The sequence below is a fragment of the Streptomyces sp. DH41 genome (assembly GCF_029813785.1).
GTDB lineage: Bacteria > Actinomycetota > Actinomycetes > Streptomycetales > Streptomycetaceae > Streptomyces.
The window spans coordinates 288,358-346,028 of sequence record NZ_JARVKY010000006.1; the positions used below are offsets into that span (position 1 = coordinate 288,358).

41 protein-coding genes and 4 pseudogenes (2 of these 45 only partly in view) are annotated in these 57,671 nt (G+C 72.4%); 27 read left to right on the plus strand and 18 right to left on the minus strand.

Annotated elements, in window-relative coordinates:
• Positions 1-681: the start of an FAD-dependent monooxygenase gene (locus tag QC283_RS13055; protein ID WP_279561642.1), read on the minus strand. Its footprint begins 822 nt before the window's first position; only the first 681 of its 1,503 coding nucleotides appear in the window; its start codon is at positions 679-681; its stop codon lies beyond the left edge, outside the window.
• 404 nt (positions 682-1,085) lie between these two features.
• Between QC283_RS13055 and QC283_RS13060 the strand changes: the two genes are divergently transcribed.
• The 10 genes and pseudogenes from QC283_RS13060 to QC283_RS13105 all read left to right on the plus strand — a co-directional run bounded on the left by QC283_RS13060 (position 1,086) and on the right by QC283_RS13105 (position 26,409).
• Positions 1,086-1,352, plus strand: coding sequence for a phosphopantetheine-binding protein (locus tag QC283_RS13060; protein ID WP_279561643.1), 267 nt, complete (start codon positions 1,086-1,088; stop codon positions 1,350-1,352).
• Positions 1,349-2,599, plus strand: coding sequence for a cytochrome P450 (locus QC283_RS13065; RefSeq protein ID WP_279561644.1), 1,251 nt, complete (start codon positions 1,349-1,351; stop codon positions 2,597-2,599). The genes QC283_RS13060 and QC283_RS13065 overlap by 4 nt, the downstream gene beginning before the upstream one ends.
• Positions 2,596-3,333 (plus strand): thioesterase II family protein, encoded by a 738-nt coding sequence (locus tag QC283_RS13070; protein WP_279561645.1) that lies wholly within the window; start codon positions 2,596-2,598, stop codon positions 3,331-3,333. The genes QC283_RS13065 and QC283_RS13070 overlap by 4 nt, the downstream gene beginning before the upstream one ends.
• A 55-nt stretch (positions 3,334-3,388) precedes the next feature.
• Positions 3,389-6,463 carry a type I polyketide synthase gene (locus QC283_RS13075; RefSeq protein WP_279561646.1) on the plus strand — a complete coding sequence of 1,025 codons (3,075 nt, stop codon included), beginning with the start codon at positions 3,389-3,391 and terminating at the stop codon, positions 6,461-6,463.
• A gap of 70 nt (positions 6,464-6,533) precedes the next feature.
• Positions 6,534-12,191 (plus strand): annotated as a pseudogene (locus QC283_RS13080) (SDR family NAD(P)-dependent oxidoreductase); the annotation flags it as partial.
• Between the two features lie 8 nt (positions 12,192-12,199).
• Positions 12,200-18,697, plus strand: a complete 6,498-nt coding sequence (locus QC283_RS13085; RefSeq protein ID WP_279561648.1) for a type I polyketide synthase — start codon at positions 12,200-12,202, stop codon at positions 18,695-18,697.
• Between the two features lie 5 nt (positions 18,698-18,702).
• Entirely contained in the window at positions 18,703-21,837 is a 3,135-nt protein-coding gene (locus QC283_RS13090) for a type I polyketide synthase (protein ID WP_279561649.1), read from the plus strand.
• A gap of 151 nt (positions 21,838-21,988) precedes the next feature.
• Positions 21,989-25,189, plus strand: a complete 3,201-nt coding sequence (locus tag QC283_RS13095; protein WP_279561650.1) for an AMP-binding protein — start codon at positions 21,989-21,991, stop codon at positions 25,187-25,189.
• A gap of 52 nt (positions 25,190-25,241) precedes the next feature.
• Positions 25,242-25,418, plus strand: coding sequence for a hypothetical protein (locus QC283_RS13100; RefSeq protein ID WP_279561651.1), 177 nt, complete (start codon positions 25,242-25,244; stop codon positions 25,416-25,418).
• Position 25,419: 1 nt separating this feature from the next.
• Positions 25,420-26,409 carry a 3-oxoacyl-ACP synthase III family protein gene (locus QC283_RS13105; protein ID WP_279561652.1) on the plus strand — a complete coding sequence of 330 codons (990 nt, stop codon included), beginning with the start codon at positions 25,420-25,422 and terminating at the stop codon, positions 26,407-26,409.
• 78 nt (positions 26,410-26,487) lie between these two features.
• Here the strand turns inward: QC283_RS13105 and QC283_RS13110 are convergent, their stop codons facing one another.
• Entirely contained in the window at positions 26,488-27,246 is a 759-nt protein-coding gene (locus tag QC283_RS13110) for a thioesterase II family protein (RefSeq protein ID WP_279561653.1), read from the minus strand.
• 144 nt (positions 27,247-27,390) lie between these two features.
• Positions 27,391-29,655: an MMPL family transporter gene (locus QC283_RS13115; RefSeq protein WP_279561654.1), complete on the minus strand. Its 2,265-nt coding sequence runs from the start codon at positions 29,653-29,655 to the stop codon at positions 27,391-27,393.
• A gap of 276 nt (positions 29,656-29,931) precedes the next feature.
• Between QC283_RS13115 and QC283_RS13120 the strand changes: the two genes are divergently transcribed.
• Positions 29,932-30,786, plus strand: coding sequence for a GNAT family N-acetyltransferase (locus QC283_RS13120; protein ID WP_279561655.1), 855 nt, complete (start codon positions 29,932-29,934; stop codon positions 30,784-30,786).
• On the opposite strand, the gene QC283_RS13125 is transcribed toward QC283_RS13120, so the two are convergent.
• On the minus strand, positions 30,744-30,899 hold the full coding sequence (locus QC283_RS13125) for a hypothetical protein (protein ID WP_279561656.1): 156 nt from the start codon (positions 30,897-30,899) through the stop codon (positions 30,744-30,746). The two genes, QC283_RS13120 and QC283_RS13125, sit on opposite strands and share 43 nt — an antisense overlap.
• 252 nt (positions 30,900-31,151) lie before the next feature.
• Here QC283_RS13125 and QC283_RS13130 point away from each other — a divergent pair, with 252 nt between their 5' ends.
• The 3 genes from QC283_RS13130 to QC283_RS13140 all read left to right on the plus strand — a co-directional run bounded on the left by QC283_RS13130 (position 31,152) and on the right by QC283_RS13140 (position 33,446).
• Positions 31,152-32,744 carry an acyl-CoA mutase large subunit family protein gene (locus QC283_RS13130; protein ID WP_279561657.1) on the plus strand — a complete coding sequence of 531 codons (1,593 nt, stop codon included), beginning with the start codon at positions 31,152-31,154 and terminating at the stop codon, positions 32,742-32,744.
• Positions 32,745-32,829: 85 nt separating this feature from the next.
• Positions 32,830-33,069, plus strand: a complete 240-nt coding sequence (locus QC283_RS13135; protein ID WP_279561658.1) for a hypothetical protein — start codon at positions 32,830-32,832, stop codon at positions 33,067-33,069.
• A complete protein-coding gene (locus QC283_RS13140) occupies positions 33,069-33,446 on the plus strand; it encodes a fic family toxin-antitoxin system, toxin component (RefSeq protein ID WP_279561659.1) in 378 nt (125 codons plus the stop codon). Before QC283_RS13135 ends, QC283_RS13140 begins: the two co-directional genes overlap by 1 nt.
• A 94-nt stretch (positions 33,447-33,540) precedes the next feature.
• Here QC283_RS13140 and QC283_RS13145 read toward each other — a convergent pair whose 3' ends face one another.
• From QC283_RS13145 to QC283_RS13160, 4 genes are all read right to left on the minus strand, one after another.
• Positions 33,541-33,921: a hypothetical protein gene (locus QC283_RS13145; RefSeq protein WP_279561660.1), complete on the minus strand. Its 381-nt coding sequence runs from the start codon at positions 33,919-33,921 to the stop codon at positions 33,541-33,543.
• Positions 33,921-35,309 (minus strand): hypothetical protein, encoded by a 1,389-nt coding sequence (locus tag QC283_RS13150; RefSeq protein WP_279561661.1) that lies wholly within the window; start codon positions 35,307-35,309, stop codon positions 33,921-33,923. The genes QC283_RS13145 and QC283_RS13150 overlap by 1 nt, the downstream gene beginning before the upstream one ends.
• Positions 35,306-35,755, minus strand: coding sequence for a hypothetical protein (locus tag QC283_RS13155; RefSeq protein WP_279561662.1), 450 nt, complete (start codon positions 35,753-35,755; stop codon positions 35,306-35,308). The genes QC283_RS13150 and QC283_RS13155 overlap by 4 nt, the downstream gene beginning before the upstream one ends.
• Positions 35,756-35,973: 218 nt before the next feature.
• Positions 35,974-36,588: a TetR/AcrR family transcriptional regulator gene (locus QC283_RS13160; protein ID WP_279561663.1), complete on the minus strand. Its 615-nt coding sequence runs from the start codon at positions 36,586-36,588 to the stop codon at positions 35,974-35,976.
• 101 nt (positions 36,589-36,689) lie between these two features.
• On the opposite strand from QC283_RS13160, the gene QC283_RS13165 reads away from it, so the two are divergent.
• On the plus strand, positions 36,690-37,730 hold the full coding sequence (locus QC283_RS13165) for an NAD(P)-dependent alcohol dehydrogenase (protein WP_279561664.1): 1,041 nt from the start codon (positions 36,690-36,692) through the stop codon (positions 37,728-37,730).
• Positions 37,731-37,847: 117 nt separating this feature from the next.
• Here QC283_RS13165 and QC283_RS13170 read toward each other — a convergent pair whose 3' ends face one another.
• Positions 37,848-38,516: a hypothetical protein gene (locus QC283_RS13170; protein WP_279561665.1), complete on the minus strand. Its 669-nt coding sequence runs from the start codon at positions 38,514-38,516 to the stop codon at positions 37,848-37,850.
• Between the two features lie 473 nt (positions 38,517-38,989).
• On the opposite strand from QC283_RS13170, the pseudogene QC283_RS39570 reads away from it, so the two are divergent.
• Positions 38,990-39,297: pseudogene (locus tag QC283_RS39570) on the plus strand (transposase); the annotation flags it as partial.
• Positions 39,298-39,598: 301 nt separating this feature from the next.
• On the opposite strand, the gene QC283_RS13180 reads toward QC283_RS39570, so the two are convergent.
• A complete protein-coding gene (locus QC283_RS13180; RefSeq protein ID WP_279561667.1) occupies positions 39,599-40,291 on the minus strand; it encodes a TetR/AcrR family transcriptional regulator in 693 nt (230 codons plus the stop codon).
• A gap of 108 nt (positions 40,292-40,399) precedes the next feature.
• Between QC283_RS13180 and QC283_RS13185 the strand changes: the two genes are divergently transcribed.
• Positions 40,400-41,824, plus strand: coding sequence for an MFS transporter (locus QC283_RS13185; RefSeq protein WP_279561668.1), 1,425 nt, complete (start codon positions 40,400-40,402; stop codon positions 41,822-41,824).
• 112 nt (positions 41,825-41,936) lie between these two features.
• Here the strand turns inward: QC283_RS13185 and QC283_RS13190 are convergent, their stop codons facing one another.
• A complete protein-coding gene (locus QC283_RS13190; RefSeq protein WP_279561669.1) occupies positions 41,937-42,239 on the minus strand; it encodes a hypothetical protein in 303 nt (100 codons plus the stop codon).
• Between the two features lie 57 nt (positions 42,240-42,296).
• Here QC283_RS13190 and QC283_RS13195 point away from each other — a divergent pair, with 57 nt between their 5' ends.
• On the plus strand, positions 42,297-42,950 hold the full coding sequence (locus QC283_RS13195) for a TetR/AcrR family transcriptional regulator (protein WP_279561670.1): 654 nt from the start codon (positions 42,297-42,299) through the stop codon (positions 42,948-42,950).
• Between the two features lie 129 nt (positions 42,951-43,079).
• On the opposite strand, the pseudogene QC283_RS13200 reads toward QC283_RS13195, so the two are convergent.
• The 6 genes and pseudogenes from QC283_RS13200 to QC283_RS13225 all read right to left on the minus strand — a co-directional run.
• Positions 43,080-43,430, minus strand: a pseudogene (locus tag QC283_RS13200) (DUF4158 domain-containing protein); the annotation flags it as partial.
• A gap of 441 nt (positions 43,431-43,871) precedes the next feature.
• Complete coding sequence (locus QC283_RS13205; protein ID WP_279561671.1) at positions 43,872-45,641, minus strand: serine/threonine-protein kinase; 1,770 nt, start codon at positions 45,639-45,641, stop codon at positions 43,872-43,874.
• Positions 45,642-45,669: 28 nt separating this feature from the next.
• The gene (locus tag QC283_RS13210; RefSeq protein WP_279561672.1) at positions 45,670-46,134 is read right to left on the minus strand and encodes a hypothetical protein; all 465 of its coding nucleotides are present in this window, start codon (positions 46,132-46,134) and stop codon (positions 45,670-45,672) included.
• A gap of 56 nt (positions 46,135-46,190) precedes the next feature.
• Positions 46,191-46,697: a hypothetical protein gene (locus QC283_RS13215; protein WP_279561673.1), complete on the minus strand. Its 507-nt coding sequence runs from the start codon at positions 46,695-46,697 to the stop codon at positions 46,191-46,193.
• Between the two features lie 287 nt (positions 46,698-46,984).
• Positions 46,985-49,078: a serine/threonine-protein kinase gene (locus QC283_RS13220; protein WP_279561674.1), complete on the minus strand. Its 2,094-nt coding sequence runs from the start codon at positions 49,076-49,078 to the stop codon at positions 46,985-46,987.
• 41 nt (positions 49,079-49,119) lie between these two features.
• Positions 49,120-49,938, minus strand: a pseudogene (locus tag QC283_RS13225) (IS5 family transposase).
• A gap of 132 nt (positions 49,939-50,070) precedes the next feature.
• Here QC283_RS13225 and QC283_RS13230 point away from each other — a divergent pair.
• From QC283_RS13230 to QC283_RS13250, 5 genes are all read left to right on the plus strand, one after another.
• Entirely contained in the window at positions 50,071-50,337 is a 267-nt protein-coding gene (locus tag QC283_RS13230; protein ID WP_279561675.1) for a hypothetical protein, read from the plus strand.
• Positions 50,337-51,215: a hypothetical protein gene (locus QC283_RS13235; RefSeq protein ID WP_279561676.1), complete on the plus strand. Its 879-nt coding sequence runs from the start codon at positions 50,337-50,339 to the stop codon at positions 51,213-51,215. The genes QC283_RS13230 and QC283_RS13235 overlap by 1 nt, the downstream gene beginning before the upstream one ends.
• Before the next feature lie 355 nt (positions 51,216-51,570).
• Complete coding sequence (locus tag QC283_RS13240; RefSeq protein ID WP_279561677.1) at positions 51,571-51,993, plus strand: hypothetical protein; 423 nt, start codon at positions 51,571-51,573, stop codon at positions 51,991-51,993.
• Complete coding sequence (locus tag QC283_RS13245; protein ID WP_279561678.1) at positions 51,990-53,564, plus strand: hypothetical protein; 1,575 nt, start codon at positions 51,990-51,992, stop codon at positions 53,562-53,564. The genes QC283_RS13240 and QC283_RS13245 overlap by 4 nt, the downstream gene beginning before the upstream one ends.
• A gap of 679 nt (positions 53,565-54,243) precedes the next feature.
• Positions 54,244-54,585, plus strand: coding sequence for a hypothetical protein (locus tag QC283_RS13250; RefSeq protein WP_279561679.1), 342 nt, complete (start codon positions 54,244-54,246; stop codon positions 54,583-54,585).
• A gap of 2 nt (positions 54,586-54,587) precedes the next feature.
• Here QC283_RS13250 and QC283_RS13255 read toward each other — a convergent pair whose 3' ends face one another.
• Positions 54,588-55,307 (minus strand): NUDIX hydrolase, encoded by a 720-nt coding sequence (locus QC283_RS13255; protein WP_279561680.1) that lies wholly within the window; start codon positions 55,305-55,307, stop codon positions 54,588-54,590.
• A gap of 548 nt (positions 55,308-55,855) precedes the next feature.
• Between QC283_RS13255 and QC283_RS13260 the strand changes: the two genes are divergently transcribed.
• The 4 genes from QC283_RS13260 to QC283_RS13275 form a co-directional block, all read left to right on the plus strand.
• Complete coding sequence (locus tag QC283_RS13260; protein ID WP_279561681.1) at positions 55,856-56,308, plus strand: hypothetical protein; 453 nt, start codon at positions 55,856-55,858, stop codon at positions 56,306-56,308.
• 75 nt (positions 56,309-56,383) lie between these two features.
• On the plus strand, positions 56,384-56,635 hold the full coding sequence (locus tag QC283_RS13265) for a hypothetical protein (RefSeq protein WP_279561682.1): 252 nt from the start codon (positions 56,384-56,386) through the stop codon (positions 56,633-56,635).
• Between the two features lie 84 nt (positions 56,636-56,719).
• Positions 56,720-57,217, plus strand: a complete 498-nt coding sequence (locus QC283_RS13270) for a transposase family protein (protein ID WP_279561683.1) — start codon at positions 56,720-56,722, stop codon at positions 57,215-57,217.
• A 278-nt stretch (positions 57,218-57,495) separates the two neighbouring features.
• Positions 57,496-57,671, plus strand: the 5' portion of a protein-coding gene (locus QC283_RS13275) for a hypothetical protein (RefSeq protein WP_336620642.1). It continues 607 nt past the right edge of the window; 176 of the gene's 783 nt are visible here — the first part of the coding sequence; its start codon is at positions 57,496-57,498; its stop codon lies off the right edge, out of view.

The window sequence follows — 57,671 nt, forward strand, 5'->3', positions numbered from 1 at the left end:
CTCGTCGCGCTCGGGGACGCGGTCGTACTCCGAGGTGATCACCCGGTACCAGCCGGGCTCGAACGCGATCGCCGAGTAGTCGCCGGCCGGGCGGCGCCGAACCCAGACGTAGTCCTCGGGCAGGTCGGGCAGTTCGACGTCGCCGATCAGCGCGGTCATCGTCGGCTCGGTGCCGGGGAAGTCGACGCCCGCGAGCTTGCGCACGGTGCTGCGCCCGCCGTCGCAGCCCACCAGGTAGCGGGCGCGCAGCGTCTCGGGCGCCGCCTCCCCGGTGTCCAGCCGGACCGTCACGCCGGTCTCGTCCTGGCTCAGGCCGCTCACCGGGGACGACCAGCGGATCCGCACGCCGAGCCCGGTCGCCCACTCCTCCAGCAGCCGCTCGACGGCGGACTGCAGGATCATCAGCGGATACGGGTGCCGGGACTCGGACTCGTCGAAGTCCAGGTAGAGCCCGGAGAAGTGGCCCACCGGCTGCGGTTCGCCCTGAGCGAGGAAGCGGTCCAGGACGCCGCGCTGGTCGAGCACCTCCAGGGTGCGGGAGTGGATCCCGCCGGCCCGCGACTCGCCCGTCCGCTCCGCGAGCCGATCGACCACCAACACGTCGGCGCCCGCCAGCCGCAGCTCACAGGCGAGCATCAGACCGGTCGGCCCGGCGCCCGCGATGACCACGTCCGCGTCCATGCCGGAGTTTCCCACGTTGTCCCCCCTCTGAATTCCTGCTCTCGGGATTTCCAGTGCGTTCCAGCGGTAATCCAGTAAGCCTCCAGGGCCCGTCCGGCACATTCCGTCGTCCGCTCGCGGGGCAGGCGGAATGTTCCGGACGGGCCCCGTGGCGCCTCGCATCATTTCCACTCGCCCTGTCCCGCCGGCGGGACGGTTTCGGCGAGCGGATGCCGCGGGGGTTTCAGCATGCGAGGGCGCGGGCCCATCCTCAACCTCACCGGCCGACGCGAGTCGGCGGGCCGCCGGCACGGTGGGAGCGGACCCGCGTTCACGCGACACTCGATCCGGCCATTCACTCGGCCCTTCAAGGGATTTCGTCCCGCCGGCGGGACGGCGGAAAAGAGCTCGGCGGAGGAAGGAAAATGGCAATGGAGCGACAGGCCGCGCCTTCGAGTGCGCCGGTTTCCCTGGTGCGGGAAATAGCGGAGCTGTGGGGAGAGTGCCTGGGCCGTGAGGTCGGGGCGGAGGACGACTTCTTCGCGCTGGGCGGCAACTCACTGGCCGGGATCAAAATCATCGAGAGGGTGGCCGAGGACTACGGCGTCCAGCTCTCCGTACGCGACTTCTACCTGGCGGGAACCCCGGCCCGCAACGCCGACTTGATCGAAAAGGGGAGGGCGGGGACGTGAGGCTGACGCCGGGTCCCGCGCACGACGTCGACCTCGCCGGCGTCGACCTGTTCGACCTGGACCTGTACACCGAGGGAGACCCGCACCACGTCTGGGACGTGATGCGGGAGAAGGCGCCACTGCACCACCAGGTACTGCCCGACGGCCGGGAGTTCTGGTCGGTGACCCGCTTCGACGACGTCTGCCGGGTCCTCGGCGACCACCGCGAGTTCACCTCGGAGCGCGGCACCGTCCCCACCCACCTCGGGACGGACGACGTCGCGGCCGGCGTGCTGCTGACCTCCACCGACCCGCCCCGGCACACCGAGGTCCGCCGGCCGCTCGGCTCCAAGCTCACCGCGCGGGCGGTGAGGTCCTGGGAGGACTCCATCCGGGAGACGATCATCCGCTTCCTGGAGCCGGCGCTCGACGGCGAACCCTTCGACCTGGCCGAGCGGGCGCTGCTCCTCCCGGCGATGGTCACCGGACCGCTGCTGGGCATCCCCGAGAAGGACTGGGCCGAACTCGTCCAGCTCACCGCGATGGTGACGGCCCCCTCGGACCCGCACTTCCTGGCGGGCAGCGAGGCGGCCACCCTGGCCATCGCCCACCACGAACTGGTCACCTACGTCAGGGAGTGGGTCCGCTCGCGGCGGGCGTCCGGCTTCGAGGACGACAGCCTCCTGCACCACCTGATGAACGTCCGCCCGGGCGGCGCCCCGCTGTCCGACGAGGAGATCGCCCTCGACGGCTACAGCATCCTGCTCGGCGCCAACGTCACCACCCCGCACACCGTCTCGGGCACCGTGCACGCGCTCGTCGAACGGCCCGAGCAGTTCGCGAAGGCGCAGGCCGACCCGACGCTGATCCCCAACCTGGTCGAGGAGGGGCTGCGCTGGACCTCGGGCGCGTGCAACTTCATGCGGTACGCGGTGGACGACGTCGAGATCGCCGGGGGCACGATCCCGGCCCGCGGGGCGGTCGTCGCGTGGATCGGCTCGGCCAACCGGGACGCGTCCCGGTTCCCCGACCCGCACACCTTCGACATCACGCGCGCCAACGCCAAGCGCCAGGTCGCGTTCGGGTTCGGGCCGCACTTCTGCATCGGGGCACCGCTGGCCCGGCTGACCCTGCGCGTCTTCTTCGAGGAACTGCTCCAGCGGTTCGGCTCGATCGAACTCGCCGGCGAACCGCAGCACCTGCGGTCGTACTTCATCGCCGGGATGACCCACCTGCCCATCACCGCCCAGAAACGGCAGACGCCATGACCTCCGGCTCCACCACCGTCGCGTCACCGTGGTTCGTCCGGCCGCCGGCCGCCGGCCACGCCGCCCGGATCTTCACCTTCCCCTTCGCCGGGTCCGGTGCCTCGGCCTTCAGCGCCTGGCCGGCCGCGCTCGGCGACACCGAGATCTGTCCGGTGCAGTTCCCCGGCCGCGAGAACCGCCTGGCCCACCCCCACTACGGCACCTACGAGAACCTCGCCGCCGGTCTGGCCGAGGCGCTGCGGCCGCTGCTGGACGTGCCGTACGCGTTCTTCGGGCACTGCGCGGGTGCGCTGCCCGCCTACGAGACCGTGCTGCGGCTCGCCGAACTCGGCCTGCCCACGCCCGCCTGCCTGATCGTGTCGGGCCAGCCGGCACCGCACGACGCCTCGCACGACCGGATGCTCACCCTGACCGAGCCCGAACTGCGCGCCGAGGTGGAGTCGTTCCTGCGCGGCCGGGGCATCGAGCCGCGCCCCGACATGGTCGACCTCGGCCTGATGGTGCTGCTGCGCGACCACGCCGCCGCGGCCGCCTACCGGCGCACCGAGCCGGTTCCCCTGCCCTGTCCCGTCGTCGTCCTGCACTGGCGCGACGACCCCGACGTGAGCCCCGAACAGCTCCAGGGCTGGCGCCGGTACGCGGACCAGGTCGAGTTCGTGTCCGTCGACGGCGGCCACTACGACTTCATGGACGCGCCGGACGAGCTGCACAACGCGCTGACCCGTTGGCGATGAGCGCGGCACAGCCGCCCGCGAGAGCCGTACACCGAGGGAACCGGAAGGAATTCGAATGAGTGGTGCAGCCACCGGCATCGCCGTCATCGGGATGTCGTGCCGCTTTCCCGGTGTGCACGACGTGGACGACTTCTGGCGCCTGCTGCTCGACGGCGAGTCGACCTTCGGCACGTTCCCCGAGCACCGGACGGTCCCGGACCGCACGCCGCACCCGGACGCCGCGACCGTGAACTCCGGGTCGTTCCTCGACGCCGTCGACGCCTTCGACGCGGAGTTCTTCGGCACGCCCGCCGCGGAGGCGGCCGCCATGGACCCCGTGCAGCGGCTGGGCCTGGAGCTGGCCTGGGAGGCCGTCGAGAACGCCCGGGTCCCGGCGACCGCGCTCGCGGGCCGCGAGGTCGACGTCGTGGTCGGCGCCGGCCCTTCCGGGTACGAACTGCTGCGCAGGCTCTCCGGCAGCGACAGGGACGACCACTACGCCGTCCTCGGGTCGGGCGGCGGGCTGATCGCCAACCGGATCTCACACCTGTTCGACGTGCGGGGAATGAGCCTGTGCGCGGACTCCGGCCAGTCCTCCTCCCTGGTGTCGCTGGCCTTGACGTGCGAACGGATCCGCAGCGGCGCGGTCGACATGGCGCTCGCCGGCGGCGTGCACCTGATCGCCGACCCGGAGGCGGGACTGGGCCTGGCCAACCTCGGCGCCCTGTCGCCCGACGGCCGCTGCCACCCCTTCGACGCGCGCGCCAACGGCTTCGTGCGGGGCGAGGGCGGGGCGTTCGTCCTGCTGAAGCGGCTCGACCGGGCCGTCGCCGACGGCGACCACGTCTACGCGGTGGTCCGCGGCTGGGGCGTCGGCAGCGGCGGCGCCTCCTCCCGGCTGCCGGACCCCAGCCCCACCGGGCAGGCGGCGGCCGTGCTGTCCGCCCTGAAGGCCGCGGACGTCACCTTCGACGGCGTGGACTACGTCGAGGCGCACGGCACCGGCACCCGGCGCGGCGACCCGGCCGAACTCGCCGGTCTGCGCGAGGTGTCCCGGCACACCGGCCGCGGCCGCCCTCTGGTGATCGGCTCGGTGAAGGCGAACGTCGGGCACCTGGAGCCGGCCGCCGGGATCGTCGGCTTCGTGAAGGCGGCGCTCTGCCTCGACCGCGCCCACCTGGTCCCGCTTCCCGGCTTCCGGTCCCCCAACCCCGACATCCCCGGCTTCCAGGAGGACTTCGAGGCCCTGAACACCGCGCGCCCCTGGCCGAACACCCCCGGCCGGCCGCGACGGGCCGGAGTGACATCGGTCGGCATGGGCGGCACCACCGCCCACGTGATCCTCGAACAGGCCCCCGAACCACCGGCCGAGCCCGTGGCCGAGGACCAGGCGCCCGGCGTCCCCGCCGCCGTGCCGTGGGTGCTGTCGGCGCGCTCCGAACCGGCCCTGCGTCAGCAGGCGGCACGGCTGCGCGACCGCGTGGCGGCGGACCCCTCGCTGACGGCGGCCGACGTGGGGCACTCGCTGGTGACGACGCGGACGGCGTTCGCGCACCGGGCCGTGGTGCTCGGCGCCGACCGCGAGGAGGCGCTGGCCGGCCTCGGCCTGGTGGCGGCGGGCGGCGGCGCGGCCCGCGCCCTGCGCGGGGTGGCCGGCGGGCCGGCGGGTCCGGTCGTCCTCGTCTTCCCCGGCCAGGGCTCGCAGTGGCTGGGCATGGGCCGGGAGCTGTACACGCAGTCGGAGGTCTTCGCCCACGCGATCGACGACTGCGCGCGGGCGCTGGAGCCGTGGCTGGACTGGTCCCTGCTGGACCTGGTGACCGGCGCGCGGTCGGCGCCGGCGCTGGAGCGCGGGGACGCCGTGGTCCAGCCGGCGCTGTTCGCGATGATGGTGTCCCTGGCCCGGGTGTGGCGGTCGCTGGGCGTCGTCCCCGACGCGGTCGTGGGGCACTCGCAGGGTGAGATCGCCGCGGCGTGCGCGGCGGGCGCGCTCTCCCTCAAGGACGCGGCCCGGGTGGTCGCCCTGCGCAGCCGGGCGCTGACCGCACTGGCGGGCCTCGGCGGGATGAACGCGGTCGCCGCGCCCCTCGCCGAGGTCGAGGAACGGCTGACCCGGTGGCCCGGGCGGCTGTCCGTGGCCGCGGTCAACGGGCCCGGCTCCGTGGTGGTATCCGGGGATCTGGAAGCACTCGGGGAGTTCGCGGCCGAGGCCGCCGCCGACGGGGTGCGAGTGCGCCGGGTCAGGATCGAGTACGCCTCCCACTCCCACCAGGTCGAGCGCATCCGTGAACAGGTGCTCGCCGCCGCCGCGGACGTGACGCCGCGGCGGACCCCGGTGGAGTTCCACTCCACGGTCACCGCGGGGCGGCTCGACACCCGCGTCCTGGGCAGCGAGTACTGGTACGACAACCTGCGCTCGACGGTGCGGTTCGGCGAGGTCGTCGGCGCGCTGATGCGCGAGCGCGGTGGTGTGTACGTGGAGGTCAGCCCGCACCCCGTGCTCCAGGTGGCGATGGAGGAGACCGCCGACACGCTGGCGAGTCCGCCCCTGGTGGTGAACACCCTGGACAAGCATGACGGCGGCGCCGCCAAGATCTTCGCGTCGGCGGCCGAACTGCATGTGCGGGGTGTGCCGGTGAGCTGGGAGACGGCGTTCGCGCCGGCGCGGCCGCGCCGCGTCGGCCTGCCCACCTACCCGTTCCAGCGGCAGCGGTACTGGCTGACCGCGCCGGACGACACCCCCGCCCCGGACACGACCTCCGCGGGCCCGGACCTGGCCTCGGAGGCGTCGGTCCGCGCGCTGGTGTGCGCCGAGACGGCGACGCTGCTGACCGCGAAGGACGCGGACCTCGCGGGCGTCGACCTCGCGTCGAGGTCGGGCGAGACCTTCAAGGCCCTGGGCTTCGACTCCTCGATGGTCGTGGCGCTCCGCAACCGGCTCACGGCGGTGACCGGAGTGCGTCTCGCGGCCACCGTCGCCTTCACCTACCCCACGCCGCGGCGGCTCGCCGAGCACCTCTTCTCCCTCCTGACGCCGGCGAGGCCCGGCCCGGCGGAGACGGCGCCGGGGACAGCACAGGAGACAGCGCAGAAGGCGGAAAGTCGTAGTGATGACGATCTGTACGCATTGATCGACCGTGGATACGTGTAGCAACACCGTTCGTCTCAGCAACCGTTAGGGGGAGGCCCTGGTGGAGGATGTCGACAAGCTCCGGTCCTATCTGCGTCGCGCCGTCGGCGACGCGCAGCACCTGCGTGAGCGCGTGCGCGAGCTGGAGGAGTCCGCGCGCGAGCCCATCGCGGTCGTGGGTGTGGGGTGTCGCTTCCCGGGTGGGGCGACGTCCCCCGAAGGACTGTGGGACCTGGTGTCCGACGGCGTGGACGCGGTGGGCGACTTCCCGTCGGACCGCGGCTGGGACGTGGAGGCGCTCTACGACCCGGACCCCGAGGCGCACGGGAGGACGTACACCCGCTCGGGCGGGTTCCTGCACGACCTCCCCGAGTTCGACGCGGAGTTCTTCGGCATCAGCCCGCGCGAGGCACTGGCGATGGATCCGCAGCAGCGGCTGATGCTGGAGACGTCGTGGGAGGCGCTGGAGCGGGCGGGCATCGACCCCGCGGGGCTGCGGGGTTCGGCGACCGGGGTGTTCACCGGGATCTACGGCGTCGACTACGGCCCCCGGATGGGCGGCGGGGCGGCCGGCGAGGTCGAGGGCTTCACACTCACCGGCACCTACCTGAGCGTGGCCTCGGGCCGGGTGGCGTACACGCTGGGCCTGCACGGTCCGGCGGTGTCGACCGACACCGCGTGCTCGGCGTCGCTCGTCGCCGTCCACCAGGCCGTGCGGTCCCTGCGGTCGGGGGAGTGCACCCTGGCGCTGGCCGGTGGTGTGTCGACGCTGCCGACCCCGGGGATGTTCGTGGAGCTGTCCCGGCAGCGTGGCCTGTCGGCGGACGGGCGGTGCAAGGCGTTCGCGGAGGCGGCCGACGGCACCGGCTTCTCCGAGGGGGCGGGCGTACTGGTCCTGGAGCGGCTGTCGGACGCGCTGCGAGCCGGGCGTCGCGTCTGGGCGGTGATCCGGGGGTCGGCGGTCAACCAGGACGGCGCGTCCAACGGGCTGACCGCGCCCAACGGGCTGGCGCAGCAGCGGGTCGTCCGGGCGGCCCTGGCCGACGCGGGCCTGACGGCCCGTGAGGTGGACGCGGTCGAGGCGCACGGGACCGGCACGCGGCTGGGCGACCCGCTGGAGGCGGAGGCGCTGCTGGCCACCTACGGGCAGGAGAGGGACCCGGCCGGCCCGCTGTGGCTGGGGTCGCTGAAGTCGAACATCGGCCATACGCAGGCGGCGGCCGGAGTCGGCGGCATCATCAAGATGATCATGGCGATGCGGCACGGGGTACTGCCCCGGACGCTGCACGTCGACCGCCCCTCCACGCACGTGGACTGGTCGGCCGGGGCGGTGGAACTGCTCACCGAGGCCCGGGAGTGGACGACGGAGGCGGGCCGGCCCCGACGCGCGGGCGTGTCGTCCTTCGGCATCAGCGGCACCAACGCACACCTGATCCTGGAGCAGGCGCCCGAGCCTGCCCAGGCGCCCGAGGCTCCCGAGCAGGCCCAGGCCCCCGAGGCCCCCGAGCCGGCCCAGGCCCCCGAGGCCTCGGAGCCCGCCCAGGCGCCCGAGGCTCCCGAGCCCGCCCAGGCCCCCGAGGCCCCCGAGCCGGCCCAGGCCCCCGAGGCCCCCGAGCAGGACCGGTCCCCCGCCCGTGAGCCCGGCGTGGTGCCGTGGGTGCTGTCGGCGCGCTCGCGGCAGGCGCTGCGCGAGCAGGCGCGGCGGCTGCGCGACCATGTCGCCGCCGACCCCGCCCTGCCGGTCGCGGACGTGGGCCACGCGCTGGTGACGACACGGTCGCTGTTCGAGCACCGCCAGGTGGTCGTCGGCGCCGACCGCGACGCCCTGCTCGCCGCCCTGGCCGCCGTGGCCGCGGGCGACGAACCGGGCTCCGCCGCCGCGGTGTCCGGTGTCGCGCGGCCCGTCGGCAAGACGGTCTTCGTCTTCCCGGGCCAGGGGGCCCAGTGGGTCGCGATGGGCCGGGAGCTGTGGGAGACCTCCCCCGTCTTCGCCGAGCGGTTGCGCGCCTGCGCGAAGGCGCTGGAGCCGTGGGTGTCCTGGTCGCTGGTCGACACCGTGTGCGGCGGGCCCGAGTCGGCCGACCTGGAGGACATCGCCGTCGTCCAGCCGGTGCTGTTCGCCGTGATGGTGTCCCTGGCGAGGGTGTGGCAGTCGCTGGGCGTGGTGCCGGACGTGGTGATCGGCCACTCCCAGGGCGAGATCGCCGCCGCCCACGTCGCCGGCGCGCTGACCCTCGAGGACGCGGCCAGGATCGTGGCCCTGCGGTCCCGGCTCCTGGCCACCGTCGCCGGACAGGGCAGCATGGCCGGGATCCTGCTGCCCGAGCACCGCGTGCGGGAGCTGATGGCGGGCCAGGAGTCCCGGATCGGCATCGCCGCGGTGAACGGACCCCGCTCCACCACGGTGTCGGGCGAGACCGGGGCGGTCGAGGAACTGGTCGAGGCCTGCCGGGCCGAGGGCGCCCGCGCGCGGCTGATCAAGTCCAGCGTTCCCGGCCACTCGCCGCTGATGGACCGCTTCGCCGAGCGGCTCCCCCGGGAGGTGGGCCGCGTCACCCCGGCGCCCACGCCGGTCGAGATCTACTCCACGGTCACCGGCGGCCCGATCGACCCGGCGGCGCTGGACGCGGCCTACTGGTTCCGCAACCTGCGCGAGCCGGTGCAGTTCGCGGCGGCCATGGGGCGCCTGGTCGAGCAGGAACCCGACAGCGCGGTCGTCGAACTCAGCCCGCATCCGCTGCTCGTGATGAACATCCAGGAGATGTTCGACACCACCCCCGGCGCCGGCGGCTTCGTGGTGGGTTCCCTGCGCCGCGACGAAGGCGGCCTCGCCCGGCTGTACCAGTCGGCGGCGGAGGCCTTCGTGGGGGGTGTCGAGGTGGCGTGGCAGGCGGCGTTCCCCGGCCGGGACGGCCGGTGGGCCGAGCTGCCCACGTACGCCTTCCAGCGGCAGCGCTACTGGCTGAACACCCCTCAGGAGACCACCACCGGCGCCACCTCGGACCATCCGCTGCTCGACGCCGTGGTCGACCTGCCCGCCGACGGCGGGCGCGGGGGAGTGGTCGGCGGCGGACGCCTGTCGCTGGAGCGCCACCCCTGGCTCGCCGAGCACGTCGTCCACGGCGCCCACCTGGTGCCGGCGACCGTACCGGTGGAGCTGGCGGCGTGGGCCGCGCACAAGGCCGGGTACGACACCGTCGACGAACTCACCCTGGAGACCCCCCTGGTGCTGTCCCGCACGGCCGAGCGGGAGATCCGCGTAGTGCTCGACGGCACCGGCACCGTCTCCGTGCACTCACGCGGCGAGGGCGAGACCGAGTGGACGCGCAACGCCGTCGGCACCGCCGGCACCGCGGCACCCGCCGAGGACAACCTCGTCGCATGGCCCCCACCGGGCGCTGACCAGGTGCCGTTCGAGGAGGAGTACACCCGGCTGTCCGACCTCGGCTTCGGCCACGGTCCCGTGTTCCGGGGTTTGAAGGCGGTGTGGCGGCAGGGCGACACCCTGTTCGCGGAGGTGGCACCGCCCGCCGCCGGCGGCGCCGACCAGGACCGCTTCCGGATCCACCCGGCGCTGCTGCACGCCGCGCTGCTCCCGGCCGGCCTGGGCGGGCTCGTCGACACCTCCCGCCCCGAGGGCTGGCTGCCGTACCGCGCCACCGGCATCCGGCTCGGCTCCGCCCGGCCGGGCGCGCTGCGCGTCCGGCTCGCACCGGCGGGCGAGAACACGCTGTCCGTGACCCTCGCCGACGAGCGCGGCACACCCGTCGGCGGCATCGCGTCACTGACCCTGCGTCCCGCGGACGTCGAGCGGCTGACCGCGCTGAGCTTCGACCACCAGGACGCGCTGTTCCGCCCGGACTGGACGCCGGTGCCCACCCCGTCCGAGGGGACGGCCGGCCCGTACGCGGTGCTGGGCACGCCCGCGTTCCCGGCACCGGACACGGCGGTCTTCGCAGGCCTCGACGAACTCACCGCGGGCGACGGCCCCGTGCCCCCGGTCGTGATCGCCGCCGTGGAGCGCGCCGACCCGGACGGCGGGGACACCCCCGCCGCCGTCGAGCGCGCCCTGCACCAGGTGCTGCGCTGGACGCACACCTGGCTGTCCGACGACCGCTTCGCCGAGTCGCGGCTGGTCGTCGTGACCCGGGGCGCGTTCCACGACGGGCAGGTGCCCGGCCCCGATCCGGCGGCAGCCGCCGTCTGGGGATTCGTGCGCAGCGCGCAGACCGAGAACCCGGGCCGGTTCACGCTCGTGGACACCGACGACCGGCAGGCCTCGTGGAACCTCCTCCCGGCGGTGACCGGAACCGGGGAGGCCCAGCTCAGGATCCGGGCCGGCGCACTGGACGCCCCTCGGCTGACCCGCGCCGACGCCGGCGCACGGGCCGGCGCCGGGGACGTGCCCGTCCTCGGCTCGGGAACGGTGCTGATCACGGGCGGCACCAGCGGCCTGGGCGCGCTGCTCGCCCGGCACCTCGTGGACCGGCACGGCGTGCGCCGCCTGCTGCTGACCAGCAGGCGTGGACCGGCGGCCCCGGAGGCGGCCGGGCTGACCGGGGAACTGACCGGAGCGGGCGCGCACGTCGACATCGCGGCCTGCGACGTCACCCGCCGCGACTCCGTCGCCGCGCTGCTCGCCGCCGTACCGGACGAACACCCGCTGACGGCGGTGATCCACTTGGCCGGTGTGCTGGACGACGGTGTCGTCGAGGCGCTGACCGAGGAACGCCTGGACGCCGTCCTGGCACCGAAGGTGCGCGGCGCCTGGCACCTGCACGAGCTGACCCGGTCGCTGGACCTGTCCGCGTTCGTACTGTTCTCCTCGGTCGCGAGCGTCCTCGGCACCGCGGGACAGGCCAACTACGCGGCGGCCAACGCCTTCCTCAACGGCCTCGCGGACGCCCGCCGGGCCGACGGACTGCCCGCCACCGCGCTGTGCTGGGGCCTGTGGGCCGAGCGCAGCGAGATGAGCGCCGGCCTCGACGACACGGACCTCGGGCGCCTGCGACGGCAGGGCGTGCTGCCGATGTCCTCGCGGGAGGGCCTCGCGCTGTTCGACACGGCGGTCCTGGTGGACGACGAGCCCGTGCTGGTGCCCGCCCGGCTGGACCTCGCGGCCCCGCGGACCGGCCGGCTGGACTCCCCGCTCCTGCGCGGCCTCACCGGGACGCCCGCCGCGGCAGGCGGCCCGGAGGGCCGGGAGAGTGCGGACGGCTCGCTCGCGGACGACCTGGCGTCGCTGCCGCCGGCCGAGGCCGAGACGGCGCTGCTCGACGCCGTCCGGGCCCAGACCGCGACCGTCCTCGGTCACGCCGACCCCACGCGGATCGGCCCCGCCGTGGCGTTCAGGGAACTGGGCATCGACTCGCTCACGGCGCTGGAACTGCGCAACAAACTCGCCGCGGTGACCGGTCTGAAGCTGCCCGCCACCCTCGTGTTCGACCACCCCAACCCCGGCACCCTCGCCCGGTTCCTGACCGGGATGATCACGCCCGGTGACACGGCCGGACCGCGGTCACCGGCCGCCCACCTGGTCACGGAGATCGAGCGACTGGGCGCCCGGCTCCAGGACGCCTTCCCCGACCTCGCGGCCGAGGAGCGGACCACCGTCACCGCGCTGCTCGGTGAACTCCAGGGCCGGGCCCGTTCGATGGCGAGCGCCGGAGCACCCGTCGGTATCGCCGACCAGATCGGTTCGGCCTCGGCGGGAGAACTTCTCGCGCTGCTGGACAAAGAGCTCGGCTAGGGAGAGCCATGACGAACGACAACAACGCCGACGTTCTCGACTACCTGAAGCGGACGTCGATCGAACTGATCGAGACCCGCGAGCGCCTGCGGGAGCTGACCGAGGCCGCCGCCGAGCCCATCGCGGTGGTGGGCGTCGCCTGCCGCTTCCCGGGCGGGGCGACGTCCCCCGAAGAGCTGTGGGAGCTGGTGCGGTCGGGCGCGGACGTCGTGTCGGACCTCCCCCGGGACCGGGACTGGGACGTGGAGAACCTGTACGACCCCGACCCCGACCGGCCCAACAGCTGCTCCGCCCGCGCGGGCGGGTTCCTCTACGACGCGGGCGACTTCGACGCCGAGTTCTTCGGGATCAGCCCGCGCGAGGCGCTGGCCGCCGACCCGCAGCACCGGCTGCTCCTGGAAACCTCCTGGGAGTCCCTGGAACGCGCCGGCATCGACCCGCACGCGCTGCGCGGCAGCGACACCGGCGTCTTCGCGGGCCTGGCCTACTTCGGGTACGGCAACCACTTCTTCACCCCCGAGGCCATCGCGGGCTACGCGCAGACCGGCTCACTGCTGAGCGTGGCGTCCGGGCGGGTGTCGTACGCCCTGGGCCTTCAGGGGCCGGCGGTGTCGACCGAGACCGCGTGCTCGTCGTCGCTGGTGGCGGTGCACCAGGCGGTGCAGTCGCTGCGACAGGGCGAGTGCGGCCTCGCCCTGGCCGGCGGCGTCACCGTCATGGGGACCACGCAGGTGCTGCGGGAGATGACCCGGCAGCGGGGCCTGGCGGAGGACGGCCGGTGCAAGGCGTTCGCGGACGCCGCGGACGGCGCCGGCTTCTCCGAGGGCGTCGGCGTACTGGTCCTGGAGCGGCTCTCCGACGCCCGGCGCAACGGACGCCGGATCTGGGCGGTGATCCGTGGATCGGCGATCAACCAGGACGGCGCGTCCAACGGGCTGACCGCGCCCAACGGCCCGGCGCAGCAGCGGGTGATCCGGGCGGCGCTCGCCAACGCCCGGGTGCGGGCGGCCGACGTGGACGTCGTCGAGGCGCACGGGACCGGTACGACGCTCGGCGACCCCATCGAGGCCCAGGCGCTGCTGGCCACCTACGGGCAGGAGAGAGATCCCGCGAGGCCCCTGTGGCTGGGGTCGCTGAAGTCCAACATCGGCCATGCCCAGGCGGCGGCCGGCGTCGGCGGCATGATCAAGATGATCATGGCGATGCGGCACGGGACCATGCCCCGCACGCTGCACATCGACCGCCCCTCGACCCACGTGGACTGGTCGGCCGGAGCGGTCGAACTGCTCACCGAGGCCAGGCCCTGGCCCAGCACCCCGGGCCGGCCCCGGCGCGCGGGCGTGTCCGCCTTCGGCGTCAGCGGCACCAATGCGCACATCCTCCTCGAAGAGGCCCCCGAGGACGAGGAGGCCCCCCGCACCACCGGGCGGATGCCCGGCGCTCTCGTGCCATGGGTCGTCTCCGCGCGATCGGAGCAGGCGCTGCGCGCCCAGGCGCGCAGGCTGCGCGACCTCGCCGCCGCCGACCCGGACCTGGACCTCGCCGACGCCGGCTGGTCACTGGTGTCCGGCCGCGCCCGGCTCGAACACCGTGCCGTGGTGCTCGGACACGACCGTGACGAACTGCTCGGCGGCCTGGCGGCACTCGCCGACGGCGAGGAGTCGGCCGCGGTGGCGCGCGGCGTCGCCGGGGAACCGGGCGGTTCCGTCTTCCTGTTCCCCGGCCAGGGCGCGCGGTGGGCCGGCGCGGCGGGACCCCTGTACGAGGCCTTCCCCGTCTTCGCCGAGGCCCTCGACGAGGTGTGCGCGCACTTCGACGCCCACCTCCCCTTCGCCCTGAAGCCGCTGCTGCTCGCCGCCGAGCCCGCGGACCGCGAGCGGACGGACGTCGCGCAGCCCGCGCTGTTCGCCCTCCAGGTCGCCCTCTACCGGCTGCTGACCCGCTACGGTCCGGCGCCGGACCACCTGATCGGCCACTCCGTCGGCGAGATCGCCGCCGCGCACGTCGCCGGAGCGCTCGGCCTGGACACCGCGACCCGCCTCGTGGCCGCCCGCGGACGGACCATGCAGACCGTCACCGAGCAGGGCGCCATGCTGGCCGCACGCCTTCCGGAGACCGAGGCGACCGCCCTGCTCGGCGCCTACGACCGGGTCGGCCTCGCCGCCGTCAACGGCCCCGAGTCGGTGGTGTTCTCGGGCCTGCGCGAGCAGGTCCACGCCCTGCGCGACCGGTTCCTGGCCGACGGCGGGTCGGCCAAGCTCCTCCCGGTCGACCACGCCTTCCACTCCCCGCTGATGGAGCCGGTCCTGGACGACTTCGCGGCCTCGCTCGGCGAACTGCCCGCCGGCGAGCAGGCGATCCCCGTCGTCTCGACCCTGCTGGGCCGTGAGGCCACCTCCGAGGAGCTGACGTCCGCCGCGCACTGGGTGCGCCACGTCCGCGAACCCGTCCGCTTCCACGACGCGGTGGAGCACGCCCGCGCGGCCGGCGCGGACGTCTTCGTCGAGGTCGGCCCGGGCGCCACCCTCACCGGCCTCACCCAGGACGCCTTCGCCACAGCCGGCGTCGACGACGCGCTCGTCGTCTCGGCGTCCCGGCGGGACCGCGAGGCGGCCAGGGCGCTGGCCGGCGCACTGGCCGCACTGCACGTGCGGGGCGTCCCGGTGGACTGGGCCGCCCTGTTCGGGACGCGCCGGCAGGTGGACCTGCCGACGTACGCCTTCCAGCGGCAGCGCTACTGGCTGGACTTCCTGGCCGGGACGGGGCCGGCGGACGTGGCCTCGGCCGGACTGGCGGCGCCGGACCACCCGCTGCTGGGCGCCGTGGTGGACCACCCCGGCACCGACGAGGTCGTGTTCACCGGCCTGTGGTCCCTGAAGACCGACGACTGGCTGGCCGGACACATGGTGTTCGGCACCGTCGTCGTACCGGCGACCGCCTACCTGGACCTGGCCCTGACGGCGGGCGGGCACGTCGGGTGCGCCACGCTGGAGGAACTCACCCTGGAAGTCCCGCTGATCCTCCCCGAGACGGGCGACGTGCAGGTGCGGGTCGTCGTCGGCGCGGCGGACGGGACGGGACGCCGCTCGCTGGAGGTGTACTCGCGCCCCCGCGAGGACGCCCGCACCGTCGGCGGCTGGACCCGCCACGCCCTGGGCGACCTGGCACCGGGCACCGGCCCGGCCGGCGACGCCACCGGCTCGCTCGCCGTCTGGCCACCGGCCGGCGCGAGCCGGCTCGCCCTCGACGGCCTCTACGACTCCTTCGCCGACGCCGGGTTCGACTACGGCCCCGCCTTCCGCGGCCTGCGGGAGGTGTGGCGGCACGGCGACGACCTCTTCGCCCTCGCGACCCTCCCGGAGAGCGCCGGGACGGGCGCCTTCGCCCTGCACCCGGCGCTGATGGACACCGTGCTGCACGCGTCGGTGGCCGGCGGCGTCATCGAGGTGACGGGCGAACAGGGCCGGATGCCCTTCGCGTGGGCCGGCGCGCACCTGTCCGGCACCTGCGGCCCGACCGTCCGGGTCCGGCTCACGCCGGCCGGCGAGGACGCCGTGTCCCTGACCGTCGCCGACGAGGACGGCCGCGAGATCGCCTCCGTCGCCTCGCTGACGTTCCGCCCGGCCGGCGCCGAGCAGGTGCGCTCGGCGCTCGGCGGGCGGCAGAGCCCGCTGTACGAGGTCCAGTGGCGGCCCGTCACACGGAGCCGGGCCGCCGGCCGGCCAGGCCGGTGGGGCGTCGTCGGCGACCGCGCCGGCCTGGCCGCCCGGCTCCTGCGGGAGGGCGGCGAGCGTGCCGTGGCCTACGCGTCCCTCGACGACATCAGCCCGGAGGACGCCCCCGCGCACCTCGTCCTGTGCCCGGACGACCACACCGACGGCGGATCCGATCCGCTCACCGCGGTCGGCGCCGCCGACCGGCACGTCCTGGACCAGGTCCAGCGGTTCCTGGCCGAGGAGGCGTACGCCGGATCCACGCTGCTGGTGCTCACCCGCCTGGCCCTCGACACCGGCGCGGGGGAGCGCGTCGAAAGCCTCCCCGGCGCGTCCCTGTGGGGCCTGGTCCGGTCCGCCCAGACCGAACACCCCGGCAGGTTCCGGCTGGTGGACATCGACGACGAGGAGACCTCCTGGGCGGCCTTCCCGGAGGCGCTGGCCCTCGGCGAGGAGCAACTGGCGCTGCGCGACGGTACCTTCCTCGTCCCCCGCCTCGCCCCGGCCACGCCCGCGGACCAGCGACTCGAGGACCCGCCGGAGGGCGCGTACCGGCTGGGCATCCCGGACAAGGGCACGCTGGAGAACCTGACCTGGGTGCCGTGCCCCGACGCCGAGGCACCCCTGGCGAGCGGGCAGGTCCGCATCGCCGTCCAGGCCGCCGGACTCAACTTCCGCGACGTCACCATCGCCCTGGGCCTGGTGGACCGCACGGCCATCGACGCCGGCATCGGCAGCGAGGGCTCCGGCGTCGTCCTCGAAGTGGCCGACGACGTCACCGCCTTCGCGCCGGGCGACCGGGTGGCCGGCATCTTCACCGGTGCCTTCGGCCGCGTCGCCGTGGCCGACCACCGCCTGCTCACGGCCGTCCCCGACGGGTGGAGCCACGCCGAGGCGGCCTCCGTGCCGAGCACCTTCCTCACCGCCTACTACGCCCTCTTCCACGTCACCCGGCTCGAGAAGGGACAGCGGATCCTCATCCACGCCGCGGCCGGCGGCGTCGGCATGGCCGCCGTCCAGCTCGCCCGGCACGTCGGCGCCGAGGTCTACGCGACCGCGAGCCCCGCCAAATGGCCCGTCCTGCGCGGCCTGGGACTGGACGACGCGCACCTGGCGTCCTCCCGCGACCTGGAGTTCGCCGACACGTTCCGCGCCACCACGGACGGCCGGGGCGTGGACGTCGTCCTGAACTCCCTCGCGCACGCCTTCGTCGACGCCTCGCTGACGCTGCTGCCCGAGGGCGGCCACTTCATCGAGATGGGCAAGACCGACATCCGCGACCCCCGGCAGGTGGCCGCCGACCATCCGTCAGTGGCGTACGACGCCTTCGACCTGTACGAGGCCGGCCCCGACGCCATCCACGCGATGTTCCGCGACGTCATGGCACTGTTCGCCGACGGGCGGGTGCGCCTGACACCGGTGTCCGTCCGCGACATCCGCGACGCGCGCGGGACGTTCCGCGAGATGAGCCAGGGCCGCCACGTCGGCAAACTCGTCCTCGACGTCGGCGGCGGCTTCGGCGGCGGCACCGTGCTGGTCACCGGTGGCACCGGGGGAGTGGGCTCCCTCGTGGCACGGCACCTCGTCACCGGGCACGGGGTGCGCTCCCTGGTGCTGGCGAGCCGCCGGGGAGCGGCCGCCGACGGGGCCGACGCGCTGGTCGCCGACCTTCGGGACGCGGGCGCCGAGGTCCGCGTCGTGGCCTGCGACATCGCGGACCGGACCGCCGTGGCCGGCCTGCTCGCCGACATGCCCCCGCGCTACCCGCTGACGGCCGTCGTGCACGCGGCGGGTGTACTGGAGGACGGCACCGTGGAGTCCCTGACGGCCGAGAGCGTCGAGCGGGTGCTGCGGGCCAAGGCCGGCGGCGCGCTCGTCCTGCACGAACTGACCCGGGACCGCCCGCTGTCGGCGTTCGTGCAGTTCTCCGCCCTCGCGGGCACGCTCGGCACCGCCGGACAGGCGAACTACGCCGCCGCCAACGCCTTCCTGGACGGCCTGGCGGCGCGGCGCAGGGCGTCCGGCCTGCCCGGCACCTCGCTGTGCTGGGGCTGGTGGGAGCAGAGCAGCGGCATGACCGGGGATCTGGACGAGGCGGACCTCGTGCGGCTGCGGCGGATGGGCATCGCCGCGATGCCCACGCCCGAGGCGCTGGCCCTGTTCGACGCGGCGTGCGCGAGCGGCAAGGCGGTCCTCGTCCCGGCCCGGGTGGACGTCGCCGCGCTGCGCGGCAGGACCGGCGCGGAACTGCCGCCGCTCCTGCGTGGCCTCGCCGACGTCCGCCGCCCCCGCCGCGACCAGGCCGGGAGCACCGGGGACGACGGCCGGCGCGACCTGCCCGCCCTGCTGGCCGGTGTGCCGGCCGACGAGGCGGAGACGGCCGCCCTGGACTGGCTCCGCGACCAGGTCGCCCTCGTGCTCGGCCACCCCTCCGGCGCCTCCGTCGACGCCGAACAGGCGTTCACCCAGCTCGGCTTCGACTCGCTGACCTCGGTCGAACTGTGTAACCGCCTGGCGTCCCGGACCGGACTGCGCCTGCCGACCACCCTCGTCTTCAGCTACCCGACCCCCCGCGAACTGAGCGACCACCTCGTCGGCCTGCTGCGCCCGGCACCCGGCACCGCCCCGGAGACCGCGGCGGACGCCCCGGCCACGGCGGACGCCCCGGCCACGGCGGACGCCCTGACCACGGCGGACGCCCTGACCGGGGTCGAGGAACCGTCCGAGGCGGAGGAACTGTCCGAACTGGACCTGGACGCCCTGGTCGACCTGGCTCTGGAAGAGAAGAGGTAAGTGAGATGACCGACTCCGCGGAACGCACGGCGGACGGCGCGGACCGGGTCCAGCGGGCGCTCCGCACCCTGCTGGAGGAACGCGACCGACTCCGGCGGGAGAACGACGCCCTGAAGGCCGGCCGCGGCGAGCCCGTCGCCGTCGTGGCCATGGCATGCCGCTACCCGGGCGGCGTGTCCTCGCCCGAGGACCTGTGGGACGTGGTCCGCGACGGCCTGGACGTCGTGGACGACTTCCCCGCCGACCGGGGCTGGCGGGACGTGTACGACCCCGACCCCGACGCCGTCGGCAGCTCGTACACCCGTCAGGGCGGCTTCCTGAAGGACGTCGCCGACTTCGACGCCGACTTCTTCAACATCAGCCCGCGCGAGGCCCTCGCGGTCGACCCGCACCACCGCCTGCTGCTGGAGACCTCCTGGGAGGTCTTCGAACGGGCCGGTATCGTCCCCGCCGACGTGCGCGGCACCGACGTCGGCGTCTTCTCCGGGGTCAGCTCCTCCGAGTACGGGTGGCGCTTCCTGGAGGGCGGCCAGAAGGAGCTGGAGGGCCACCTGCTGTACGGCAGCGCGCTGAGCGTCGCCTCCGGCCGGGTGGCGTACGAGATGGGGCTGACCGGACCGGCCGTGTCCGTGGACACCGCCTGCTCGTCGTCCCTGGTGGCCCTGCACATGGCGGTGCGGTCGCTGCGCTCGGGGGAGTGCTCGCTCGCGCTGGCCGGCGGGGCGCTGGTGATGGCGACGCCCGCGATGTTCGTGGAGTTCTCCCGGCAGGGCGCCCTGTCGGCCGGCGGCCGGTGCAAGGCGTTCGCGGACGCGGCCGACGGGACCGGCTGGGCCGAGGGAGCGGGCGTCCTGCTCCTGGAGCGGCTGTCCGACGCCCGGCGCAACGGCCACCCGGTGCTGGCCGTCGTCCGGGGCAGCGCGGTCAACCAGGACGGCGCCAGCAACGGGCTGACCGCCCCCAACGGCCGCGCCCAGGAGAAGGTGATCCGGCAGGCCCTGGCCAACGCGGGCGTCGCGCCCGGCGACGTGGACCTGGTGGAGGCCCACGGCACCGGGACCACACTGGGCGACCCCATCGAGGCGGACGCGCTGCTGGCGGCCTACGGCCGGGACCGGCCCGCGGACCGGCCGCTGTGGCTGGGCTCCCTGAAGTCGAACATGGGGCACGCCCAGGCCGCAGCCGGGGTCGGCGGAGTCATCAAGGCCGTGCAGGCCATGCGGCACGGGTACATGCCCAGGACCCTCCACGTGGACGCCCCCTCACGCCACGTCGACTGGTCCTCGGGAGCGGTCGAACTGCTGGTGGAGGGCCGCGAGTGGACCCGGCGGGACGGCCCCCGGCGGGCCGGCGTGTCCTCGTTCGGCGTCAGCGGCACCAACGCGCACGTGGTCCTGGAGGAGGCACCGCCCGAGGAACCGCCCGAGGAACCGTCCGAAGAGCGGGCCGAGGAACACGGGCCGGACACGGGCGTCGTCGAAGGCCCGGTGCCATGGGTGCTGTCCGCCAAGAGCGCCCAGGCCCTGCGCGGACAGGCGGGCAGGCTGCGCGACTTCGTCGCCGCCGGTGCGGACCCGGACGACGCCGCTGTCGGCTGGTCGCTGGTGTCGGGCCGGTCCCGGTTCGGGCACCGCGCGGTGGTGCTGGGGCGCGGCCGCGACGAGCTGCTGAGCGGCCTGACCGCGCTGAGCGAGGGCGCCGAGTCCCCCTCGGTGGTGAGCGGCGGCGCCGGCAAGCTCGGCGGCGTCGCCTTCGTCTTCCCCGGCCAGGGGTCGCAGTGGTCCGGCATGGGCCGGCGGCTCTACGACACCTTCCCGGTCTTCGCGCGGTCCCTCGACGCGTGCGCCGACGCCCTCGCCGAATGGGTCGACTGGTCGCTGCTCGACGTCATACGCGAGGTGCCCGGGGCGCCCGGCCTGGACCGGGTGGACGTGGTCCAGCCCGCGCTGTTCGCGGTGATGGTGTCCACGGCCGCGCTGTGGCGGTCCTGGGGCGTGGAACCGGGCGCGGTGGTCGGCCACAGCCAGGGCGAGATCGCCGCCGCCTGCGTCAGCGGCGCGCTGTCGCTGCGGGACGCCGCCCGGATCGTGGCGCTGCGCAGCAAAGCGCTGGTGGGCCTCAAGGGGCACGGCGGGATGGCCTCGGTCGCGGAGTCCGCGGACGTCGTGGCGCGGCGACTGGATCCGTGGGGCGACCGGGTGGGTGTCGCCGTCGTCAACGGGCCCCGCTCCGTCGTGGTGTCCGGGGAACCGGACGCGCTCGACGAGTTCGTCGAGAAGATGAAGGCCGACGGCGTCCAGGCCCGCCGGATCCCGGTCGACTACGCCTCCCATTCCCCGCAGGTCGCCCGGGTCCGCGACGAGGTGACCGGCGCGCTGACCGGCATACGCCCGAGAACGTCGGAAATCCCCTTCTGCTCGACCCTGTACGGCAAGGTCGTCGACACCGCGGGACTGAACGCCGAGTACTGGTACGACAACCTTCGCGAAACGGTCCTCTTCGACACCTCCGTCCGGCGGCTGGCCGACGACGGTTTCCGGGTGTTCGTCGAGATGAGCCCGCACCCGGTGCTGACCGTCCCCGTGCAGGAGATCGTCGAGGACCTGGACGACACGCTGGTGCTGTCGTCCTCACGGCGGGACCGCGACGAGGCGCGGGCCCTGCTGGGCTCGCTGGCCCAGCTCCACGTCCGGGGCGGGCCGGTGGACTGGGACGCCCTGTTCACCACGCGCCGGCGGGTGGATCTGCCGACGTACGCGTTCCAGCGGCAGCGGTACTGGCTCAGCTCCTCGGCCACCGCCGCGGCGACGGCCGAGCTGCCCGCGGACCGGCCCGCCGAGGACGACGAACAGGCCGTCCCCCTGTCGGAGCGGATCGCGGCCCTGACCGACGACGACGCGAGGGCACTCGTGCTGGAACACGTCAGGGAGAAGGTCGCCGTCGTGCTCGGCCGGCCCTCCGCCGACGTCGTCGACCCCGACCAGGAGTTCAAGGAGCTGGGCTTCGACTCGCTGCTGTCGGCGGAGCTGAGCAAGCGTCTGACCGCGACGACCGGACTGAAGCTGAGGGCGAACGTGGTGCTGCGGCACCCCTCGCCGCGGCGGATCGCCGGGCACATCGTGTCCTCGCTCGCGGCGTAGGAGCGTCCCGCCGGCGGGACACCGCAAGGGCTGCGCGCGGCCCGTCCCGCCGGCACCGAGTTGTCTCGAAGAGCCGACCCACTTCCCGGAGGGTGGGGGGTGATCCGCGAATTGCCGATGTCCGGGTCTGTTTGCTGAGGGGTTGATCTGTGTGTCTTCGTTCGGAGCGTCGTCCGCGCATACGGGCATGTGGCGAGCGCAGGAAATGGCTCCCGACACGCCGAACCACGCGCTGACCATGTGGGACGTGGCGGGCGAGTTGGACGCGGCCGTCATGGAGTCCGCTTTCCTGCACGTGATGGGCGAGGCGGAGGTACTGCGCGTCAACTTCGTCGACGACGGCGGCGGACTGCGCCTCGTGCCCCGCCCACTGGGCGACTGGCGGCCGTTCTTCTGGGACCTCTCCGCCGAGGCCGACCCCGAGCAGGCGGCCCGCGAGGCCCTGGCCGACCTGGTCCGCCGGCCGTTCGACCTGGGACACGACCTGCTGTTCCGGCTGGGTGTGGTCAGGCTCGCCGAGAACCGCTCGCTGCTGGTGATCGCCTACCACCACCTCGTCTCCGACGGATTCGGCGCCGGCGGCCTGCTCTCCCGGCGCCTCGCCGAGGTCTACACGGCGCTGGCGCGCGGCGAACGGGTGCCCGAGCTGCCGCACCCCTGGGACACCGCCTCCTTCGCGAACGAGGCGGTGGAGTACCTCGCCTCGCGGAAGTTCACCGAGGACACGGAGTTCTGGGGCGACTACCTCAAGGACGCGCCCCCGCCCGCCCGGATCCCCCGCGTCGCCCTGTCCGAAGCGCGGCGCACCGAGCTGTCGGAGCCGCTGAGCGGCGTCGACCGCTGGTCGGAGGTGGCCGAGGCCATCGGCATGGTGAGCCGGACCCTGACCGTCCCGCGCGCCGAGGCCGACCGGTGGACCGAGACCGCGCGGTCCATGGGCGTGTGGATGTCGCAGATGCTGACCGCCGCCGCGGCGGTGTACTTCCGGCACCGCTGCGACCGCCCGGAGTTCCTCCTGTCCCTCGCCGTCGGCAACCGCGTCGGCGTGGCGAGCAGGACGCCCGGCCTGGCCGTGAACGTGGTGCCGGTGCGGGTGAGGGTCCCGCTCGGCGCGACCTTCACCGAGATCGCCGACACGCTCGTCGACGAGACGTACGAGATCTTCGACCACACCGCCTGCCACTACTCCGACATCCAGCGAGCGAGCGGCACCGTCCTCAGCGGCCGCGGCAGCTTCGGAGCCGTCGTGAACGTCGTCGAGTTCGCGGAGCGGCTCCACTTCGGCGACAGCCCCGCGCGCTACTCGGGCGCCACGACCGGCACCTTCGAGGAACTGTCGATCGGCGTCTACACCGACGGCAGCCCCGACAGCGACCTGTACATCCGGCTCGACGCCCCCGCGGGCCTGTACCACCGCGCCGAACTGCGCCTCATCGGCGAGGAACTGATCTCCTACGTCCGCGCCGCGCTGGACGCGGGCACCCGGCCGGTCGGCGCCCTGGACGTGGTCGACGGCGACGAACGGGACCGGGTGCTCGCGGCGCCGGACGCCGTCGACGCGCCGCTGCCGGGGCTGACGGTCCCGGAGCTGTTCGCCCGGCAGGTCCGGCGCGCCCCGCACGCCGTCGCGCTGGTGTCCGACGGCACGTCGGTCTCCTACCTCGAGCTGGACGAACGCTCCGGCCGGCTGGCCGCGGCGCTGCGCCGCCGGGACGTCGGCCCCGAGACGGTCGTCGCGGTGGCACTGCCCCGGTCGGTGGACCTGGCCGTCGCCCTGCTGGCCGTGGCGAAGGCGGGCGGCGCCGCCCTGCCCCTCGACCCGGCGTCCCCGACGGCACCGGCCGACGCCGCTTTGGCGGGCGCCCTGCTCACCGACGCCGCCACGGCCGGCACGCTCCCGGCGGGCCAGGACGTACCGGTACTGCTGCTCGACGACCTGCGCGCGGACCACGCCGCCGACGACCCCCAAACCGACGTCCCGCCGCACCCCGACAACCTGCTGGCCGTGCTGCACGGCACCGGACCGGGCGGAGCCGCCCGGCCGGTCGCCGTGACCCACCGGAACATGGAGCGGTTCGTCCTGGACCGCCGGTGCCGTGACGCCGGCCGCGGCACGGTGCTGTGGCACACGCCGCACACCTTTGACGCGCTCGCCCTGGAGCTGTGGACGCCCCTGCTGAACGGCGGCCGGGTGATCGTGGCCCCCGAAGGTGAATCGGACACCGACGCGCCGGCCGGACCGCGCGCGGCCCACGACATCACCACCGTGTGGCTGTCCGCGGACCGGTTCATGGCGATCGCGGCCGCGCACCCCGAGCGCCTCGCCGGGCTGCGCGAGGTGTGGACCGGCGGCGACCGGGTGTCCCCGGCCGCGCTGCGCCGGGTCCGCGAGGCCTGCCCCGAGCTGACGATCGTCACCGGGCACGGCCCGGCGGAGACGACCGCCCTCGCCGCCTGCCACCGCCTGCCCGCAGGCGAACCCGTCCGCCACGCGGGCGCCGTCGGGCGCCCCGTGGACCACACCGCCCTCTACGTCCTCGGCCCCGGCCTCGCCCCGGTCCCCGTCGACGTGGCCGGAGAACTGTACGTGGCCGGCCCCGGCGTGGCCCGCGGCTACCCCGGGCGGCCGGCGGCGACCGCGGAACGCTTCGTGCCCTGCCCGTTCGGCCCGGCCGGCACACTCATGTACCGGACCGGGGACCGGGTCCGGTGGACCGCCGACGGCCGGCTCGCCCACGTCGGCCGCGCCGACACCCGGGCCGACGTCCGCGGTGTCCGCGTCGAACTGACCGAGGTCGAGGAGACGCTGTCCGAGCACACCGCGCTCGCGCGGGCCGTCGTGGCCGTCAAGGAGGACGCTTCCGGTCAGCGGCGCCTGGCCGCCTACGTCGTCCCGGCCGCCGGACGGACCGTGTCCGCCGACGAACTGCGCCGCTTCGCCGCCGAACGGCTGCCGGAGTCCACGGCGCCGACGCTGTTCACCGTCCTGGACCAGCTGCCCCTCACCGCGGGCGGCCTGGTGGACCGGGCCGCGCTGCCGCGGCCCGCCTGCGACGACGAGAAGTACCGGGCACCGCGCAACGAGACCGAACGGGCCCTCGCCAAGGCCTTCGCCGAGGTACTGGAACTGGACCGGGTCGGCATCGACGAGGACTTCTTCGACCTCGGCGGCAACTCGCTGCGGGCGATCAGGCTGGTCGGCCTGATCCGGGCGGAGCTGAACCAGGAGGTGTCGATCCGCCGGCTGTTCGCGGCCCGCACCGTCCTCGGACTGTCGGACATGTGGAAGGACCTCGGCCGCTCCAGCCGGCCGGCCCTGCGCAGGCGGACGAAGGAGGGCGCGGTTCTGTGAGCACCGCCGAGAGTGCCTTCGCCGTCGAACCGCCCAGCGGAGAAAGGGAATCATGGACGCGTTGACACAGGCCCCGCCGTCCGGGGCCGGCCCGAGGGAGCCCGGGCACCACGCACGGCCGGCGCGGTACGGGACCGCACCCCTGCCCGCCTTCGGCCAGGACCCCGGCGCCAGCGGCGCGGCCCGGCCCGGCCGGCTGCGCGCACCCGCCTTCGCAGGGGTGTCCTGACATGGGCATCGGCATACTCTCCACCGGCTCCTACCTGCCCAAGCACGAGGTGGACAACGAGGAGGTCGCCGCGCGCGTCGGCGTCACCGCGGAGTGGATCGAACGCAAGACGCAGATCCGCTCCCGCCGCTACGCCGCCCCGCACGAGGCGACGTCCGACCTCGCCGCCAAGGCCGCGGAACGCGCCCTGGCACAGGCGGGACTGACCGCCGGCGACATCGACTACCTCATCGTCTCCACCTCCACCGGCGACCACCCGCAGCCCCCCACGTCCTACCTGGTGCAGCACCTGCTGGGCGCCTACGGGGCCGCCTGCTTCGACGTCAACGTCGTGTGCAGCGGCTTCGTCTACGCCCTGTCGCTGGCCCACAGCCTGGTGACCGTACGGCCGGACACCCGGGTCCTGGTGATCGGGGCGGACGTGTACTCGCGGATCCTGGACTTCACCGACCGCAGGACGGCGATCCTGTTCGCCGACGGCGCGGGCGCCGCGGTCGTCGGGGCGGTGCCGGAGCCGTACGGCGTCATCGCCACCGACCTGTCCAGCCGCGGCGACGCCCATCACCTGATCCGCGTCGAGGCGGGCGGCAGCCGCCACCCGGCGTCGGCGGAGACCGTCGCCGAGGGCGGTCACTTCTTCCGGATGGACGGCCGCGGCGTACGGGACTTCGTCGCCGAACACGTCCCGCCGGCACTGATCGCGCTGGCACGCGGGGCCGGCGTCGACATCGGCGCCATCGACCACTTCGTACCGCACCAGGCCAACGGCGTGATGCTCACCGAGGTCGTCGAACGCGCCGGCCTGGGCGCCGCGCGCACCCACCGCACGCTCGTCGAGTACGGCAACGTCGGCAGCGCCTCGGTACCGGTCGCCCTCGACGAGGCCAACCGCACGGGCGCGCTGACACCGGGCGACCTGGTGCTGCTCGCCGGCTTCGGCGGCGGCATGTCGATCGGAGCGTCACTCCTCACCTGGGGTGCCCGCACCTGACCAGGCGCTCGGCCGGTCCGTACTCTCGCCGCCGCCGCGCCGTACGCGTGACACCGCCCGGGGACGGCCCCGGGCGGTTCAGGAGGCGGGGGCCTCGGTGAGGAGCCCCTCGGTGACGGCCGCGCTGACCGAGTCCAGGTGGTCGAAGAGGTAGAAGTGGCCGCCGGGGAAGACCTTCACCGAGACGTCCTCGCGGGTGTGCGCCCGCCAGGTCCCGGCCTGCTCGACCGTCACCATCGGATCGCTCTCCCCGACCAGCACGGTCACCGGGGCGGCGAGCGGTTCGCCCGCGCGCCAGCCGTACGAGCCGAGCGCCCGGTAGTCGGCCCGCAGCGCCGGCAGCACCATCTCCATGATGTCCGGGTCGTCGAGCATGGACTGGTCGGTGCCGCCCAGCCTGCGCACCTCGGCCAGCACGTCGGCGTCGTCGTACAGTCCGAAGCGGGCCGTGCTGTGCGCGTCCGGCGCGCCCCGCCCGGACAGGAACAGCCGCCGCGGCCCGGGCAGCGGGCCCCGCGCGATCAGCCGGGCCGTCTCGAACGCGACGAGCGAGCCCATGCTGTGGCCGAACAGGGCGTACGGCCGCCCGGGGTCGGCGGCCAGCACCCGCGCCAGTTCCTCGGCCACCGCCTCGGCGAGCCGCGTCAGGTCCGTGAAGGGCGGCTCCAGGTAACGGTCCTGACGGCCCGGGTACTGCACGCACATCACGTCGAGGTCCGCGGGCAGCGCCTGCGCCAGGGTCCTGTACGCCGTCGCGGAACCCCCCGCGTGCGGGAAGCACACGAGCAGCGGCCCGTTCCCCGGGGTGGTGAAGCGCCGGAACCACGTGCTGTTCACAGTTGGTGTCCCTTCGTCTGTGCCGGCCGGTCCACGGGAAACGGCCCCGCCGGCGCCCCGAGCGTGCCGTCCCGTTCTCGACAGGAGGTCGCGGGGCGGTCGAGAGCGTGGCCGGTCCGCGCGCGGACCGGCCGGCGCGGCGTCTCAGTGCACGAGGTCCCGCTCGTGGTCCGTCGCACCGCGCTGCTTCGGCGGTGCGGCGGACCGCAGCCGCCGCTGGAGCTTCTCCCCCTCGACGTCCACGTTCGGCAGCAGCCGGTCGAGCCACCGCGGCAGCCACCAGGCGGCGTCGCCGAGCAGCGAGTGCACGGCGGGCACGATCACCATCCGGACCACGAAGGCGTCGAACAGGACGGCCGCGGCGAGGCCGAAGCCCATCATCGCGACGAGGTCGTCGGTCTCGAGGACGAAGCCCGAGAAGACGCTGATCATGATGATCGCGGCGGCCGCGACCACCCGGCCGCTGTGCCGGAAGCCGGTGACGACGGCGTCCTTCGCGGATGCGCCGTGGACGTACGCCTCACGCATCCGCGTGACCAGGAAGACCTCGTAGTCCATGGCGAGGCCGAAGACCACGCCGATCATGAAGATCGGCAGCGTCGTCATGATCGGTCCGGTCTGCTCGACGCCGAAGAAGCCGGAGGCCCAGCCGAGCTGGAACACCGCGACCAGCGCGCCGAGCGCCGCGCTCACCGAGAACAGGAAGCCGAGCGCCGCCTTCAGCGGGACCAGGAGCGAACGGAACACCAGGAGCAGCAGCAGGAAGGCGAGGCCGACCACCAGGCCCAGGTAGGGCAGCAGCGCGTCGGACAGGGTCCGGGAGAAGTCGATGAACATCGCGGTCTGGCCGGTGACCAGGATCTCGGTGGCGCCCGAGGACGCCTCCAGCGCCGTCGCCCGCGCGCGGATGTCCTTGACCAGTTCCTCGGTCTCGGTGTCGGTCGGGCCGGTCTTCGGGACGATGCTGAAGATGGCGGTGTCCCCGGCCTCGTTGGCGGTGGCCGCGGACACCGAGGCGACGCTCTCGTCCTTCTTCAGCTCCTCGCCGATCCGCCGTCCGGCCGCGGCCGCGTCCTCGCCCTCGACGGCCATCGTCAGCGGGCCGTTGAAGCCGGGCCCGAAGGAGTCGGACAGCAGGTCGTAGGCCTTGCGCTGGGTGGTGTCGGTCGCCATCGTGCCCTCGCCGGGCAGGCCGAGCTCCAGCTTGGTGGCGGGCAGGGCGATCGCCCCGAGGCCGACCACCGCGAGGAGCAGCACACCGAGCGGGCGGCGCACCACGAAGGACGCCCAGCGCGTGGACAGGTTCGGCCTGGTCCGCGCGGCCAGCTTCGCGGTCTTCGCCTCGGACTTGCGCAGCATGCGCGCCGACAGCGGCTTCTTGGCCCGCACGAGGCGCCGGTCGGCGACGCGCACCACCCGGCGCGGCGCGAAGCCGAGCAGGGCGGGCACGAAGGTGACCGCGATCAGCACGGCGACGGCGACCGTGCCCGCCGCGGCCATCGCCATCTTGGTGAGGATCGGGATGCCGACGACCGCGAGGCCGCCCAGCGCGATGATGACGGTGAGTCCGGCGAAGACGACGGCCGAGCCGGCGGTGCCGGTCGCGATGCCCGCGGCCTCCTGCGGGGCGCGGCCCTCGGCGATCTCGGACCGGTAGCGGGAGACGATGAACAGGGCGTAGTCGATGCCGACCGCGAGGCCGATCATCATCGCCAGCGTCGACGTCGTGGCCGACAGCCCGAGGGTGGAGCCCAGCGCGGTGATGCCGGAGACCCCGACCCCCACACCGATCAGGGCGGTCAGCAGCGGCATGCCGGCGGCGATCACCGAGCCGAAGGTGAGGAGCAGGACGATGGCCGAGATCAGTACGCCGATCTGCTCACCGGTGCCGGACACGGTCTGTTCGATCGGGACGGCGTCACCGCCGGCCTCGACGGTCAGTCCGCCGTCGCGGGCCCGGTCGGTGGCCTCGGTGAGCGCGTCGTGCGCCTCGTCGGTGAGGTCGGGCGCGGTGACCTCGTACGTCACCACGGCGTAGGCGGTCCGGCCGTCCCGGCTGATGGTGCCGGCGGCGAACGGATCGGCGACGCCCGCCACCTGGGGCGCCTCGCCGAGTTCGCCCAGGAGCGTCTCGATCGCCGGCTTCTCGTCGGCGATCTTCCCGCCCTCGGGCGCGCGCAGCACGACACGGGCGGTGGCACCGTCGGCGCCCGCGTCGGGGAACTTCTCCTCGAGCAGGTCGAACGCCTTCTGCGATTCGGTGCCGGGCATCGAGAACTGCTCGGTCGGCGGCGTGGGCGCGGAGGAGGCCGCGGCGCCGACGCCGACGACGATCAGCATCCACAGCAGGGTCACGAGGCCCCGCCGCCGGAAGGCGAAGCGGCCGAGTTCGTACAGGAAGGTAGCCACGGGTAACCGCACTTCCGTCGAGTGGGGGGCAGGGGAACCGGTGCGGCCGACCGCCCCGGCTGAGCACAGGGCGGTGGCTCTGACACGCACACACGTTGACCCGGCGACCGGCCGACGGGCCGGATCGTGCGGCAGAACGGAACCGGTACTCGAGCGACCGTCGAGCGGACGGACCGGATCCGGCCAACGGCCGTGCCCCGCGGGGCCGCTCGCCGAGAGCCGTCGTGACCGCCGGCACGGGCTTCCCCGAGCCGGGCGCATCCGCGATCATGCGGCATGCGCCTGGACGACTGGCACCTCACCGAAGACATCGACGGCTTCCTCACCCGCGCCGGAGACTTCCTGCGCTCCCGCCCCGCCCTGCACAACACGCCGCTCACCGTGATGGAGAACTGGCGCAGCCGCCCCGGCGCGTTCCGCCCCGGAACCGTCCTCTTCGGCCGGCTGGAGTCGGGCGGCGAGACCCGGGCGGTCTTCTACCGCCCCGCGACCCGCCGCCTGACCCTCACCCCGCTCTCCCCCGACCGGGCCGACGCGCTCGCCGCCCATCTCGCCGGCCTCGGCCACACGCTGGCCGGCGTCACCGCGGACCACGACACCGCCACCGCGTTCGCCGAGGCCTGGCAGCGGCACACCGGCGCGACGCCGGCACTCCGCGTCCGGATGCACCTGTACCGCCTCGAAAGGCTCACCCCGCCCCACCCGCGTCCACGGGGCCGCGGGCGGATCGCGGGCGAACAGGACCACGAACACCTCATGCGCTGGTGCCGTGAACTCGCCGCGGACCTCGGGGAGGCCGTCACCATCGACGCCGCCTCCTGGCCCGGCACCCGCTTCGCCGAGAAGCGCTACACCTTCTGGGAGACCCCGGAGGGCACCCCCGTCTCCATGGCGGGCGTGAACCCGAAGGTCGCCGGCATGGTCCGGCTGGACCCGGTCTACACCCCGGCCCACCTCCGCGGCCGGGGCTACGCGGCCGCCGTGACCGCCGAGGTGAGCAGGGCCGCGCTCGACGCGGGCGCCACGGAGGTCGTGCTGTACACGAACGCGGCCAACCCCACCAGCAACGCCCTCTACCGGCGTCTCGGCTACCGCCGGATCACCGACTGGGCGCCGTACGACTTCGCGTAGCCGCCCCGGGAGCCGGACAGCCAGGCGAAGGCCCGCCGGTGCCCTCGGGGGATGCGGGCGCCGGCGGGCGGGTCGCTCCGCGGGGGCCAGTGCCCGTCCGTACCGGAGCTCACGACCCGAGCGTTCCGTCCCGCCCTCGACCGGGGCTCGCAGCACGGTGGACCGCCGGCGTCCCCGTCACGCAGCCCCTCTCCGATGCCTGCCCACGCCCCCGCTGTTCGACCGCACAAGCGCTCCTCCACCCGCCCTGCCTAGCCTCCGCGGAAGTACGTACGACCCCGCTCCGGCCCCGCCGACACCCCCCGGACGGCCGGCGCCGCTCCCTCGCCCCAGCGGACCAGTGAGTGTTCGGGAAAGAGAGACAAATGGACCACACGAGAACGCGCGAGTCCGAGTCCGGACTGCCCATCGAACCGGTCTACGGGCCCGGCGCCCAGGTGGGCTGGGACCCGGTGGAGAAGCTGGGCGAGCCGGGGAGGTTTCCGTTCACGCGGGGTGTGTATCCGTCGATGTACACCGGTCGGCCGTGGACGATGCGGCAGTACGCGGGTTTCGGTACGGCGACGGAGTCGAACGCGCGTTACAAGCAGCTGATCGCGAACGGCACGATGGGGCTGTCGGTCGCTTTCGACCTGCCGACCCAGATGGGTCATGACTCCGACGCGCCGATCGCGAGCGGTGAGGTCGGCAAGGTCGGTGTGGCGATCGACTCGGTCGATGACATGCGGGTGCTGTTCGGCGGGATCCCGCTGGACAGGGTCTCCACGTCGATGACGATCAACGCGCCGGCGTCCCTGCTGCTCCTGCTGTACCAACTGGTCGCGGAGGAGCAGGGCGTGAGCGCCGACCGGCTCACCGGCACGATCCAGAACGACGTGCTCAAGGAGTACATCGCGCGGGGGACGTACATCTTCCCGCCGAAGCCGTCGCTGCGGTTGATCGCGGACATCTTCAAGTACTGCCGGGCCGAGATCCCGAAGTGGAACACCATCTCGATCTCGGGTTACCACATGGCCGAGGCGGGTGCCTCGCCCGCGCAGGAGATCGCGTTCACCCTGGCGGACGGTATCGAGTACGTGCGTACGGCGGTCGCGGCCGGTATGGACGTCGACGACTTCGCCCCGCGCCTGTCGTTCTTCTTCGTGGCGCGTACGACGATCCTGGAGGAGGTCGCCAAGTTCCGCGCGGCCCGCCGGATCTGGGCGCGGGTGATGCGTGAGGAGTTCGGCGCGAAGAACCCCAAGTCGCTGATGCTGCGCTTCCACACGCAGACGGCGGGGGTGCAGCTGACCGCGCAGCAGCCCGAGGTGAACCTGGTCCGGGTGGCCGTGCAGGGCCTGGGCGCGGTTCTGGGCGGCACGCAGTCGCTGCACACCAACTCCTTCGACGAGGCCATCGCGCTGCCCACCGACAAGTCCGCGCGTCTGGCCCTGCGCACCCAGCAGGTCCTGGCCTACGAGACGGACGTGACCGCGACGGTCGACCCGTTCGCCGGTTCCTACGTCGTGGAGAGGATGACCGACGACGTCGAGGCGGCGATCCTGGAGCTGATGCGGAAGGTCGAGGACCTCGGCGGCGCGGTCAACGCCATCGAGCACGGCTTCCAGAAGTCCGAGATCGAACGCTCCGCCTACCGCATCTCCCAGGAGACCGACTCCGGCGAACGCGTCGTGGTCGGCGTCAACCGCTTCCAGCTCGACGCGGAGGAGCCGTACGAGCCCCTGCGCGTCGACCCGGCCATCGAGGCCCAGCAGGCCGAACGCCTCGCCAAGCTCCGCGCCGAACGCGACCAGCGGGCCGTCGACACCGCCCTGGCCGCGCTGAAGAAGGCCGCCGAGGGCGAGGACAACGTCCTCTACCCCATGAAGGACGCCCTGCGCGCCCGCGCCACCGTCGGCGAGGTCTGCAACGCGCTGCGGGAGGTCTGGGGGACGTACGTGCCCTCGGACGCCTTCTGAGTCGCGGATCGAGCTGCCGTGGTCACGGATCGCGGAAGCCCCGGGTGGGCAGCGTGCGTATGGTAACGCCTGTTACCATGCGGGTATGGCGAAGACACAACTGGGCGCGCGCGTGGAAGAGGACGTCGCGGAACTCGCGAAGAAACGCGCCGCTGACCTGGGACTGAGCATCGGGGACTACCTCGCCCGCCTCGTACAGGACGACACCAGCGGTCTGCGCGCCCGAGCGGTGGACGCCGCCACCCGCTTCCTGGCCGAACACCAGGTGGTCTTCGACGAAGCCGAAGACGCTCAGCACGCGTCCCGGGGAGCCCGCGCCGCCTGATGGATCTGAGCATCGATGTCCCCTGGATCCTGCGGGTCGCCGAAGCCGCCGGCGTCAACGACCCCGCCCCCGACGACTACGGCGTCCCGGTCGCGGCGGTCGCTCGCCACCGGGCCGAACTGTTCGAGCAGGCCGTCTACGACGGCCCCTACGCCAAGGCCGCCGCCCTGGTGCACACGCTGGGCCGATGCCGCTGGCTGGAACGCTCCAACCTGGCCGTTGCCGCCGCCACCGGCGTGATGTACCTCGAGGCTGCCGGAATCACGGTCAAACCCGCCCGCGAGGACGCCATCGCCCTCAAGGACCTGCTTCTGGACCCGGCCTGCACCACCGGGAGGATCGCCGCCCTGCTGCGGTCCTGGCCCACCACCACCTGAACGACCCGGTCGCCCGCCCCGCACGCCCGGGGCGGGCCTCAGCGCGGCGGAGCGGGCCGGTGGCATGGCCGCGGCGCCTGAACCGGCCCGGGGCTCATGCCCCGCTGGACACCCACCGCACCAGCGCCGCCACCCCCAGCACCACCGCCGGTACCGCCCACGGCCACCGCATCACCCGCCGCACCGAGGGCGCCAGCCACAGCGCTCCCACCGCGCCTGCCGAAACGACGGCCAGGGCACAGGCCAGCTCGATCCCGCCGTACGCGGCCCGGTCCCAGTCGCCGTCCGGACGGGTGTTGACCGCCAGCCAGAGGAAGAACGCCGCCGCCAGGGTCAGCAGCACCACCGGAACGGCGAGGATCACACGGAGCAGGCGGCGGTCGTCGTCGGGGTGGTGCGGGCGGTCGTCCACCGGGTGACGGGAGTGACCGGTCTCCTGCCTGTCGCCGGTGCGCGAGGGGTTCGAGGACTGCATCAGCGGATCGCGTTCCTTGCCTGGTCCAGGTGATGGGCGAAGTCGCGGCCATAACGTTGCGCCTGGTCGTTCTCCCAGTACGGTCCCCCGTTGTACCGCGCGGCAAGCTCCTGTTGCTCTTCCACCGTCATCTCCTCCGGGGGTACGTCGGCGAAGTCGCTCTCCGCCTTGAGCTGGGCCAGGTACTCGGCGGCGATGAAGATGTTCTGTCCCGGGTCCTGGAGCGATTCCTCCACCGTGGCCCGCTGTCGGTCGGTGAGGTTCTCCGGGTCGTAGCCGAGCACCTCGGCACCACGCCGTACCTGGATGGCGATCGGCCCGAAGGACGTCTCGTCGGGGTCGCCGCCCAGTCGCGACGGCAGGTTCTCCGGCGCGATGGGGCTCAACGGGGAGTCCGCCTGTTCCCGGATGGTGTCGGTGATGTCGTCGAGTGGGCCGGGCTGGCCGGCGATCTCCTTCCAGGCGATGCCCGCCACCATCGACGGCGGCAGCCCGGAGTTCTGCGCGGCGGCCTTGATGACGTCCTTGTTGGCCCGGATCCACTCGGTCTTCTCCTGGTCCCCGGCAGGCGGAATCCAGTAGCCGTCCGTCGCGCCCGGCAGTGAGGCGAGCCGCATCCGGATGTCCTGGAGCGTCGGGGAGACCAGCTTGTCCCCGGCCGTCGGGTAGTAGTCCTGCTTGGGGCCGCTGCCCGGCAACCGGGTCACCGGATTACTGCTCGCTTCGGCCGCCTCGCGCCGGAGGTCGGGCATGGCGGCGGCGACGTCCACCCGCTCGGTGAGGAACACCTGGAAGTCCGGCACCAGGTCGTACGCCTGCTTGAGCTCGTGGACGCAGAGGACGCGGGCCTCCTTCTCGGTGGTCCGCGCCAGGTGGAAGTCGCCGCCCGCCGCGTCGTGCAGCCGGTCGGCCTCGTCCCGGATGTCGTCGACGTCCATGGTCAGCTCCGCGAAGAAGTCCAGGACGCCGGTGGTGTCGCGCATGTCCTCCCACTGCCGCATCGGCTCGGCCTCCTGAGCCGTGCGGGTGATCGCGGTGCCCTTGGTGTGAATCAGGTCCGCGAGCGCCTGCTCGCTGACCAGGCCGTCGGAGTAGTACGCCTTCGCCAGCGTCAGCGCCTCCGCGTAGCGACGCAGCGCACCCGCCGCGTGCCCGTAGGCTTCGTCGAGCTCGTCGACCAGACGGCGGCCCTCGGTGAGCCGGGCCGTGTAGTGCGCGCTGCCCTTGCTGCGCCACTCGGTGTGCTTCTCCGCCCGCTCCGCCGCGGGAGCGACGGCCTTCAGGAGCGCCTGGACACGGTGGAATTCGTCCGCGTTGCGCTCCACCAGCGGCGGGTTGCAGTTCTCCAGGAACTCGACGTCCTTACGGTAGCCAAGTCCGTCGCTCATCGCGTTCCCGGCGAGACGTAACGGCCGTCGAGCACGGCCTCCAGGAACCGGCGGGCGGTCTCGTCCTCGATCTCCGCGAAGTCCCCGCCGACCGTCCGCAGACGGGTCGACAGCGCTGCGAACAAGGCCATGGTGTCCAGGAACTGGTCACCCGCGAACTCGGCGAAGCGCTCCACCTGACGTGCCACGTCCCCGTGCGTCCTGGGTTCCCGTGCCGCCGTGGTCAGCTCGGCGTCCGGGCGGCCCTCGTGAAGCAGCCCGGCGATCTCCACCAGCAGGTTGGCGTTCCCGTTGATGGAGTCCGCCTTCGCCACCAGATCCTTGCCCGAGGCGGCCGGCACGCCTCCGCCGGAGTCCGCGGGCAGCTGGTTGAGCCGCATGCCGCCCTCGGCCTGCCGCGCCAGCGCATCGGCTTTCAGCTGCGCCCATTCCTGCTCGAAGGACACCCTGTCTCCTTCTGTTCCGTCCCGCTTCTCGTCATGTCTATTCACGCTTCGTGGGCCGGAACGGTTCTGGAGGGCGCAGTGGAGAACCTGTGAGACCCGCGATCCCCTCCGCGCGCCTCACAGGGGAAGCGGCCGAAGCTCCGGCGTGAGAACCGGGCCCCGGCCCTGGCCGGAGCCCAGGCAACGCGCGTGAGCGTCACCAGGGGTGCTGGCGGCCGTCATGAGGGGGATGCGTCACCTTTGCCGACGGCGGCGGCGGTGGCGTTCCGGACGCAGTCGCGGAGCAGGGCGCGGCGCCGGCCGTGGACGTCATCGGGTTCCTGACTGCTGGCCGCGTACACGTTGCTGACCGGCGACCAGGCCATGGACATGGCGATGACCATGGCCATGATGTCGAACGGGTCACCTGCGCGGACCCGCCCGGCCGCCTGGGCCTCGGCGATGGCCGTGAGCTTGCGGTCGTCGTAGTGCTGGTGGGTCTCGACGAGGTGCCCGGCAGGCCGACGCTCCAGCCGTGTCCAGGTCGCCAGCCGGATGAGGTCGGGGCGGCGCAGGTATTCGTCGTAGAGACGAACGGCCCAGTCCGCGAGATCGTCGGCGTCGATGGGCACGACGTTGGTGATGCGCTCCAGCGAACTGAGGAAGATCGCGTCGAAGAGTCGTTCCTTGTCGCCGAAGTAGGCGTAGAGCTGTGCCTTGTTGGTGCGCGCTGCCGTCACGATGCGTTCGATGCGCGCCCCGGCGATGCCGTGCTGGGCGAACTCCTCGGTGGCGGCGTCCAGGATGCGCTGGTAGGTCGCGGCGCCTCGCGAGGTCTGGGGTTGTTCCGGCATGTCCGCACCCTACCAAACAGAACAGTTGGTTTGCCTTGCGGTGTGGCCGCGCCTACGCTGCGACAGACAGAACAGTCTGTTTTCTTTTTGAGGAGTCACGTATGCGAACGACCACCGGTTGGCGGGCGGCCGGCCCGATGACACTGCGGCGCGCGTCGCTCAAGCGCCGGGACCTGCGCCCGGACGACATCGCGGTGCGGGTCGACTACTGCGGGGTGTGCCACACCGACCTGCACGCCCTGCACGCCTACGACGAGCACGCGGAGGCGCCCCTGGTGCCCGGTCACGAATTCACCGGCGTGGTGACCGGGACCGGCTCCGAGGTGAACGTCTTCTCGGTCGGCGACCACGTCGCGGTGGGCAACATCGTCGACTCCTGCGGTGTGTGCGCCATGTGCGAAGCCGGACAGGAGAATTTCTGCCACTCCTTCCCGACTCTGACCTACGGCGGCACCGACCGACAGGACGGGTCGACCACCCTGGGCGGCTACTCCCGCGAGTACGTGGTGCGCGACACCTTCGCCTACCCGCTCCCCTCCGGCCTCGCCCCGGCCGCAGCCGCCCCGCTGATGTGCGCCGGCGTCACCGTCTGGGAACCCCTGCGCCACCTCGGAGTAGGCCCCGGCAGCCGCGTCGCCGTGGCCGGGCTCGGCGGCCTGGGCCACCTCGCGGTCAAGATGGCCGTGGCACTCGGCGCCACCACGACCGTCATCAGCCGCACCCAGGACAAGCGCGACGACGCCCGCGAGCTCGGCGCCCACGACCTCATCGACTCCACCGACACCCAGCAGATGGCCACGGCACGCGACACCTTCGACGTCGTCATCGACACCATCTCCGTCCCTCACGACCTCGCCCCGTATCTGAAAGTGGTGGCGATGGACGGCACCCTCAGCCTCCTCGGGTACCTGGGCCCCGTCACCGTCGAGGCCACGGACCTGCTCATCGGCCGCAAGAAGCTCAGTTCCGCGGGCAGCGGAGGCCGCCTGGCGACAGCCGAGATGCTCCGGTTCTGCGCCGACAACGGCATCGCCGCCGACATCGAGGTACTCCCGTCGGCACAGGTGGACACGGCACTCGACCGCCTGGGGCGAAACGACGTCCGCTACCGCTTCGTGCTCGACATGTCCGACCTGGACTGAAGAGACAGTCGGCCGGGCCACGCCGTGCGGGCTCGTGCGGGGGCGGGGTGCCGGGCCGTGCGCGCGGCGTGGTCCAAACGACGACGAACCGTGCGAGCTCCCTGATGAAGAAGCCCCCTAGGGCGTGAGGGCTCGCACGCTGATGGACCACGGGCCGTCCGAGCGGGCATGAACGAGGCAGGGCCCGGACAACGGCACCTCACCGCGCCATGGTCCGACGTGGTTGGCCAGCTCGTCGAGGAAGCCGTCCCCACTCGGCTCGAAGACGTCGACGAGGAAATAGCCACCGTCTTCGGACCGTGGGTCTCCCTCGTAGCGGAGCGACGCGATCCCCGGGCCGCCCGCGTAGCGCAGCACATCCGAGGCGGCACGCCTCGCGGATCCCTCCAGACGCATCGCGCTCGACGGCGCGGTCGCTTCGATCAGCCATGGCCCGTCCCCTTGGACCCGCAGTGCCCGCACCGGTCTGTCGTCGGCATTGATCAGAGAACGGCAGGCGAAGGGCCCGTCCGTGTACACCAGTTGGCTTTGGGAGTGCAGACCTCCGTCCAAGGCGTCCACGACGAAATGCCCCGCTCCTCGATGCGTGATGTCCAGGATGACGGGCCCCGCCCCGGTCGTGATCCGTGCGACCTGGTCACCGTCGCCGACGATCCGCTGGAGCACCGGACCACCCGCGGTGAGCACCTGAGGCACCTGTGCGGGCCCGTTCCCGCTCTTGCTGACCCCCGCGAGCGGTACCACATCCGCTCGCCGCCCCGATCGGCCCCGCTGGAACCATTTCATGGACTGCCCCCTGTCGATGTCTACGCGCAGTGTTCCACCCACGGGTCCGGTCCCAGCGGCTCGGTCTGTCCGAACAGGTCGCGGGCTCCCGGACCCGCCGCTGCGATACAGGCGTCCACCGCCTATCCGAACCAGCAAGCACTCCCCGGCCGACTGACGGCCCTCGGCAAGCCACTGCAGGTGATCTTCGACGGCCAGGACCGCCTCGCCAGTGTGCAGCAGGTGAACGGCTTTCCGGGCATCGTCCCCGTGAGGGAAGTTCCCCCACGGAACGGCGTCGAGGACCAGCCCGCTGTGGGCCCCGGACTGGATGTCGGCCACCACCGCCCGTACATCGAACGCACCTCCCGCGAACGAGGCCAGATCCGCTCCGTCTGCCAGCGCCCGGCACATCTCGAACGTCGCATCGGTCCGCCGTTCCCTCACACCACACCCCGCCGTCGAATCCCCAGAGGTTCGATCACGCCTTACCCGCCGGTGCCCGGCTGGCCGACGTCTTGGGGGCGGGGGCAGCCGGAACACGGTCCTGCGGTTGGTCGACGCTCTCCCGGAGCCCCAGCCACAGGTCCCGCGTGTGGTCGGCGTCGACGAATGCGCGATGCGCAAGGGCCGTATCTACGGGACCGTGCTGGTCGACGTCGAGACCCGCAGACCGGTGGACCTTCTGCCGGACCGCGAGGCAGGCACTGTCGGGGCCTGGCCGGCCGAGCACCCGAGCATCGAGGTCGTCCGCCGCGACCGCGCCCCGTTCTTCGCCGAGGGCGCCGGCATCGGCGCGCCGGTGCACGTCAGCACGCTGCTGACGCGGGAGATCCCGGCCGATCGGAAGTGGGCGGACAAGCTCACCGATGCGGACCGCCGGGCGCTGTCGCCACTGTTCTGGACCCATGTGAATCCATACGGCCGGTTCGAGCTGGACATGAACAGCGGTCTCGATCTGGACCTGTCCGTTCGGGCAACTGTGTCCGGTCCGCGTACCCCGCGCGGGGAAGCAGCCGTAGCGCCGACGTGACACCCGCGTTGAGGGCAGCACGCGAGGGCCGCGCTGTGCCGGATTCTCTGGCATCGGGGCTGGTGGGTCCTTATGTTGAGGCGTCGAGATGGCTGCGGATCTGTGCGATGACGACGGAGACGAGCTGGTCGAACTGGGTGTCCGCGGTGGGGATGGGCAGCGCGGCGGCCTGGCGCAGGGCAGGGAGGTCGAGATCGGCGTGGGCGGCCAGCCATGCGTCGGGGACGAGCGTGCCGCGGTCCGTCGTGGCGTGCGTGGCGGGGCGGTCGGCCACGAGCGCGAAAGAGAGCATGAGCAGGGAGAGGTGGCGGTGTACCTCCAGGGCAGCCGGGAAGCCGATGCCGATGCCGTGCAGGAGTTGGAGGAAGCGGTCGAGGTTGAGCAGGCGGTTGGGGTGCACGGAGGTGGGGGGCGCGTCCTCGTCGAGGGAGACCAGCAGGGCGCGCGGCCAGCGCCGGTACAGCTTGCGCAGCGACCTCGCATAACCGGCGACGGATTCCTCCCAGGCCGCGGGGTCCAAGGGAGGGGGATTCCAGGAGTCGAGCATGAGCCCCAGGGCGAGATCGACGACGTCCTGGCGGTCCTCGACGTAGTTGTACAGAGCCCGCACGGTCACATTGAGTTCAGCGGCCAGGGCGCGCATGGTGACGGAACGGAACCCCTGCGTACCAGCCATCTCCAGCGCCTTCGCGGCGATGGCCTCCCGGGTGAGGACAGGGCGGCCCTTGCGTGTCGTGGGGCGGCGGCGGGAGGTGGCAGGCATGGCGCCATCGTACGGGCCCCCGCTTGAACTTCACACACGTTGACTTTTAGCGTCGGGAGACCGCAGGCTGACGGCACCGCCCGCTCCCGCCTGGAGGTCGTATCCCGCATGGCAGCTCAGAAGTCCCGTCGTCTCCCGCCGCTGAGCGGGGTCCTCGTGCTGGTGATGGCCTCCACAGGGCTGGTCGTCGTCGACCTCACGATCGTGGCCGTCGGACTCCCGCTGATCAGCGCCGACGTCGCGGACGGGGATTCGGCGGAGTCGGTGGTGGTGACCTACATGGTCGCGATGGGTGCACTGACTCAGGCGGCCGGAAGCCTTTCGGACCGCTGGGGGCGGCGGTCTCTGTTCCTGGCCGGGATCGCTGTGTTCACTCTGGCCTCCCTGGCCGCGACTTTGGCGCAGGACCTGTGGTGGCTGAACGCCGCCCGGGTGGTTCAGGGCTGCGGAGCCGCGGTGATCATGGTGAACGGCATTCCGCTGATCTCGGACCGCTACACCGGTGAGGAGCGCAATCTCGCTATCGGTGCCTGGGGATCGTTCGCGACCGCGGCCGGGCTCCTCGCCCCGACCCTCGGTGGAGTCCTGATCGACGCCTTCGGATGGCGTGCGGTTTTCGCGATCAACCTCCCGCTCGGCGCAGCGGCCTGGGTGCTGGCCGCCCGCGTGCTGCCGCCAACCTCGCCCGCACCCTCCTTGACCGGGCGGCCGGACTGGCCCGGAAGCCTGCTGCTCATGCTCGGCCTCGGTACGGCGACCCTGCTCATGCTCCGCCCCGGCGACACACCGTGGGCAGGCCAGGACACGGTCGCACTGCTCACCGCCTGCCTTGCGCTGGCCGCCTTCCTGGCCCTCCAGCTCCGCGTGCCCAGGCCGACACTGGAGCTACGGATGTTCACCCGCCCCGCGTTCTGCGGCGCGATGCTGGCCGTCCTCCTCTCCCGCGTCCTGACCATTGGCGGCTCGGTCTACTTGGTGCTGTACCTGTCGGACGGCCTGGGCCTGAGCCCAACCTCGGCGGGGCTGCTGATGACGCCGATCTTCCTCGCGCAGATCGCCACCGGCATGGTCGGCTCCAAGCTGCTCAGCCACTGGGCCCCCGGCCTGGTGATCGGCTCCGGCTACCTGCTCAAGGGCGTCGGCTTCACGGCCCTGGCACTGCTGATCACGCCCAGCACACCGTGGTGGGCGCTGCTCGGGCCGCTGCTGGCCTGGGGAGCCGGCGGCGGAATCGCCGGCGCCCCCGTGATGGCCGTGGCGGTCGAGGTGACCGAACCCGAGCGGGTCGGCATGGTCGCCGGGACCGTCTCCACCCTCGCCTCCCTCGGCGCGGGCGTCGGCACAGCGGCACTGGGCGCGATCTTCACCCTTCACGACGGCACCGGTACAGGCAGCCAGGCAGTCGCTGACGGCACCCGGGCCGTCCTCACGGTCTCCGCCGTGCTTGCGTTCATCGCAGTACTCACCACACTCGTCCTCATCCATCCGCGCCGCGTCCCTCGCCCCGACCGAAGCCAGGAACCCGCCCGGTGACCGTCAATCTCGCCTGTCACACGGCACTCGCACCTCGCATAAACGACCGTTTGCGAGAGGCGTGCAGTGGAGTGGCCGCCCCGGTCTGGACGCATGTCCCGGCCGGACGCTCCTACTTCAGGTCGGCGCGGAGGCCATCCAGGGCCTTTACGAGGGCTGCCGCATTGGCCGGATCGAACCAGGTGGTGCGGATGCGCTCGTTGTTCCCCTTGGGTGTCTCGTGGTCGGCGGCGAGTTGGTGCAGGGGGCGGGTCTCGTCGCTCAGGGAGCGGCCGACGTTCTGGAAGAGGCCGCGCACATACCGGTCGGCGGCGTCGGGGGCGATGCCATGGCCGGTGGCCCACGAGGTGAGCGTGGCGAGGTAGGCGTAGTGGGCGGTGAGCGTCCCGGTCAGCGCGGAGAAGACGTTATGCACGCAGTGCGTGCAACGCCAAGTGCATAGGCTAGGCTGGGCACGGACGAGAGGGGCGAGATGACTGGCCGCAGGCGATGGTCGACCGAGGAGATCCTGGACACCGCGGCGGAACTGCTGCGCGCGAGCGACGCCGAGTCGTTCAGCGTGCGCAAACTCGCCGCAGCGCTCGGGACCGACTCCTCCAGCCTCTACCGGCACTTCCGCAACAAGACCGAACTGCTCCGCGCGGTTGCCGACCGGATCCTGCTGGCCGCCATGGAGGGCTACCGCCCCGCGGGCGACTGGAAGCAGCGCATCACCGCCCTGGCCCTACGCCTGCGCAACGCCTTCGGCGAACAGCCCCAACTCGCAGGGGTGTGGGGGCACTACGGGTCCGGCGGTACCGGATCCCGATTGGTCATGGAGGAGCTGCTGCAGGCCCTGCGCACGTCCGGCCTGCCCGACGAGGAGGTCCCAGCGCGCTACCACCGCATCGTGATCCTCCTCGCCGCGCTGATCGCCTCCGAGGCCGGTATCACCACCCTCACCCCCAAGGAGTACGAACAGGGCATGGAGCAGTTCCGTGTCGCGGTGCTCGGCGCGGACCCCGAAAGCTTCCCCGCCCTGGCATACTTCGCCCGCGACATCCGCCCCCTCGGAGCAGATCGCCGCGCCGCATTCGATGAGATCCTCGCCGCCCAACTCGCCCACATCGAGGCCCAGATTCCCTGACGTGCCGGATCACGGATGCGATGCGGTCGGGTCACGCCGCTGCCGCAGGCCCAGTACGGGAGGCCGGATGCAGGAGTGGCCGTACTGGAGCGGGGAGAGCCGGGCGATCGTTCAGACCGAGTCCGCTCAGACGCCTACCCCGGGCAGCAGAACCCGGTGGCGGCGCAGCCAGCCCACCGCCTGGTTGAAAAGCGCCACTGGCCCCTCGGCGTGCGTCCACGCCCGCCCGTGCAGGAAGGTGCGGAACCGCCGCGACCACTCCGCATTCTCGTACTCGTGGTACTCGTACGTGTCCCGGATCTCCCACGCGTGCTCGTACGCCGTCGGCTTGCGCTCGGTGTACCGCTTCACGCGCGAGACGTCCTCGATACCGAGCTGCGCGGCCAGGTGCTCGATCACGACCCACGGCACGTCCAGCGGGTCGTCCGGGAGGAACCTGCCGACATAGCGCACGGTGCACATCTGGAGAGCGAACCCGATCGTGCGTCAGACCCGTGCAGTGTACGGGGGTCGAGGAACATCCGTGTCAGATCGTGCGCTAAGCGTTCGTCGTCCCTGATGGGCGGCTGACGGGGCATCGGCCGCGAGGCCGGTCTGAAGTTCTTCCACGGATAACGCCCTATTATCTGCGGGAGGTTGATGCGTCACCTGCGGTGACGTTCTCCGGGCCGTACGCGAAGCGGCCCTGTTATCGGCCCGGGACTCCTATCTCGGACAGCAGCCGCAAGATACGGCGTCGGTACGAGCCGTTTGCCGGCGTCGGCTTCCGACACGGGTTGTCGGCGTTGCCAATTGCCTGACCTGCAAATCACCGTGGACGGTTCCAGTGTCGTCAGGCCCTCGTCTGCCTGACAGTACAAGAGGGTCCGTTGCCCTGTGGGCACGCTGACCAGCGAGGGAGCCGCTGCCTTGCGGCTCGGGTCAGGAATTGGGGTCCCGGGCCGATCCAGCTTGTCTGGTCCAACTGGCCTGCTCCCGGCGGGCGCCGAGGGTGTGCGGGTGGTCGGGTCCGAGAGCGCGGGCCCGGTCGGTGACCAGCGCCGCGAACAGGTCCCGCGCTTGGGCGGTGTCGCCCGCCTTACCCGTCCAGCCGGCGTGGCTGTGGCGGGCCCGGAGGGTTTCGGGGTGGTCGGCACCCAGCACACGAAACCGGTCGGTGACCAGCGCCGCCCACAGGTCCCGCGCCTGGGCGGGGTCGCCAGCGTCCCCCGTCCAGCGGGCCTGGTGGACACGGGCGCCGAGGGTTTCGGGGTGATCGGGTCCGAGAGCGCGGGCCCGGTCGGTGACCAGCGCCGCGAACAGGTCCCGCGCTTGGGCGGCGTCGCCCGCCTTACCCGTCCAGCCGGCGTGGCTGTGGCGGGCCCGGAGGGTTTCGGGGTGGTCGGCACCCAGCACACGAACCCGGTCGGTGACCAGCGCCGCCCACAGGTCCCGCGCCTGGGCCGGGTCGCCAGCGTCCCCCGTCCAGCGGGCCTGGTGGACACGGGCGCCGAGGGTATCGGGGTGATCGGCACCGAGGACTTCGGTACAGCGGCGTACGAGCAAGGCGAACAGGTCCCGGGCCTCGCCCGGTTCACCGCTCTCACCGAGAGACTTTGCCCGGTCCCGCAGAGCGGCCAGCGTGCTCCGGTCATTCCCATCAGAACCTTCTGTGCCGGACGCAGTCCCACCCGCGGCCGGCTCGCGCACCTGCGTCGGGGGTGGCGTCTGTGCCTGGGTGACCAGGCGCGTCGGAGGCGGAGGAGGGATTATCGCGGTTCGCTCTGCGGCGCCGCCGAATACGACGCTGGGGCGGGCGCGGGTCTCGACCAGGTCACACACCGCCGCGGGCAGCCACTCTCGCACCGTGTGCCCAGTCGCTTCCGTGCCCGCGTACTGCTGGAACCGTTCGAGGACCTGCTCGGGGCTCGGCCGCCGCTCCGGGTCCTTGTCGAGGCAGTCGCGCACCAGCTCCGCCACCTCGTCCGGCACGCCGTCCAGGGAGGGTGCGTCGAAGAAGGTCGCGGTCATCACCGCGAAGATGTCCGTTCCCGAGAACGGCGCGCGCCCGGTCGCCGCGTGAACCAGCAGCGCCCCCAAAGCGAAGACGTCACTGGCCGGCGCGGCCGCCCCGCGCAGGTGCTCCGGCGCCATGAACCCCGCCGTCCCCGTCACATGCCCCACCGACGTCGACGCGGTCGAGCCGTGCAGGGCCTTGGCGATCCCGAAATCGATCACTCGCGGCCCGTCCTCGGCCACCAGCACGTTCCCCGGCTTCAGGTCACGGTGCACCAACCCCTGTCCGTGGATCGCCACCAGCGCCTCCGCGACCCCGGCGGCCAGCCACCACAGCCCCCTTTCCGGCAGCACACCGCACCGCGCCACGACCTCCTCCAGCGCCGGCGCTGGCACGAACGCCGTCGCCAGCCACGGCACCTGCTCGTCCTCCCCGGACACCCCCACCACCGGCGCGGTGAACACCCCGCTCACCCGCTGCGCCGCCCGCGCCTCGCGGACGAACCGCTTGCGGAAATCGGCGTCGTGGGCCAGGTGCGGGCGGATCGTCTTCACCGCGAACAACCGCATCCCCAGGCCACGGGCCAAGAACACCCGCCCCATCCCGCCCTCGCCCAGCACCCGCAGCACCGTGTACGGGCCCACCCGCACCGGGTCCCCCGCCACAGGCGGCACACCCCACGACAACTCCGACACCCGACACCCCGTTTCCTTGAGGAAACCATCATCGCGAAAAGCCGGACGTGCGGCGGTGCCAACCCTCAATCCCGCTGCGGACGGTCTCTATTCGCCGCGCGCTGGCAGCGAAGACGTGTTTGCCAAGGGGCTGCATGCAGCCTGGGCAGATGGCGACAGGCCCGAGGTACTCACGGATGTCGAGGTCGAAGTCTCCACAGCCGGGGTACTCCATGAGCCCATCGGGCATGGTCATGGTCTGCGCTGTCTCCCGCAGTTCCAGCGTCCGCAGGGTCTCAGTTGCCTTCACAGGCTCGCTGGCTGCCGTGGGCGCGAACTCTTCAAGAGCCGCAAGCCACTCCTCGCGGCTTGCGTACGGTTCACGGTTGCGGACGTCGAACCAGAGATGAGCGAAGCACCCGACGACAGCCTCGGGGCGATCGAGCAGCGGCGTGAGCGTGAGGCAGGAGCCATCGGTCTCGCCGCAGCTCGGGCCGGTGTCAGGTGTCGGCACAACGGTGCAGTGTGCGTACGAGCTCCGTTCTGCCTGTTGTCTTCCTTTCTGCGCCGTCAGGGGCGAGGGAGGAGGGCGTACGGGCGCAGGGGGACGCCGACGACCTGTAGGACGAGGTTGCGGTGTGCGGCGTGCCGGGTGCGCACGGCGGCCCGGGTCAGGCCGGGCTTCGGCGGTTGGACGCCGGCACGTTCGCGTCCGGGCTTCGTCGGGATCCACAGGTAGCCGGGGTCGCTGCCTTCCAGGGCCTTGGTGATGCCGGCGCGGACGTCGAGCCGGCGGCGCAGGATTTCCACGGTGTGCTTGTCGACGGGGTGGTCGAAGTCGGCGATGGTCACGACGGGGACGGGGCGGCGCTCCAGGTCGATGTCGGTGGCGTTGAGCTGGTGGAGCTGGGGCACGGCGCGGCCGGTGGCGGCGACGAGGGCGGCTACTGCGGCGGTGCGGATGGCGTTGGCGGCGTTGGCGCCGGTGGGGCGCCGTACGGCGAGGGTGCGCAGCAGCTTGTAGGCCTGCTCGGGCTTCAGGCGGTCGGCGTACCCGGCGGAGTGCTGGGCCCTCATGAAGGCGCCGATCGCGGCGAGAGCGTCAGCGGTGCGCGGGTCCCTTCTTGCTAGATAACAGCAAGAAGCAGGGACCGCTCTCTTCCTGGCCGACTGCGGGTCTCGTCTAGGTTCGTGTCGGACCAAAACGGTCCGTGCAGGCCCGGTACGGTCCTTGTACGACCCCCGAACAGTCCGGGGACAGGACGGGCAACGGAGACGTCCTCTCGCCCGTGACCTCGATCGAGTCCCCTCTGGCCAGGAAGTTCAGTCCCGCCCTCGAAGGAACACCGGTACAGGTGCGCCGCTCAGAAGCCGTGATGGACGATCCCGGCTTTCGGGACGGCGCCGTGCTCCAGGCCCTGAGCCTTGAGGATGTCCGCGTACTCACCGCTGGCGATCAGCTCGTCGAGGGCTTTCACGAGTGCGTCTCGCAGGGCGGTGTCCGAGCGGTCCACGGCCATGCCGAGGGGGATGTCATCGGTCATGTCGACCTTCGGCAGGTGTAGCTCGCCGTCGGAGTCTCGCGCTTGCCTGACGGCGAACGGGAGCTCGGTGATCCTTCCGTGCAGTGTGTCCGTACGGAGAGCCGCGTCGATCGAGTGCGGTCCGCACAGCTCGGCGGAGGTCTTCTCGACCGCCTCCTCGACGAAGCCGTGGTTCAGGAGTGAGAAGTTCTTACCGCAGAGGTCCGCCTTCGAGCTGATGTCCTGAGCCGTCTCCCACGGGGCGACGACGGCGTACCCGACATCGAAGTAGTGGATGAGGGCCATATCCTGCTCGTCCCCGTCAAGATCGTCCGGGCCGCCCGGCATGAGCACGTCGAAAGTCTCTGCGGGCGGGCCGGGGTCCACGTGGGTCTCGTTCTCCTGGTTCAGAAGGCCGCTGACCATCGCACTTGGGTCATCGACGTTGAAAAGCTCCACCTTCAAGCCGAGTTGATCACCGAGTGCGCGCGCCAGATCGGGGCCGATGGTGGGGGTGTCGCCGTCGGACGGGGGCACCGCGCCGTCATTCACCGCGATCTTCAGGATCCCCGGTTCCCAGAGGCCGAGTTTGTTCGGTCGGGCGCTGCCGCGGCTCGGGTTCGCCGACCCTTTCTCGTCATCGGACCGGCCTTCGACGAGGTAGACCGTCATTACCGTCAGTGCCAGTGCCAGTGCCGCCGACCCGACGGTCAGCCAGGTCCGCCGGCGGCGGAGCGAGGGGGAGGGCGACGAAGAGGGCGGTGCGGCAGTCGGCGTGCCGGGTTCGGACGCTGGGGCGGTGGTCCTGATGGTAGGGGCGGGCGGGTCGGCCTGCGGGAGCCGCACGGTCGGTCCCGTGCCCTCCGAGACGGCGGCCAGCATCGCGTCGAGCCGTTCGACCGAGGGCCGCTGCGCCGGATCGACGACGAGGAGTTCCGTCAGCACGGGGGCCAGAGCCCCGGCCCGGGCAGGCGGCGGTACCTCGCCGTCGAGGACGGCCGCCATGGTGGCGAGCGCGGTCGGGCGTCGCATGGGGCTGTGACCCTCGACGCAGACGTACAGCATGATGCCCAGCGACCAGAGGTCCGAGGCGGGGTCGTCGTCCTTGCCTCTGATGCGTTCGGGTGCGATGTACTCGGGCGTGCCGATGAGCTCACCGGTCGCGGTCAGCGTCGTGGACGCGCCCGTGGTGAGGGCCGGATCGGTCCGTTGGAGGGCGGCGATGCCGAAGTCGGTGAGCACCGCGTTGCCGTCCGGGCGCAGCAGCACGTTGGCGGGTTTGACGTCGCGGTGGCGGATGCCCGCGGCGTGCGCGGTACGCAGTGCGGCCAGCACCTGCCGGCCGATGCGCGCACCCTCCCGCGGCTCCAGCCGCGTCCCCTGGTCCAGGAGGTCCGCCAGGCTGCCGCCGGGCACCAGTTCCATCACGAGCCAGGGGAAGGAGCCCGCGGTGCCCTCCACTACGTGATGGATCGTCACCACGTGCGGGTCGCTGATCCGAGCCAGGGCACGGGCCTCACGCAGCACGCGTTCGCGCAGTACTCCGGAGGCTTCGGCACCCTCGGCAGCGAGCTCCGCAGCCGGTGGGGTGACTTGCTTGACGGCGACCTCGCGGTGCAGCACCAGATCACGCGCCCGCCACACGGTGCCCATTCCGCCGCTGCCCAGCCGCTCCATCAACTCGAAGCGCCCGTCTATGACTTCACCGCTCCGGCCCTCGATCATGTGCGCAGAATAGAGGGTCGTCCCTGCGCAGACCACGCGCACCCCGTGCTCGCCGACCTCGGTGGCCAGTTCGCGGCTGTAGGTGTTGAGCGCGGCCTTGGCGGCGGCGTAGGACGCCTCGGTGCGCTGAGGCAGGTGGCTGGCGATCGAGGAGACAGTCCGACCAGGAGGGGCAGGAGGATCGGGATGAGAATGACGGCCATGGGACAACCCTGCAGGTTCTCGCCGGTCTGTCGGGGTACTTAGAGGTCCTAACAAAGGCGTTGGACGTGCCGGTAGGTGATCAGGCAGACGGCGAGGCCGAGGAAACCTTCGTGAATGTCGTCGCGTCGTTCCCAGCGGACGCGCAGGCGGCGGAAGCCGTGGAGCCAGGCGATCGTGCGCTCGACGACATAGCGGAAGATACCCAGGCCAGTGCCGTGCGGCTCGCCTCTCTTCGCGATCACGGGGCGGATCCCTCGCTGCCAGAGCAGGCGGCGGTACTTGTCGTGGTCGTAGCCGCGGTCGGCCAGCAGTGCGTCGGGGCGTCGCCGGGGGCGGCCGGCCCGGCCCGCGACGGCGGGAATCTTGTCGAGCAGCGGCTCGAGTTGGGTGACGTCGCCCGCGGTTTCCGCCGGTCAGCGACACCGCGAGAGGGATGCCCTGTCCATCGACGATGAGGTGGTGCTTGCTGCCCGGCCGTGCACGGTCGACCGGGCTCGGCCCACTTTTGGGCCCCGCCGGGCAGCCCGCACGTGCGAGGAGTCGATCACCGCCCGCTCCCAGTCCAGTCGGTCCTTCGACCGCAGCCTCTCCAGCAACAGTGCATGCAGGCGGTCCCAGACGCCGGCCTCGTTCCAAGCCGCAAGGCGCCGCCAGCAGGTCATGCCCGAGCCGAAGCCGAGCTCCTGGGGCAGGTACTCCCATTGGATGCCGGTGTGCAGGACGAAGAGGATCCCGCACAGAGCCTGCCGGTCCGGCACCCGCGGTCTGCCCTCGACCTTCTTCGGTCCCGGCTTCGGCAGCAACGGCTCGACCAGCGACCACAGTTCATCCGACACAATCCACGGTCGCGACTGACGGTTTCCCATGACAAGACATACGAGACACCAGGCCAACAGTCTCATGATCAGCAGCTCTTGTTAGAGCCAGTTAGGCCTGGCGACGATCACGCATTTCGGCTCTGACGCTGATCTTGTGACCGCAGTCGGTACACATGAGGGATGGTCGTCGAGGAAGATGCGGGGATGATTGATCACGGCCCCGCCGTCCTTCCGGCGTTGGTATTCGACGAGGAGCACGTACCCGTGCTCGTCGGTGGCGCGGCGAGCGCCGGGCGCTTCATGGTGGGGGGCGCCACCATCGTCATAGGCCGGGCGGGGATGGTGATCATCGCGGAAGCGAGTGCCGCGCCCGCCAGGAGCGGTGTGTGGAGCGCTGACGAGGTCCGTCTGATCGGGCCCGCACCGGCCCGGTCACAGAGCGGCTGATGGGGTCGCCCTGGGGCACGGACGAAAGCTCGTGGCCGATCCACATCGCGGTTCGCCTCAAAGGAGAGGTCCTGTACCTGGGCACTGCCAAGCTGAGCCAGGCCGGCACATCCAACGGCGTTCTCACCGACTGCGAACTGCGCTTTGAAGCACCCTTGAGTCGACAACTCCTCAACCGGGTACGCCCACCGCTGCCCGCCGTGGACCTGCCGGGCCTGGAGTGGCTCAGAAACGTGAACGATGACCGTGCGGCAGCGCTGGAACAGTTCGTCATCGGCTGGTACTCCGCCGCAGGCGCCACCGAACCACCTGCCAACCGCTCTTCGTCGCGTCTGCCTGGTGGACTGAGGCAGCTGTACAGGCTCGCGAAGCAGCGGCCGGGTGCCCTCGGAACCCAGAACAGAATCCTGCCCGAGTCAGACCTGCACACCGACCATCTCGGGGAGATGCTTGTCTTCGGCGCCGAGAACCAGGGAGGCTTCTTCTGGTCACTCCTGTGGACGCTCGACGGACCTGAAGCCGATCCGACTGTCTGGTTCCGTGAATTCGACGAGGAACCAGCTGCCGAGCAGGAACCGCTCAGCGGCTTCCTGATCCAGTTCTCTCTCTTCGAGGCTTCCATGGGTGCCGACTACCTGGCCCTTCCGCGCAGACTTACGGCAACACAGGTCGCTCAACTCACCCAAGCACTGCACCTTGTACCCCTGCGTCCCTTCTGGCCCTGGGCACCCACCCACTTCTACGTGGCCCCCGGCCTCGTGGTGCGCGTGAGCAACGAGGGCGGTGAGGAATTCGCTGTCTGGGCCGGCGCCACCCACCGAAGCGCCCTGGAACCGCTGGCCGACCTGCCCGTCGACTGGATTCGCTTCGACGGCTGACGTCACAAGATCAGCGGCATAGCCCGTATCTCCCCATCGGCAGCGCCAGTCTCCTCGCTCGGACGCTCGCCCCTCGGGCCCACGACCGCGCTCGCCTCTCTGAACGGGCAGCTGGGGCGAAGTGGTGCCCGGCTGGTCAGTCCCAGTCGGATGGCGGCTGGTCGACTCGGCCGCCTGTGTGGGACGTGGGGATGTGGTCGGGCGCACCACCTGGCGCGCTCCCGTCCGTGTGGTTCTGCGATCCGCCGGTCATCCACAGGCCGCAGCCGTCGTTGATCCAAAGTGGGACCCTCGCGGAAAGCCGCAGCAGCCGCGCCGGCGGTGTGCGGCGAGGCCGACAGGAGGAATCACAGCGATGACGCAACCGACCATCACCGACCTCGCCACTGCCCTGGACGCCGACCAGGGCGACGCCGTGCTCGGCGCCGCCTGGGACGCCTTCGACGTCGTGGGCCGACTGGCGGACGTCCTCGCCTTCGACGAGGGCAGCGACGAGATGCAGGCCATGCTCGTCGGCATCAAGTGTGCGGGCGGCCGCCGCCTGCTGCCGCCGCCCGAGAACGGCCGGCCTCTGCAGACTCCGGCCGCGTCCCCCGTCAGCGCCGGGCTCGAGCCGTACGGGGAACTGCTGCGCCACGTCGGCGTGGCGCTGCGCCGGCTGGCTTCCGTACCGGAATACGCGGACGACGCGGAGCAGCTCAACCTCACGGCCGGCCACGCGGCAGCCGCCGCGAACCTCCTCATGACCGTCCGGCAGGACGGTGGCGGGGCCTCATGACCGTCACGCTCGGAGAGCTCTACGACGTTCTTCACCACAGCCTCGAACAAGTCACGGACGTGACTCTGCCCGGAGACGATGTCTTCGCGCACGCCCTCGCGATCAGACAGCTCGACACACTCGTCGGGCACGTGAACCTCTTGCTCGGCCGGCCGGGGGACCCCATCGACGCCGCTGCCGGCGACACCTTCGGCCACCTCCGCCACGCCCGCCGTGCGCTCGGCGGCGCCGCCCGCTGGCTGCCGCCGGTCGCCCCGGACAGCGCGGCGAACGACGGCATGCTCGGTGCCGCGGTCCAGGCCGGCGGAGCGGTCATCGACCTGATCCGCGGTCACCGCGACGGCACCGGTGCTCCGATCACCCCGTACGCGCTCGCCTTCACCACACGCTCCGCACAGGCGTACCACCTGCACCACGCCTCCAGGATTCTCCATTCCACGAGCCGGATCGTGCACACCGTCAACCAGAAGCTCGAGCACCGCAACGCCTCGGTCAGGCTCCAGACCGCTCACGCCTCCCTGCAGTACGCGTCGGTCCAGGCCCGGCACCACAGCGTCGACGCGGATCCGGCGCTGGCCGCCTTTCCCCAGGCTCTGCCGGTCATTCCGGTCCCCGCCCTTCCCACCGACCCGCTCACCCAGGCCGCCGACCGGATCCGGGACGACTGCGAGCAGCTTTCCCGCGCTGCCTACGAGACTCTCCACGGCCGTTCCGGTCAGCCCCTCAGCGGATCCGACCTCCAGTCGATCATCCGGTGGCGGTCCCTGGGCACCATGCTCGCCGGGCGACTCCTGGTGCAGGCCGCCGCCGAGGCGCCGAACGAGGAGGGCACGTCGCTCAGAAGATGCGCGGACGGCTTCCGAAGCGCCGGCCGAGCGTGGCGAGAGGTCCAGGAGCGCTGGGACCGCGTCGTCGACGTGGACGACCCCCGGGTCCGCCCCCGCCTGCCCCGGCCGAGCTACGAGATGATGCGCCGAGGCCAGATCTCCCGCATGCCGCGGGGAGCGGCCCCGCACTCGGCCGTGGAGATCGCACGCGCGTCAGTCCTCCGCGCGGGACGGCTCCTGTTCGGCGCCGACCGGGACCCCGACTCCGCGAGCGGCCCGCCCCGGACACGGCGGGCACCCGAGATCGTGGCCGACGCGGGAGGCGTCGCCGAACTGGCTCAGACCGTGTACCGCCTCACCGTCGCCGACTGGCGGATCGCGGTGGCCGCACCCCGGGCCGTGGCGGCCATCGAACACCGCCTGCTCACCGACGCCCCCGAACACCACCCCGCCGGCCACCCGTACCGCTTCTACCAGCTCCACGAACATCAACTGGACCGCCTTCGCACTCCGTTCCAGCATGTCTGCGCCGCTCAACAGGCCGCGGCACAGAGCCTGCTGTCCACCGCTGCGGCCATCGGCATGGACACCAGCCGCGCCGTCCTCGACGCGGCGGCTCATCGCCACATCACCGCCCGGACCTGGGCCCCGGTTCCTGCCGCGGCCCAGGCGGCGCAGGGCGCGATCGAGCGAGGGCCCGCCATGCCTGCGCCGGCCGCGCTCGGGAGAGGTGCCCGCCTGTGAGCCGACGCCCGCGCCACTCCGCTGCGGAGGCCAACGGCTCTCCCGCCTCCCGGCTCGGCTCTGCCGTGCTGCTACATGACGAACGGCAGCAGCCCTCGTATCCGCCGGCCGAACCGGCCGGCGAGTCCGCGCACGTACGGCAGCGGATCGCCCGCCACCCTCGAGGAGGGGGGCGCCGAGCGCGCCCTGGCACCCACGAAAGAGGAAGCCCGGCAACTCGCCATGCCCGACGCCGAGGCGGCGCCGGAGCCGTCCGGCGAAGAGGCGGTTCCCGACCCCGTCGCCACCGGTGGCGAACACCTGCGGGCCATCGCCGAGGCCGCCTTGCTCCGGGCACGGCCGGAGAATCGGCCCGGCGCCCGGGCGAAGCCGCCGACACCGGCGGAACGGAGCAACTCGCTGCGGGACCGCGCACTGGTCCAGGCCGCCGCCGCGCCCTCCCGGGAAGAGCGGGACCTGCCGCTGTGGACCGGCACCGACCTGCCGACCGGTAGCTGGAGCAAGAAGGGCGGAATCCTCCACGACGCCTACGGTGTCCCGCAGTGGCGGCTCAAAACGTCCCCGGCCCCGGCCTCCGGGACACAGACGCCCGCGAAAGCTCCCCCGAGAGCGGCCCGGCCGTCCCGGGAGCCGACACCTACGAACCTGGGCACTGGCCTGGGGCCCACCGGCCGCGTCGGTGTACTCCCGCACCGCCAAGGTCCACGAAACCCTGGGAGACCACCGGACCGCCGCCGAGCAGTACGCGCTGGCCGCCACGGCCCGCCCGGCCGACACCTACGCGCGTATCTTCGCCCTGGACCTGGTCGCGGGCGCGGAGATGCACCTCAAGCGCGGCAGCATCGAGCAGGCGTGCTCCACCTGGCACCGGGCCATCGACCACATGGGCGGTGTCCGCTCCGTCCGCACCCGAAAGGCCGTCTCCCGCATGCGCGGCGACCTCGCACGCTTCCGGGCCCGAGGCCTGCGGTGCGTGGCCGAGCTCGACGAACGGGGACGCGACCTCCTCGCCGGCGCCTGACCTCAGCGGGAACCGGAGAAGCGGCGGACGACCGGCTCCAGGTAGTCAGCGTGCGGACCGGCCAGACCGACCAGTTCGTCCGGTGAGCGCACCAGGGCGATGTCGTCGAGTTCGGGTTCGCGGCCCTGGGCGCGCTCGGCTGCCGCGACAGCGGCGAAGTCCGCGCGCAGTGATGCCTCAGGAAGGGCCGGGGCGAGGTAGGTCAGGCCGACACTGCCGTTCTCGCCGCGGGTGACGACCCACAGCCTCAGATCCTCGACGGCCGTGCCGATCCCCAACTCCTCGACGAGCTCTCGCGCGGCCTGGCCCGCCAGCGCCGACTCGTCCAGCACCGCCCCGTCCTGGGGCGGCTCCACAGACCCCCCGGGCAGCTGCCAGCGGCCCGGGGCGGTCGTCCAGGGCGACATCCTCGCCACCAGCACACGGCCGTCGTCCGTCGACTGGACGACGTTCACGAACAACGAGGGCAGAGCGGTGGCGCCGGGAACGCGACGCAGGGCGTAATGCCGGTAGGTCACACGCACCCAGGACAGACGCAGACTGCGCGGGCCCATGCGCTCCAGCCCCGCACACGCCACCACAGGTCCGTCGAAGAGGGCGGGGTTCGCCCGGACCGCCATGTCCCACACCCGGTCCCGGGCTTCAGCGTCCCTTGGCGCCAGCGGCGGCTCCGCGGCTTCGGCCAGCAGGAGCCGTTCCACGTCGAAGAGGTCAGTGCCCACGGGGGGGCAGTGTCCCGGTCACCGGCTCATCGTAGAACTCACTCCAGACTTGACCGCCGACTTCACGTACACGCGGTTCCGCGAGCACCTTGCCCGGAGGCCACGTTCTGTCCGTGACGAACGAGATGTCTCACGCCCCGATCCTGCACTCTGCCTGCCTGCCTGCCTGCCTGCCTGCCTTGCCCGGGACGCGGTCGCCAGGACGGACTACTTCGTTGGCAGACGCAGAGGGCGTAGCCATTCGGCGCCGGCGAACGAGCCGAGCTATGCGTCACCTCGTGCCCTATTTGCCGGAATCTGCAAAAGTCACTGAGAACACGTCTCTACGGCCATAGACTCGCATGTCAAACAGTCTGCTCCCCGCACCCGCGGGGATGGTCCCGCACAGAGCCTCCGCCAACTTGAATCCGCAGGTCAAAGGGCTGGTGTGACCGGTTCGCGGGGTGCTCACGCTGGTCGTGGGCGACTGTCTGAGGAGTAGATCGTCCGTCAGGGGGACCTGCCGGCTCCTGCTCTCTGGGGCCGGGGTTCCTTCTACGATCCGGTGTATGGATCCCGAACTGCTGGAACGGATCACCTCGCGGCGTGAGGAGCTGGACGAACTCGAAGAACGGCTGGCCAAGGAGTTGGCGGAGGTGCGGGCTGAGCGGGACGAACTCGCTGTGGCCGAACGGGTCCTTGACCGGGTGAGTGAACAGCTTGCCGACGAACGTGCCTCGGCCGCGCCAGCGCCTGGGCAAGTGGGTGGTCGCGCGGTGATGCTGATTCCGCACCGCGCGCCGGACGTGGAGGAGAACGCGCTCCCGCCGGACTATCAGCGCATTCTCTCCGTCGTGCGGCAGGCCGCCGGACCGGTCATGGCCCGGCAGGTCGGCGAGACGCTGGGGGCGGACGTCAGCGTGCGGTCCAAGCTGGAACCGCTGCGAGGGAAGCTGGTCAGGCTGACAGATCGCGGCTGGCTGCGGAAGATGCCCGACGGCCGGTTCACCACCCGCCTATAGCCAGGCACGCCACTACTTGGCGGTGCGGTGCGGTGCGGGCGTAACCGGGTTGCCCCCGGTGGCCGTTGGTGCTGTGTGACGAGAACCCATGAGCGCGCCGAGGACACCTGCCCGCTTGTCTACCAGTGCCGTCTGCCGCTGTCCACGAGCACCGTCAACCACCTCGCCGATCTGCTGCGACGCCACTTGAAGGCGATACGGTCCAGATGGCGGGCGCTGCCGCCCGGAAGGATCGCAGTGATCGTCCTGGCCGTACTGCGTCACGACCAGCGCCTGGCCGATCTGGCCGGCGGCAACAAGGTGTCCGAGTCCACCGTCCGCCGCTGACGCGACGAACTGATCGGACTGCTCGCCACCCAGGCGCCGCGCCTGGACCGCGCCCTGAAGAAGATCGCCAAACGGGGCGGGGAGGTGGTCCTGTTCGACGGCACCCTCATCCGCACCCAGCGCCGCACCGGGAGAGCCGACCGGCGCAACTACTCCGGCAAGCACCGCAGTCATGGCCTGCACTTCCTCGCCCTGACCGACGAGAGAGGCCGCCTGATCTGGATATCCGCCGCCCGGCCCGGCTCCACCCACGACAACACCGCCGCCCGCCACGACCACATCCTGGCCCACCTGCGCGCCGCCGGGCTCGGGGTGCTGGCCGACCTTGGCTTCCGCGGCCTGGACAACGACTTTCGCGACCCCGTGGTCGTTACCGGCTTCGCCGCCACCCGCACCCACAAGCTCACCCCGGGCCAGAAGGAAGCCAACCGTGTCCTCGCCGTCGGGCGTGCATCAGTCGAGCACGGCTTCGCCCACCTCAAGAACTGGCGGATCCTGACCAAGCTCCGTACCGATCCCGCCCGCGCCACCCACCTCCTGCGTGCACTGCTCGTTCTGACGAACCTGGAAGTCAACCGCTGAGACAACACTGCATGGAATTCCCGGCGACATCACCTTCGGTAGCCGCCCTCTGGCCAAGAACCCCGAGCGCGGCGTTGACTTGCTCGAACACCGCAACGGTCAAGTGAAGGGACACGGGCGTGCGCGCACGGGGCATCAACTACGACACAGGGTTCCTCCCAGGGGAAGAACTCTCCCGCAAGAGCTTCACCCCTGAGACGGTCCGGCAGGACATGGCGGTGATTTCCAGAGATCTCCACTGTGACGCCGTTCGTATCTCGGGACGAGAGCCTGAACGGTTGAGCATCGCTGCAAGACACGCTGCAGACGCCGGCCTTGAGGTCTGGTTCGCCCCCTTTCCCGTGGACCTTCCCCGCGACCAGTTGCTCCCGTTCTTCGCCGACTGCGCCGCTCGGGCCGAAGCCGTACGGGAGGCCGGCGCCGATGTGGTGTTCGTCGCCGGCTGCGAGATCAG

Coding starts and splice junctions, on each gene's coding strand:
- QC283_RS13060 (WP_279561643.1), top strand. CDS start 1,086: ATGGCAATGGAGCGACAGGCCGCGCCTTCGAGTGCGCCGGTTTCCCTG.
- QC283_RS13070 (WP_279561645.1), top strand. CDS start 2,596: ATGACCTCCGGCTCCACCACCGTCGCGTCACCGTGGTTCGTCCGGCCG.
- QC283_RS13075 (WP_279561646.1), top strand. CDS start 3,389: ATGAGTGGTGCAGCCACCGGCATCGCCGTCATCGGGATGTCGTGCCGC.
- QC283_RS13085 (WP_279561648.1), top strand. CDS start 12,200: ATGACGAACGACAACAACGCCGACGTTCTCGACTACCTGAAGCGGACG.
- QC283_RS13090 (WP_279561649.1), top strand. CDS start 18,703: ATGACCGACTCCGCGGAACGCACGGCGGACGGCGCGGACCGGGTCCAG.
- QC283_RS13100 (WP_279561651.1), top strand. CDS start 25,242: ATGGACGCGTTGACACAGGCCCCGCCGTCCGGGGCCGGCCCGAGGGAG.
- QC283_RS13105 (WP_279561652.1), top strand. CDS start 25,420: ATGGGCATCGGCATACTCTCCACCGGCTCCTACCTGCCCAAGCACGAG.
- QC283_RS13120 (WP_279561655.1), top strand. CDS start 29,932: ATGCGCCTGGACGACTGGCACCTCACCGAAGACATCGACGGCTTCCTC.
- QC283_RS13130 (WP_279561657.1), top strand. CDS start 31,152: ATGGACCACACGAGAACGCGCGAGTCCGAGTCCGGACTGCCCATCGAA.
- QC283_RS13135 (WP_279561658.1), top strand. CDS start 32,830: ATGGCGAAGACACAACTGGGCGCGCGCGTGGAAGAGGACGTCGCGGAA.
- QC283_RS13140 (WP_279561659.1), top strand. CDS start 33,069: ATGGATCTGAGCATCGATGTCCCCTGGATCCTGCGGGTCGCCGAAGCC.
- QC283_RS13145 (WP_279561660.1), bottom strand. CDS start 33,921: ATGCAGTCCTCGAACCCCTCGCGCACCGGCGACAGGCAGGAGACCGGT.
- QC283_RS13150 (WP_279561661.1), bottom strand. CDS start 35,309: ATGAGCGACGGACTTGGCTACCGTAAGGACGTCGAGTTCCTGGAGAAC.
- QC283_RS13160 (WP_279561663.1), bottom strand. CDS start 36,588: ATGCCGGAACAACCCCAGACCTCGCGAGGCGCCGCGACCTACCAGCGC.
- QC283_RS13165 (WP_279561664.1), top strand. CDS start 36,690: ATGCGAACGACCACCGGTTGGCGGGCGGCCGGCCCGATGACACTGCGG.
- QC283_RS13170 (WP_279561665.1), bottom strand. CDS start 38,516: ATGAAATGGTTCCAGCGGGGCCGATCGGGGCGGCGAGCGGATGTGGTA.
- QC283_RS13180 (WP_279561667.1), bottom strand. CDS start 40,291: ATGCCTGCCACCTCCCGCCGCCGCCCCACGACACGCAAGGGCCGCCCT.
- QC283_RS13185 (WP_279561668.1), top strand. CDS start 40,400: ATGGCAGCTCAGAAGTCCCGTCGTCTCCCGCCGCTGAGCGGGGTCCTC.
- QC283_RS13195 (WP_279561670.1), top strand. CDS start 42,297: ATGACTGGCCGCAGGCGATGGTCGACCGAGGAGATCCTGGACACCGCG.
- QC283_RS13215 (WP_279561673.1), bottom strand. CDS start 46,697: ATGAGGGCCCAGCACTCCGCCGGGTACGCCGACCGCCTGAAGCCCGAG.
- QC283_RS13230 (WP_279561675.1), top strand. CDS start 50,071: ATGGTCGTCGAGGAAGATGCGGGGATGATTGATCACGGCCCCGCCGTC.
- QC283_RS13235 (WP_279561676.1), top strand. CDS start 50,337: ATGGGGTCGCCCTGGGGCACGGACGAAAGCTCGTGGCCGATCCACATC.
- QC283_RS13240 (WP_279561677.1), top strand. CDS start 51,571: ATGACGCAACCGACCATCACCGACCTCGCCACTGCCCTGGACGCCGAC.
- QC283_RS13245 (WP_279561678.1), top strand. CDS start 51,990: ATGACCGTCACGCTCGGAGAGCTCTACGACGTTCTTCACCACAGCCTC.
- QC283_RS13260 (WP_279561681.1), top strand. CDS start 55,856: ATGGATCCCGAACTGCTGGAACGGATCACCTCGCGGCGTGAGGAGCTG.